Here is a 56,036-nt window from a genome sequence, read left to right on the forward strand (position 1 = left end):
CGACACGTCGGGGCTTTTTCTTGTCTGTTGATCAGAGTGGCAGCCCGGCCTTGACGCGGTATTGGTTGCGCACCGGCATCGCGTATTGAAGTATCAGGTAGGGTTGCTGCTCGCTTGGGCAGCGGCTCAGGCGCTGCTGCCATTGTTCCCTGGCGGCAGCCAGCTCGGCGGCGTCGAACAGTGTGTCGACTGCTGGTACTTCCAGTTGCGGATCGCGCTCGCTCCACATGGCATACGCCAGGTAGTGCACGGGGAACAGGCGGTAGCCGGTAAGGATCTGCGCATCGGTCAGCGCGGCCAGTTGTTTGGCGTCCTCGAACCCGCTGGTGATCGGGTCGCCGAAGTGCACGTGGACACGGCCTTTGTAGCCGGTAATGCCCAGGCCGATGCTCTTGTCATCCTCGCCCGGCTGCTTGGTGTAGCTGCCTGTGGTTGCGCGTGTATACAGCTCGCGGGCCTTGGCCTGGTCGCAAGGATCGTACTCGTAGCTGATCGACACCGGGGTCAGCTTGAGGCTGGCGATGACATCGGCGAACGGCTCGTCCTTGCGGCTCATATGAAACATCTTGAGGATCGCCGAATCGGTGCGGTCGTCACCGTCCTTGGCCCGGCCTTCGGCCTGGGCGATCCAGATCGACTCGCCATCCTGGCGGATCGAATGGCTGATGTAAGCCGAAAGCAGCTGGTAAGCGGCGAGTTTTTCGCGGCGGCCGGTGATCGAGCGATGCACGATGAAGCTTTTGTTCAGGCGCATCAGGTCGCTGACGAAGGGCTTCTGCAGCAGGTTGTCGCCAATGGCGATGCGCGGCGTCTGCAGGCCAGCATGGTACACGGCGTAGTTGACGAAGGCCGGATCCATGACGATATCGCGGTGGTTGGCCAGGAACAGGTATGGGCTGCCGGCCTTCAGTGTTTCCACGCCCGAGTAGGTCACGCCATCGGTGGCATGCTCGACGGTGCGGTCGATGTACGGCTCGATGGACTCCTGCAACGCGCGAACCGAATCGATGTGGCGGAACTGCGAGCGCAGTCGATGGGCTATAAGAGGTTTGAGCAACCAGCCGAACGGGCCGGCCATGCGCGGAAAGCGAAACTGGGTAAGGATGTCGAGAAACGCATCGTCGGCCAACAGGCGCGCCAGAACCGCTGGAATTTCCGCGTCGGCATAGGGTCGGATGCTGTCGAATTCGCCCATCATGATCTCTTGTGATTGTCGCTGCGATTGAAAGGTGGAATGCGCTGCGCCCTGTGCCGTGATCACGCGCCAATACAGCGTGAAAGCAACTCCGGGAGCAGCAATAGACCGCCCATTATACCCTGCAAGTCACACGGAGGCGCCCCATGTTGGAAACCCAGGATTATCAGTGCCCCTATTGCGGCGAGCCCGTCGAGGCGGTACTGGACTTGTCGGCCGGTGATCAGCAATACATCGAGGACTGCCCGGTATGCTGCAGGCCCATTGTCTTTCTACTCGAAACCGATGGGCAGAGCTGGCATCTGGACGTGCGCGGGGAGAATGATTGATGAAGCGCATCTACGAGCCCCAGGACCTGATGGAAGGCGAGTTGCTCAAGGCCATGCTCGCCAGCGAGGGCGTCCAGGCGCATCTGGTAGGTGCCCACCTGGCTGGCGCAGTGGGCGAGCTACCGGCATGCGGGCTGCTCGGCCTGCTGGTGGAAGACGGCGACGCCGAGCGCGCCCGCTGGTTGATCGCCGAGTACAATGGCGCACAACCGCTACCCGGTGACGAGCCGGATCCCCCTCAAGGCGTGCTGCTGTGTTGAGCAGCGGGTGCGCCCACCCATCCCGATGAGTCTTTCATGAGTGGACGCTTTGCGCTGTTTCGCTGGACGCCTGCCTTCGCGGCGCAGCCAGGTTTTCCTGCTGACCAGCTGCCGCACTGGAATCTGGCTCCCGGCTCCCAGGTGCTCGTGCTGCGCAGCGAGCATGAGCAGCCGCCGCTGACGCGGGCGCGCTGGGGCCTGACTCCTCCCTGGCTGAAGGATCTGTCGAAAACGCCGTCCCACGCCCGCGCCGAAACCCTCGCCGAACAGCCGATGTTTCGCGACGCGTTTCGCCTGCGCCGTTGCCTCATTCCTGCCAACGGCTTCTATGAGTGGCGCGGCGCGGCGCGCAAACGGCCGTACTGGGTGAGTGGCGAGGATTCGCTGCTGTACTTCGCGGCGGTCTGGGAAGCCTATCCGGTAGAGGGCCATGTTTATCTGAGCACCGCCATGATCACCCAGGCGGCCGCGGCGCTACGTCGCCCATTGATTCTCGACGCCGAGCAGCGGCAACGCTGGCTGGCCGCCGACACACCGCTCGAGGAGCTGCAGACGCTGCTCGTCGCCAAGCCGACAGCGCTGCGCGAACGAGTATTGAGCAATCTGGTCAATGACCCGAAGCTCGACGGGCCGGAGTGTCTGACGCCTGCTTGAGGCTTTGGCTTGCGCTGAAATACGGGCAGCCCTTGCAGGCCGTTGAAAAACGTAGGCGAGGCAGCTGACGCGATACCGATGGCGGCCCCGCAAAAATAGCCGAAAAAGCGGAGTGTACAGTTGTACATGAGCATTTTGACTGGGCTCGCACGCGAGGCTGTTTTTAACGACGCGGCTGCAACGTAGGTAGTTTTTCAACAGCCTGCTAGCATACCTCGCAAATTTACCAGGGAGATCCAGCATGAAACCGTCGTTGTCCATTACCACGCTGACTGCGGCTCTGCTGCTGGCAGGATGCCAAGCCGTCAACACCACCAGCGGTGGCTCGGTCGGCGTCGAGCGCAAGCAGTACATGTTCAGCGCATTGTCGACCGATGAGGTCAACCAGATGTACGCCCAGTCTTACCAGCAGACTTTGCAGGAAGCCTCGAGCCAGGGCGCGCTGGACAAGAACAGCGCTGAGGCTAAGCGTCTGCAGCGTATCGCCGACCGGCTGATCAAGCAGGCCCCGCTGTTTCGCCCGGATGCGGCCCAATGGCAGTGGGAAGTCAACCTGATCAAGAGCCCGGAGCTGAATGCCAACTGCGGCCCTGGCGGCAAGATCATCTTCTACACCGGCATCATCGAGAAGCTGAAGCTTACCGACGATGAAATCGCCGCGGTCATGGGCCACGAGATCGCCCACGCCCTGCGCGAGCATGGCCGCGAGGCGATGTCCAAGGCCTATGGCGTGAACCTGGCCAAGCAGGGCGCTGCTGCACTGCTGGGCGTGACACCGGACAAGATGGCGCTGGCCGATGCCGCGGTGAACTACGGCATGACACTGCCCAACAGCCGCAGCAACGAGAACGAAGCCGACCTGATCGGCCTCGAGCTGTCGGCCCGCGCAGGCTTCAATCCCAATGCGGCGATCAGCCTGTGGGAGAAAATGGCCAAGGCCAGTGAGGGCGCACCGCCGGAGTTCATGAGCACGCACCCGTCCTCGTCGAGCCGTATCACCTCGCTGCAGGCCGCTATCCCGAAAGTCATGCCGCTTTATCAGCAGGCCAAGAAAGGCTGATCGCGATGTGACAAGTCGCCATCAAGTAGCTCGTATCTACTCGGTGGCGACTCAGCTCCAAGACCAACGCCGTGGTCGGACATTGGGCTTGCCTCAGTCAATCAGCCGTTCAGAAATCCGCTCAACAGCATGGCCTGGTAAGCCGCATACACCGCCAACGCGGCGAAGGCGATGGCGGCGATTCGGCGAATCAGGGTGAGCGGCAGGCGGTCAGCGGCGAAGTTGCCGGCCAGCACCACCGGCACGTTGGCAATCAGCATGCCCAGCGTGGTGCCGAGCACCACCATGATGAAATGCGGGTACTGGGCGGCGAGCATCACTGTCGCCACCTGGGTCTTGTCCCCCATCTCGGCCAGGAAGAAGGCGATCAGCGTGGTCAGGAACGGCCCGTAGCGTTTGAGGCTGGAGCTTTCGTCATCGTCGAGCTTGTCCGGGATCAACGTCCATAGCGCCACGGCGACGAAGGACGCCGCCAGAATCCAGCTCAAAAGTGCCGGCGAGAGCAGGCCCGCCACCCAGTTGCCCACCGCACCCGCGGCCAAGTGGTTGGCGAGCGTGGCGACCACCATGCCCCAGATGATCGGCCAGGGCCTGCGAAAGCGAGCGGCCAGCAATAGGGCGAGCAATTGCGTCTTGTCGCCGATTTCCGCCAGGGCGACGATCAGGGTGGGAACGAAAAGAGATTCCAGCATCAGGTTTCCTAAAGGGGCGGGTAGACACGGCTATGACACGTACAGCCTTCCCGCCCCGGGTAAGGTGTTCGTGTCATAGGTCTTGTCAAACCCTGCGCGGCGTTCGAGCCGAACGGCGCAGATCCGTCTGGGCGGATCTTGGGTCGCACGCACCATGGTCTGCCGACCAAGTATGTTGATGCATGCCGGGCGAGCGGGTGCTCGCGGGAGACTACTCCCCTAGGACGCGCGCATTCTGCCCAAACCGATCTTGTTGGGCAAGGCCTGCGCCGCTGTGCCGCAGGCAGGCTCCGTTAGCGGCTGGTGGCCTGGTAAATGCGGAAGCCATCGGCATCGGCCAGGGTGTGGCAGATGCCGATATGTTGTTCGATCAGCGGTGGGTACTTGAGGAAGCGGTTGGCCACCAGGCGAATCTGCCCGCCCTTGCGCAGGTGCCGGGAAGCCTGGCGTAGCAGGTCTTCGCTGGCCTGGTAATGAGTGTGCACGCCTTGGTGAAACGGCGGGTTGCTGAGAATGGCGCTCAGCTCCGCGGGCGCAGCGGCAATGCCGTCGCCGCTGATGACGTCGGCCTGCAGGCCATTGGCGGCCAGGGTCAGGCGACTGCTGACGACGGCGAATGCATCGACGTCCAGCATGGTGACGTGGCTGTCTGGGTAGCGACGTTTGAGCACTGCCCCGAGCACGCCGGCGCCGCAGCCGAAGTCGAGCAGATGGCCGTCTGGTAGCTGATTCAGATGCTCGAGCAGCAGCGCGCTGCCGACATCCAGCCGGCCGTGGCTGAACACGCCGGGCAGGGTGACGACTTCCAGTGAGCCATCGGCGAGCGGCAAGCTGTAGCGCTGTGCCAATGAGGTGAGATCAGGTTCCGCTGGCGCCTGATCCACGCGCACCTGCCACAGCTGGCAGTGGCGTGCGCTGTCGAGTTTGCGCGGTGTGCCGTAGGCCGCCATCTGCTTGGCTGCACGCTCGACGCCAGCGCGCTTTTCGCCCACCAGATACAGCAGCTTGCCGGGCAGGCGGGCGGCGAGGGCGTCGAGCAGGTAAGCCGTCAACTCACGGGATTTGGGCAGGAACAGCACGGCCGTCTCGACCGTGGCAGCCGGCGGCGAGACGCCAAAGGTGCTGCGCCCGGCGAAGCGCGCGTCGAGCATACTCTGATCGCCAGCATGCCAGCTCCAACCCGCAGCCTGTGGCAGTTGCCCGAGCAGGTCATCGGCCGGCAGACCCGCGAGCAAGGCGGGGCCACCGAACAGCTCGGCCTGACGCAGCAGCACTTCACTTCGTGGATCCATCAGATCTACCCCGGCAAAAGCGCGAAGGGTAGGGGCGTGGGCCTCAAGCTGCAAGCTCGATGCACCAAAGGGTCAGTTGACCTGGCGTTTGGCTTGCCCGGCGAAAAAGCCCGCCGCGTTTTCCGCCAATTGCCCGACGATCCGCTGACGCGCCTCGCGGGCGCCCCAGGCGCTGTGGGGGGTGATGATCAAGCGGGGAATGTCGTCGGCCAGTAATGGATTGCCATCTCTGGGCGGCTCCTGGGTCAGCACGTCGGTGGCGGCACCGCCCAGCTTGCCCGTGCGCAGGGCGTCGGCCAGGGCCTGTTCGTCGATCAGCCCGCCGCGGGCCGTGTTGATCACGAAGGCGCCCGGCTTGAGCAGCGCGAGCTCCCGGGCGCCGATCAGGTTGCGGGTCTGTTCTGTCAGCGGGCAATGCAGGGTCAGGGCGTCGACCTGGGTGAGCAGCTCGTCCAGCGCCAGTCGATCAGCGCGGGGCGGGCGCCCCGGCAGTTGGCCGTAGAGCACGCGCATGCCGAACGCTTCGGCCAGCCTGGCCACCGCGCCGCCCAGCTCGCCGTGGCCGAGCAGGCCAAGGGTCTTGCCTTCGAGCTCGACGATGGGGTGGTCGAGCAGGCAGAACATGGGCGACTGCTGCCAGCGGCCAGCGCGAACATCGCGTTGATAGTCTTGCAGGCTGGTGGCCAGGGCGAGCAGCAGCGTGAGGGTGTGCTGGGCCACCGACGGCGTGCCGTAACCCTGGCAATTGCATACGGTCACGTCATGGGCTCGGGCCGCGGCAAGATCGACGTTGTTGGTGCCGGTAGCGGCGACCAGCACCAGCTCGAGGTCGGGACAGGCCGCCAACACGGTCGCATCGATCACGGCCTTGTTGCTGATCGCAACGCGGGCACCTTGCAGGCGCTCGATGATCTGCGACGAGGTACTCTGGCCATGCAGCACCAGCTCGGCGAAGGGTTCGCGCAATGGCGTCATGTCCAGATCGTCCAGGTCGAGTGAGCGATAATCGAGAAACACCGCGCGGCCTGTTTTACTCATCAGCTGTACCTTTCTGGCAGTCTTGTCGGGAAGTAAAGTGCAGCCTATCAGAAGCGCTCTGCCGCCTGCCCGCTCCTGTTGGGCGTGCCGGTACCCGCCCCCTGGTCAATCAGCCAACTCCTGGAGCCGCCGTGTACTGGATGGAATTTCTTACCGTTGCCCTCATTCATCTCCTGGCCGTGGCCAGTCCGGGGCCGGATTTTGCCGTCGTGGTGCGCGAGAGCGTCGCGCACGGCCGGCGTACCGGCGTGTTCTGCGCCTTGGGTGTGGGCACCGCGATCTTTCTGCATGTGGCGTATTCGCTGGCAGGCATTGGGCTGATCGTTTCGCAGTCGATCATGCTGTTCAATGCCTTGAAGTGGCTGGCCGCCGCTTACTTGCTGTACATCGGTTTCAAGGCGCTGCGTGCCAGACCGGCGGCGCCCGAGGCGGCGCGATCACAGGCGCCTGCACCAGTACGAACGCCGCGGGCAGCGTTCGTCACAGGCTTCGTGACCAATGGCCTGAACCCCAAGGCGACGCTGTTTTTCCTGTCGCTGTTCACCGTGGTGATCAACCCGCACACCCCGCTGCTGGTGCAGGGCGGCTACGGTGTCTACCTGGCCGTGGCCACGGCAGTGTGGTTCTGCCTGGTGGCGATGCTGTTCAGCCAGCAGCGCGTGCGCGACGGCTTCGCGCGCATGGGCCACTGGTTCGACCGCCTGATGGGCGCGGTGCTGGTCGGCCTGGGGATCAAGCTGGCGTTTACCGAGCTGAAGTAAGGGGCGCGATTGCGCCCCTGATCAGCCTCTAAAGCACTTCAATCGCGACTGCCGTCGCCTCGCCGCCACCGATGCACAGTGAGGCGATGCCGCGCTTGCCGCCAGTCTGGCGCAAGGCATTGATCAGCGTGACGATGATGCGCGAGCCGGTCGAGCCTACCGGATGCCCTTGGGCGCAGGCGCCGCCGTAGATATTCACCTTGGCGTGATCGAGGTCGTGTTCGCGCATGGCCAGCATGGTAACCATGGCGAAGGCCTCGTTGATCTCGAATAGATCGACCTGGTCCTTTTGCCAGCCGGCCTTGTCCAGCACCTTGCCGATGGCGCCGATGGGTGCAATGGTGAATTCGCTTGGATCCTGGCTCTGGGTAGCGTGGGCGACGATGCGCGCCAGCGGTTGCAGGCCTCGCGCACGGGCTTGCTCGGCGCTCATCAGCAGCAGCGCGCTGGCGCCATCGGAAATCGAGCTGGCGTTGGCCGCGGTAATGCTGCCGTCCTGGCTGAAGGCTGGCTTGAGGCCGGCGATGCGATCGATCCGGGCGTTGAGCGGCTGCTCGTCTTCGTTCACCTCGAGATCGCCCTTACGCGTCGCAACGCTCACGGGCACGATCTCATCGGCCAGTGCACCCGATTGCATGGCCTGCTGCGCGCGACGCAGTGATTCGATGGCGTAGGCGTCCATCTCCTCGCGGGTTATACCGTAGCGGTCCGCGGTTTCCTGGGCGAACGAGCCCATCAAGCGGCCAGTGCGAGCGTCCTCCAGCCCATCGAAGAACATGTGATCCTTGACCTCGCCGTGGCCCATTCGCAAGCCGCCACGTGCCTTGGGCAGCAGGTATGGGGCGTTGGACATGCTTTCCATCCCGCCAGCTATGACCACTTCGGCGCTGCCGGCCTTGATCAGGTCGTGGGCCAGCATCACCGCCTTCATGCCCGAGCCGCAGAGCTTGTTGATGGTGGTGCAACCCGTCGCGCTGGGCAGGCCGGCGGCGAGCGAGGCCTGGCGTGCCGGGCCCTGCTTGAGGCCAGCGGGCAAGACGCAGCCCATGATCACTTCCTGCACGTCGCTAGCGTCGATTCCTGCCCGAGCGACGGCGGCGCCAATCGCCGTCGCACCAAGATCCGTTGCGCTTACCGAGGACAGGCTACCCTGAAAACCACCCATGGGCGTGCGAGCGCCGCTGACGATAACGATATCCGACATATTTCCACCTTGATCTGCAGTAAAGGGGCGAAACCGGCCCGCTAGTCATAGCGAGCAACACAATCGTTCCTCTGACTGATTGAGTGAGCGCTGGCACAGGCTACTGTTGGGCAAGTTGCCATCTCCGCTCCGGTTTAGCTTCATCTTCGTCGCTTTCAACAATAGTCCAGAACAGGTGAGCCCATGTTGCAGACCCGCATCATCCCCCCCGTCGCGAATGCCCACCCATACCCCCTGCTGATCAAGAGCCTGCTGTTGTCAGGCAGCCGCTACGAGAAAAATCGCGAAATCGTCTACCGCGATTCCTTGCGTTACAGCTACGCGACCTTCAACGAACGGGTGGCGCGACTGGCCAACGTGCTCACTCGAGCCGGCGTGAAGGCGGGTGATACCGTGGCGGTGATGGATTGGGACAGCCACCGCTACCTGGAATGCATGTTCGCGGTGCCGATGCTGGGGGCGGTGTTGCACACCATCAACATCCGCCTGTCACCGGAGCAGATCCTCTACACCATGAACCACGCCGAAGACCGTTTCGTGCTGGTCAACAGCGATTTCGCCGCGCTGTATCAGGGCATCGCCGGGCAACTCACCACGGTGACCGGCACGCTGCTGCTGACCGACAACGCCGCGGCTGATACCGAGCTTCCCGGTTCGGTCGGCGAGTATGAAAGCCTGTTGGCGGCGGCCGAGCCGACCTATGCATTCGCCGACTTCGACGAAAACTCCGTGGCAACCACCTTCTACACCACCGGTACCACCGGCAATCCCAAGGGCGTCTACTTCACCCATCGGCAGTTGGTGTTGCACACCCTGTCCATGGCCACCACTCTCGGCAGCCTGGACAGCATCCGCCTGATGGGCAATAGCGACGTGTACATGCCGATCACCCCCATGTTCCACGTACACGCCTGGGGCGTGCCCTACGTCGCCACGATGCTGGGCGTCAAACAGGTCTATCCGGGACGCTACGAGCCGGAGATGCTCTGCAAGCTGATCAAGAGCGAACAGGTGACCTTTTCCCATTGCGTGCCGACCATCCTGCAGATGCTGCTGGCCGCGCCTGGCGCGCAAGGCCATGACTTCAAGGGCATGAAGGTCATCATCGGCGGCAGCGCACTCAATCGCGCGGTGTACGAGGCCGCCAAGGCAAAAGGCATTCAACTGACGGCGGCGTACGGGATGTCCGAGACCTGCCCGCTGATTTCCTGTGGTTATCTCAACGAAGACATGCTCGCGGCAAGCGAGGAGCAGCGCACTGCCTATCGCATCAAGGCAGGGGTTCCAGTGCCTTTGGCCGAGGCGGCGATCGTGGACGGTCATGGCAATCGCCTGCCTGCGGATGGCGAGACCCAGGGCGAGCTGGTACTGCGTGCACCCTGGCTGACCCAGGGCTACTTTCGCGAGCCGGAAAAGGGACAGGAGTTGTGGGCCCACGGCTGGCTACACACCGGCGACGTGGCGACCCTGGACGATAGCGGCTCCATCGATATTCGCGACCGCATCAAAGACGTGATCAAGACCGGAGGCGAGTGGATTTCCTCGCTTGAGCTCGAAGACCTCATCAGTCGCCAGCCAGCGGTGCGCGAAGTGGCCGTGGTCGGCGTGGCGGATCAGCAGTGGGGCGAGCGCCCGTTCGCCCTGGTGGTGGCGAAGGATGGCCAGCAACTGGACGCAGGCATTCTCAAGGAGCACCTCACGCCTTTCGTCGAGCAAGGCGTCATCAACAAGTGGGCGATTCCCTCGCAGATCGCGCTTGTTACCGAAATTCCCAAGACCAGTGTGGGCAAGCTGGACAAAAAGCGTATTCGTGTTGACCTCGCGCAGTGGCAGGAGGCCGGAGGTGAGTTTTTATCGTCCCTGTAAGGCACGAATTTCAACGCCAAAAAAGTGACTGATCAGTCAAACAAACGTTTGGCTTGCTAATTGCTGGTTTCGGGCCATCCTTGGCTTGTCACGGATGGGATTGATCTCTCAAACCGGCGAGCCAGAGTGTCTCGGGCACTGCAAGCACCCCTTGGCAAGGCTCGCTGGCTTCAGTCAATCAGCCATAACAAAAACAAATGGAGTAGCGTCGATGACCAACACAACAAGGCCGTTCTGGCGTCTGGCAAAACTGCCGCTGGCCGTCAGCCTCGCATCAACTCTTGCCAGCCCGGCATTCGCGGTGAATTTCAATATCGGGGAAATCGAAGGTCAGTTCGACTCGTCGTTGTCGGTGGGGGCCAGTTGGTCGACAGCCAAGGCCGACAAGGATCTGATTGGTGTCAACAATGGTGGCCGTGGTTTGTCCCAAACATCTGACGACGGTCGTCAGAACTTCAAACGCGGTGAAACCTTCTCGAAAATCTTCAAGGGTATTCATGACCTAGAGCTGAAGTATGGGGATACTGGCGTTTTCGTACGTGGCAAGTATTGGTACGACTTCGAGCTGAAAGATGAAGGGCGTGAGTTCAAGGAAATCAGTGATTCCGGTCGCAAGGAAGGCGCTAAGGCTTCAGGCGCTGAATTGCTCGATGCGTTCGTGTATCACAACTATTCTATTGCCGATCAGCCAGGCTCGGTTCGCCTAGGCAAGCAGGTCGTTAGCTGGGGCGAAAGCACTTTCATTCTGAATAGCATCAACTCAGTTAACCCGATTGATGTTGCTGCGTTCCGCCGCCCAGGCGCGGAAGTCAAGGAAGGCCTGATTCCGGTCAATATGTTCTATGTTTCGCAAAGTCTGACCAATAACCTTTCAGCCGAAGCTTTTTATCAGCTGGAATGGGATCAGACAGTCGTCGATAACTGCGGAACATTTTTCTCCCAGTTCGACGTAGTCGCCGACGGTTGTAACGATAACCTGCGGTTGCTGACAAATAATACTGCCCAGGTTGCGGGGCTAAATGCTGCAACTGCTCCTTTGCGGGCTGCTGCTGGCGCAGGGGCTCTGGCGCCATTTGGAGTACCTGCTGGAACTGTGATCAACCCCATTACCGGTAATGCGGAGGGGAATCTAGTTCGCCGTGGCGGTGATCGTGACGCACGTGACAGCGGTCAGTGGGGCTTGGCGTTCCGGTATCTTTTCGAACCTCTAGATACTGAGTTCGGCGCGTATTTTATGAATTACCACAGTAGGGCACCTGTGTTCAGTGGGGCGGCGCCTTCCCAAGGGGTAATTAACGCCCTTAATTCTCCTGTTGCTGCCGGTATACCTGCAGCAGGCAAGGCGCTGTTGGTTGCGGCTAACTCGAATTATTTTATTGAGTATCCCGAAGACATTCGTCTATACGGCTTGAGCTTCTCGACCACGCTTCCTACCGGCACTGCTTGGAGTGGCGAACTGAGCTATCGGCCAAATGCGCCCGTACAGTTGAATACCACCGATATCTTGTTTGCAGCCGTTCGTCCGCTGGGCGGCGCATATGCTAATGCATCTGTTTTGACGCCCACCGTTGGTGGTGATCTGCATGGTTACAATCGTAAGGAGATTACTCAGTTTCAAACCACGCTTACTCATTTCTTCGACCAAGTGATGGGCGCTAGTCGGTTTACGCTTGTTGGTGAAGTTGGCGTCGTCCATGTGGGAGGCCTGGAGTCCTCAGGTAAGGCACGCTATGGACGCGATCCCGTGTTTGGACCGGGCGCACTGCCTAATGGCACCTGCCAAGGCCTTAACGCTGCCACAATTGGTGGCGCTGTTGGCAACACTGGATCAACGCAAAACCTTTCTAAACATTGTAATAACGATGGTTTCGTAACTGCCACCTCGTGGGGGTATCGCGCACGTGCGATTTGGGAGTACCCCGACGTATTTGCTGGTGTGAACCTCAAGCCCAATGTCGCCTGGTCTCACGATGTGAGCGGTTACGGGCCCAATGGCTTGTTCACTGAAGGTGCAAAAGCTGTGAGTCTCGGTCTGGATGCGGAGTACCAAAACACTTACACCACCAGCCTCGGTTACACCAACTTCTTCGGTGGCGAATACAACACTCTGGTCGACCGTGACTTTCTGGCCCTCAGCTTCGGTATGAACTTCTAAGCGCCCGTATTCATAGGAAAACGCATTTATGAAAACAACAAAAAGGCTGTTGCAAACTGGCGCTCTGACTCTGTCGCTGCTGGCCACCGGTGTGATGGCTGCAGTGTCGGCAGACGAGGCGGCCAAACTGGGTAGTACCCTGACGCCGATCGGTGCGGAAAAGGCCGGCAATGCCGATGGCAGCATCCCGGCCTGGACCGGAGGCCTGCCGGTCAATGCCGGGGCGGTGGACGCGGGCGGCTTCCTGGCCGATCCGTTCCCCAACGAGAAGCCGCTGTTCACCATCACCGCGCAGAACGTCGAGCAGTACAAGGACAAGCTGACGCCCGGCCAGTACGCGATGTTCAAGCGTTACCCGGAAACCTATCGGATGCCGGTCTACACGACCCATCGTACGGCGACGGTGCCGGACAACATCATTGCGGCGACCAAGCAGAACGCGACCAATGCCAAGCTTATTCAGGGCGGTGAAGGGCTGGAGAACTTCCAGCTGGCCAACCCGTTCCCGATCCCGAAGGATGGTCTGGAGGCGATCTGGAACCACATCACCCGCTACCGCGGTGCCAGCGTGCGTCGTCACGTGGTGCAGGTGACGCCCCAGGCCAACGGTTCGTTCAGCCCGGTCAGCCTGGAAGAAGAGTTCGCCTTCCGCAGCATGATGAAGGACGTCGACACCAGCAAGCCGAGCAACATCCTCTTCTACTTCAAGCAGCGGGTAACGGCGCCTTCGCGTCTGGCCGGTAACGTGTTGCTGGTGCACGAGACCATCGACCAGGTGAAGGAGCCGCGCATGGCGTGGCTGTACAACGCCGGTCAGCGTCGCGTGCGCCGGGCGCCGCAGGTGTCCTATGACGGCCCGGGTACCGCAGCCGATGGCCTGCGTACCTCGGACAACCTCGACATGTACAACGGCTCGCCCGATCGCTACGACTGGCAACTGCTGGGCAAGAAGGAAATCTACATTCCTTACAACAGCTACCGCCTCGATTCGCCGAAGCTCAAGTACGCCGATATCGTCAAGCCAGGTCACCTCAACCCGGATCTGACTCGATACGAGCTGCACCGCGTCTGGCACGTGACCGCTACCCTCAAGCAGGGCGAGCGCCACATCTATGCCAAGCGTGACTTCTACATCGACGAGGATACCTGGCAGGCCGCTGCCATCGACCACTATGATGGTCGCGGTACCCTGTGGCGCGTAGCGGAAGCCCATGCCCAGTATTACTACGACAAGCAGGTGCCGTGGTACGCCGTCGAGGTGATTCATGATCTGCTCTCTGGCCGCTACCTGGCACTGGGCCTGAAGAACGAAGAGAAGCGCGCTTACGAGTTCGACTATCCCGCCAAGGAAAGCGACTACACCCCGGCAGCGCTGCGCCAGTCCGGCGTTCGTTGATCGCCGCGCAAAACCGAAGAGCCGGCCCCAGGGCCGGCTTTTTGCCGTCTGGGCGACTGGTTTTCAGGCCAGGACCATGACGCCGAGACCAGCGACCCGAGAATTCACCGCGCGACAGCTTGCGATGGTTACAATTGGTCTTCCGCCCGCCACTTGCGTTACAGGGACCTGCCATGCAACCCACTTCCCCACCCCTGATCCGCGAAACCTTCCCCGTCGGCCCGCTGCAGTGCAACTGCACCATCATTGGAGATTCCGTCAGTGGCAAGGCCATCGTGGTCGATCCGGGTGGCAACCCCGATCAGATCATGGCGCGTCTGGAGGCTCATGGCTTGAAGGTGGTGAGCATCATCCATACCCACGCGCACCTCGATCATTTCCTGGCCTCGGGGCAGATGAAGGAAAAGACCGGCGCGACCCTGCACCTGCACAAGGACGACAGGTTCCTCTGGGACAACCTGGAGATGCAGTGCCAGATGTTCGGGGTTCCCTACACGCCGGTGCCCGCGCCCGATCAATGGCTGGCAGATGACGAGGCACTCGCCTGTGGCTGCGGTGTGGCCCTGCACACGCCGGGACATACCCCGGGCTCGATGAGTTTCTGGTTTCCCGAAGCCAAGCTGCTGATCGCGGGTGATACCTTGTTTCGCCGCGGTATCGGGCGTACCGACCTGTGGGGTGGCGACTACTCGACCATCGAGCGTTCCATCAAGCAGCGGCTGTATCGCCTGGACGAGGACGCCACCGTGGTGACCGGCCACGGGCCGGATACCCGATTGGGTGACGAGATGCGCGAAAACCCATTCGTGCGAGCTTGAAAAACAAGCGCTTACAGATTTTCTGCGTGGTGATTGTTAGCCTTGGTCGGGAACTTGGCGGCGCTCGTTGGCTCGAAGCCGCGAATGAAACTGCCTCCCTCTGCAACACGACTAAGGATTACCCATGATCAAGTGCCGCTCCCTGATTGCCGCAACGGCCGTTCTCGCTGTTCTGTCCGGCTGTACGGTCAACCCTTATACCGGTGAGAGCCAGGCGGGCAAAGCCGGTATCTACGGTGGCGTAGGGGCGCTGGCTGGCGCTGCGGTGGGTGCTGCCACCTCGAGCAAGAAAGACCGCAAGAAGGGCGCGCTGATCGGCGCCGCCGTCGGTGGCGCGGCAGGCGGCGGTTACGGCTATTACGTCGACACCCAGGAAGCCAAGTTGCGCCAGCAGTTGCAGGGCACGGGCGTGCAAGTGCAGCGCAATGGCAATGACCTGACGCTGATCATGCCCGGCAACATCACCTTCGCCAGCAATTCGGCAGACATTTCCAGCAGCTTCTACCCGACGCTGAATTCGCTGGTGCTGACCTTCAAGGAATTCAACAAGAACGGCGTGAACATCGTCGGTCATACCGACAGCACCGGTTCGGCCGAACTGAACCAGAGCCTGTCCACCCGCCGCGCCCAGAGCGTGGCGTCGTACCTGGCCGCCAATGGCGTGGCCTCGTCGCGTATCTCGGCCTATGGCGCCGGCCCTAACCAGCCCATCGCCAGCAACGCCAACGAGGCAGGGCGCGCGCAGAACCGCCGCGTGGAAATCAACCTGCGACCGTTGTAAGCCGAACCGCGCATCAGAAAACCCCGCCGCGGCGGGGTTTTTCATGCCTGCGGCATTCCGGTACCTGTGGCTGCCTGGCGTGCGCTGGCTAGACTGTGATGATCAGCAGTCGAGCCATAACGCAATGTGGGCAGGGAGGTCGATGTGGTGCCAGAGCCGCTGGAAATTCTCGTCGTCGATGATCGGCAGGACAATCTGGACGACATGCAGGAATTGCTCGAAGCCATCGAGCAACCGGTTCACTGCGTGGACTCGGGCGCCAAGGCCCTCGACTACCTGGCTCAGGGTGAGGTCGCCCTGGTGCTGCTCGATGTGCAGATGCCTCGCATGGATGGCTTCGAGGTGGCGCGGCGCATGCGCAGCGACCCGCACACCCGGCTGATACCGATCATCTTCATCTCCGGCATGGCGCAGACCGACGAGATCCTCAATCAGGGATACGGCGCCGGCGCGATGGATTTCATCGCCAAGCCGGTGCAGCCGGCGATGCTGCTGCACAAGGTGCGCGCGCTGCTCGAACATGAGCGTTATCGCCGCGAACTGCTTCGTATGGCTCAGCAGCTAGAGCGCGAGCGGGCCTTCAATGCCTCGATTCTCGACAACACCGCTGAAGGCATTCTGGTGGTCGGTGAGGAGGGGCGTATCCGCTTCGCCAACCCCGCGATCATGCGGATGCTCGGCTGCCAGGCGAACGAGTTGACCGGCAGCGATCTGCTGGACTGGGTCGATGTCGCCGGGGCTGTGCAGTGGCAGGCATCGAGCTTCTACCAGCACTGGCAACGCCGCGAACCTCTGCGCCTGCACGACGCCAATCTGCGTACCTGCGAAGGCCGCCTCGTGCCGGTAGCGCTTTCCAGCTCGCCGTTGCCGGATGAAGGACGCGGCATGGTCCTGCTGGCGCTGGACATGTCGGTGGTGCGCGACCTACACCAGCAGCTCGAGTCACTGGTCATCACCGATGCCCTGACCGGCTTGCTCAACCGCCGTGGCTTCCTGCAGGAGCTGCAGGCGGCGATTTCGCGTCACCAGCGCACGGGCCAGGAGGCCGCGTTGCTGTACCTGGATCTGGATGGGTTCAAGCGCATCAACGACAACCTGGGCCACGAGCGCGGTGACCAGGTACTGCGCCAGGTCAGCGGCCAGCTGAAAAGCTGCCTGCGGCCCTATGACCGCCTGGCGCGTATCGGCGGTGATGAATTCACGGTGATTCTCGACAGCCTGGGCAGTCCTGGCGAGGCGGCCTCGGTGGCGCAGAAACTGGTGCAGCAGGTCGCCGATCAGGCGGGCGAGGGGGATCTGTCAGGCCTGGGCGTCAGCATCGGTATCGCCTGCCTGCCCGCCGACGGCAGCACGGTCGAGGACCTGCTGCGGGCGGCCGACACGGCCATGTACGCGGCCAAGCACGGTGGGCGCGGCCAGTACCGTTTCTACGATGCGGCAAGAACCTAAGAACCTGTCCAAAGTCTTCAAGCCGAGGTTCGTCGATTTTGGCAGTTAAGTGGCGGGGGTGGAAATCGGCACAGTGGATCGGCGAACGGCTGCTATGGCCTTGTAGCAGCCTTTTCATGTCGCCTAAAAAGCTTTTAAGGGTGTTGCTGATGCAGGCGCTCCAGTAAGTCGTCCTTGGCATCCCACAGCGCGTTGATCCACTGCTGAAAGTCCTTGCGATAGGCTTCGTCCTGGTCGTAGGCGCGGCCGATGAAGCGAGTGGGGATGTCCAGCTGTTCGACGACCACTACCACCTCGTGGAGCTGACCACTGAGCAATGCCCAGAAACCCGGGCTGCCTTGGGGGTAGTGCAGGGTGACGTTGATCATGCCGTGCAGTTGCTCGCCCATGGCATCGAGCACGAAGGCCAGGCCACCGGCCTTGGGCTTGAGCAGGTAGCGGTGGGGCGATTGCTGCTCCTGGTGCTTGGCCGGGGTAAAACGGGTGCCTTCGACGAAGTTGAAGATGCCCACCGGGTTATGGCGAAACTTGGCACAGGTGCGGCGGGTGGTTTGCAGGTCTTCGCCTTTTTTTTCAGGGTGCTTGGCCAGATACTCCTTCGAGTAGCGCTTCATGAACGGAAAGCCCAGCGCCCACCAGCACAGGCCGATCACCGGCACCCAGATCAGCTCCTGTTTGAGGAAGAATTTCAGCGGACGGATACGCCGGTTGAGCAGGTACTGCAGCACCAGGATGTCCACCCAGCTCTGGTGGTTGCTGGTCACCAGATAGGAATGCTCGTAATCGAAGTTCTGATTGCCCTCGATATGCCAGCGGGTTTTACCCAGTAGATTCATCCATGTCTTGTTACAACTTATCCAGCCTTCCTGGATGAAAATCATCAGCTGATCGCAGACGCGCCGTACCAGCGGCAAGGGCAGCACGATGCGTAGCAACGTGACCGCGAACAGCGGCCAGCACCAGAAAAGCGTATTGAGTGCCAGCGAAACGCTGCCCAGCAGGCCGAGCAATGGGGCAGGCAGAAAGTGCAGCATGGACGTACGAACCTCGGGCGGGTTGGCGCCCGGCAAGCGTGCCGGGCGTGAATGGCGCACAGGGTAACGATTGGTGGGGGAACTGCAAGCCGATCCGAATACGGGTTATATCTCCCGTCATCGGATCGGCGTGTTATCACTGACGCATGTTGGCGGCCTGAATGGCGGTCAGCGCGATGGTGAAGACGATATCGTCCACCAACGCGCCCCGCGACAGGTCGTTAACCGGCTTGCGCAGGCCCTGCAGCATTGGGCCGACGCTGATGCAATCGGCGCTGCGCTGCACCGCTTTGTAAGTGGTGTTACCGGTGTTCAGGTCGGGGAAGATGAACACCGTGGCGCGACCGGCCACCGGGCTATTGGGGGCCTTTTGCCGACCGACGCTCTCGATGGCCGCGGCGTCGTACTGCAGCGGGCCGTCGACCAGCAACTGCGGGTTGGCCTGACGCGCCAGGCGCGTCGCTTCGCGGACCTTTTCCACTTCCTCGCCACTGCCCGAGTCGCCAGTGGAATAGCTGAGCATGGCCACGCGTGGCGGGATGCCGAACGCCTGGGCGGAGCTGGCGCTCTGCAGGGCGATTTCCGCCAGTTGCTCGGCATTGGGGTCCGGATTGACCGCGCAATCGCCATACACCAGCACCTGGTCCGGCAGCAGCATGAAGAACACCGACGATACCAGGTTGTAGCCGGGCGCGGTCTTGATCAGCTGCAGCGCCGGGCGAATGGTGTTGGCGGTGGTGTGCACGGCGCCGGATACCAGGCCGTCGACTTCGTCCAGGGCCAGCATCATGGTGCCCAGCACCACCGTGTCTTCGAGCTGAGCGCTGGCCATCGGCGCGTTGAGGCCCTTGCCCTTGCGTAGTTCCACCATCGGCTCGACGTAGCGCTCGCGAATCAGGTCCGGGTCGAGAATCTCCAGCCCCGGCGGCAGCTCGATGCCCTGAGCCTGCGCGACGCTGTGCACTTCCTCGGGCTTGGCCAGCAGCACGCAGCGGGCGATGCCGCGGGCCTGGCAGATTGCGGCAGCCTGCACGGTACGCGGCTCGGCGCCTTCGGGCAGAACGATGCGCTTGTTGGCGGCCTTGGCCTGCTGCACCAACTGATAGCGGAACGCCGGCGGTGACAGGCGCAGCTCTCGCGGGCTGCCGCAGCGGGCGGCGAGCCAGTCGTGGTCGAGGTGGCTGGCAACGAAGTCGGCGACCTTCTCGGCGCGCTCCTTGTCATCGACCGGGATTTCCTTGTTCAGGCGATTGAGGTTGGTGGCCGTGTCGTAGGAACCGGTGCTCACCGTCATCACCGGCAGGCCGCTCTGCAGGGCGCCGCGGCACAATTCCATGATGCGCGGGTCGGGGGCGAAGTCGCTGCATAGCAGCAGGCCGGCCAGCGGCATGCCGTTCATGGCGGCCAGGCTGGCAGCCAGGATGATGTCGTCGCGGTCACCTGGCGTTACCACCAGGGTGCCGGGCTTGAGCAACTGCACGGTGTTGGCCACGGCGCGGGCGCACAGCACGATCTTCAGCATGCGGCGTTGCTCGTAGTCACCGGCGTTGAGGATGCGCGCGCCGAGCAGTTCGGCGATGTCGCGGGTACGCGGTGCATTCAGCTCGTCGAGCCAGGGGATGCAGCCCAGCAAGCGGAATTCCGGGTGGCGCAGCAGCGAGGACTGTTCGCGCAGGCGTGCGGTGAAGGCGTCCAGGCCGTCGTCGCTGCGGATCTTGTTGAGGATCACGCCGAGTACCTTGGGATCTTTCGGGCCGCCGAACTGCTGGGCCTGGATTTCCACGCGGTCGCATAGCTCGCCGAGGGTCTCCTGCTCCTGGGCCGAAACCAGGATCACGTCGGCATCCAGGCTCTTGGCCAGGTGGAAGTTGACCCGCGCGGCGTAGCTGGCCTGGCGTGTCGGCACCATGCCTTCGACGATCACCACGTCCTTGTCCTTGGCGGCCTCCTGGTAGAGGCTGATGATTTCTTCCAGCAGTTCGTCCAGGTCGCCGTCGCCGAGGCGTCTTTCGACATGGGCCAGGGCCAGCGGTTTGGGCGAGTGCAGGCCGTGGGTGCGCGCGACCAGTTCGCTGGAGCGCTCGGGGCCGGCGTCACCCTGGTGTGGTTGGGCGATGGGCTTGAAGAAACCGACCTTGAGGCCGGCGCGTTCGAGCGCCCCGACCAGGCCCAGGCTGATGGAAGTGAGGCCGACGCCGAAACCGGTCGGCGAGATGAAAAAGGTGTGCATGGGGGGTCTCCGATTCAGTCGAGCAGCGCGAGGGTGTCGAGGGCAATCTGGCGCTCTTCGTTGGTGGGCACCACCAGCACCCGCGTATGGTCCGCCGCGTGGATCGGCCCGCTGACGCCGCGCAGGCAGCGGGCATTGGCCGCTTCGTCGAGCTTGAGGCCGAGCAGGCTCAGGTGCGCCACCGTCTTGCTGCGGATCAGCGGTGAGTTCTCGCCGATGCCGCCGGTGAAAATCAGGCCGTCCAGGCGCGGCAGGGCGCAGCTCATGGCCGCCAGGGATTTGGCCAGGCGATAGCAGAATACTTCGATGGCCAGGGTGGCACCGGCATGACCTTCCTCACGGGCCTGCTCGAGGCTGCGCATGTCGTTGGACAGCCCCGACAAGCCCAGCAGGCCGCTGTCGTGGTTGAGCATGCGATCGATCTGCTCCAGGCTCCAGCCCAGGGTGCGCGAGAGGTGGCTGTGCAGGTTGGGGTCGACGTCGCCACTGCGCGTGCCCATCACCAGGCCCTCGAGCGGCGTCAGGCCCATGCTGGTGTCGCGGCTTTGACCGTTGACCACCGCGCAGGTCGAGCAGCCATTACCCAGGTGGGCGACCAGCCAGGCGCTGTCGCCCGCCGGCAGGCCGGTGAGTTCGGCCGCGCTGGCACTGACGAAGCGGTGGCTGGTGCCATGGAAGCCATAACGGCGCACGCCGTGGTCGCGATACAGCTGCTCCGGCACCGCGTAGCGGAAGGCGTGCTCGGGCAGGCTCTGGTGGAAGGCCGTGTCGAACACCGCCACCTGGGGCAGCTCAGGGTACAGCGCCAGAGCCGCCTCGATACCCAGCAGGCCAGCCGGGTTGTGCAGCGGCGCCAGGGGCGCGACGGCGCGAATCGCGGCGATTACCGCGTCGTTAAGACGTTGGGCGCTGGTGAAGTGTTCGCCGCCGTGTACCACCCGATGGCCGATGCCGTGCAGTTGGCCGCCAGTGGCCTCCTGCACCCGCTGCAGCAGATGGGCCAGCGCGGCGCGATGGTCATCGCCGGGAATGGCCTGGCTATGCTTGATGCCGCTCAACTGCCAGTGCAGCACGGCGTCGGCGCTGCCAAGCCGCTCCGCCAGCCCGCTGATGGCGAACGCCTGCTGATCGGGGTCGACCAAGGCGAACTTGATGGAGGAGCTACCGCAGTTGATCACCAGAATATTGCGTGCGGGCATTCAGAAGTCCTTAGCGTCCAGAAGCGTTGGAGCTGATGTTGCGACACACCAGCCACAGGTGAATTTCGTGCCGATTCGCGCCTGACGCTGCGCGGCGTCGAGCACCCAGGGGCGATTTTGCCAGGGCGGTTGATGGCGTAAGTGCTGAGTATGGCCACAAGATAAGACAGCCACCCAATAGCCGTCATGATCTTGCTCAAAACCGACCACGACGACCGCGGATACGGCCCGCCCGTCTGGGCTTGGGTCGCTTTCGCCACCGCCGTTGGTTACACTTACACGTTCATTTTCCTCGAGCAAAAGGTTCGCCCCATGCAGATCGCCGCCAACAAGGCCGTTTCCATCGACTATACCCTGACCAACGATGCCGGTGAGGTGATCGATAGTTCCGCTGGCGGCGCGCCGCTGGTTTACCTGCACGGTGCCGGCAACATCATCGTCGGTCTCGAGAAGGCGCTGGTCGGCAAGCAGGCCGGTGACGAAGTCAAGGTTGCCGTCGAGCCCGAAGAAGCCTACGGCGAATACAGCGCCGAGTTGGTCGCCACCCTGAACCGCTCGATGTTCGAAGGCGTCGACGAGCTGGAAGTCGGCATGCAGTTCCACGCCTCCGGCCCGGACGGCGGCATGCAGATCGTCACCATCCGCGAGCTGGAAGGCGATGACGTGATCGTCGACGGCAACCACCCGCTGGCTGGCCAGCGCCTGAACTTCGCGGTCAAGGTCGTCAACGTGCGTGACGCCAGCCAGGAAGAAATCGCCCATGGTCATATCCATGGCGAAGGTGGTCATCACCACTGATCCGTATGTCGGCAGCCGATTCGTCGCTGCTGGCAGATGGTCATGCGTGGCTGCTAAGCTGCAGTCATGAAAAGGCGCCTTTTCAGGCGCCTTTTTCGTTTCTTCTTCGCTGCCTTTCGCGTTACCCGGAGCACCATCATGAGCGCCTTTCACGACCTGACATTGCACGCACTGGACGGCCAGGAGCTGCCGCTGGCTCCGCTCAAGGGCAAGGTGGTGCTGGTGGTCAACGTCGCCTCCAAGTGTGGGCTGACGCCGCAGTATGCAGGCCTCGAACGCCTGCAGCAGGCTTACGGTGATCAGGGTTTCAGCGTGCTGGGCGTGCCCTGTAACCAGTTCGCCGGGCAGGAGCCGGACGCCGAGGCGGCGATCGCTCAGTTCTGCAGCCTGAACTATGGCGTGACCTTTCCGCTGAGCAGCAAGCTCGAAGTCAACGGCAGCAGCCGTCACCCGCTATACCGCCTGCTGGCCGGTGAGGGCGCGGAGTTTCCCGGGGACATCACCTGGAATTTCGAGAAGTTTCTGGTGGGCCAGGATGGCCGTGTGCTCGCGCGTTTCTCGCCGCGTACCGCGCCGGATGATCCGGCACTGATCCAGGCCATCGAGAAGGCCCTGGCCTGATCGCAGGGTCGCTGCCTGCGGCCCGTCATCTCTCTATCGCTTCAATTCGCGCGTTTGGTTTCGATCACCAGAGCGGGCTTGCGGCCACCGCTCGGCACGGCGCTGTCCAGCCGCGCCGCGTGCAGATGCTGTTCGAACTCTTCGACGATGCTCGACCAGCTCTGCCTGGCGGCGTGCTGGCGGGCATTGAGGCGAACCCGACGCAGGTTCTCGCTGTTCTCCATCAGCCATGTCGCCGCCTCGACGAACGTGCGCTGATCGTCGGCGCTGGCCAGCATGCCATTGTGGCCGTCCTCGACATGCTGAGCCGCGGCGGCCTGGTCGAAGGCGACCACCCCGAGCCCCGATGCCATGGCTTCGAGCAGCACGTTGCCGAAGGTTTCCGAGAGGCTCGGAAAAAGGAAGATATCGCCGCTGGCGTAGTGCTGAGCGAGGGTTTCGCCGCGCTGGATCCCGCAGAATAATGCGTCCGGCATTTGCTTGTGCAGGCTCTCGCGCAGTGGGCCGTCGCCGACCACCACCAGCCTCAGGTTAAGCCCAGTGGATTGGCGCTGCAGCGCCTGGTAGGTACTGACCAGAAGATCCAGATTCTTCTCGGCGGCCAGCCGGCCGACGTGCAGCACGGCGATATCCCGCTCGGCCAGGCCCCAGCTGCGGCGCAGCTCGTCGCTACGCCGCGCCGGGTTGAACAACTGGGCATCCACCCCACGGGCGAGCAGCTCCAGACGCTCGAAACCGCGGCGTTGCAGCTCGCAGCGTTGGCTTAGGCTGGGCACCAGAGTCATGCGCGAGGCGTTGTGAAACCAGCGCAGGTAGTTGGTCAGCAGGCGGGTCAGCAGGGTGATGCCGTAATGGCCGGTGTACTGTTGGAAGTTGGTGTGAAAGCCGCTGACCACCGGTATTCGCAGGCGCCGCGCCGCGCGCAGGGCAGACAGGCCCAGCGGGCCTTCGGTGGCGATGTACAGCACATCCGGGCGCTGGCGCCGCCACAGGCGCAGCAGCTTGTGGCGAGCCGACTGGCCCCACTGCAGGCCGCGGTAGCCGGGCAGCGGCCAGCCGCGGGTCAGCAGCAGGTCGTCGTCATTGGCGGCGGGCGTATCGTGGTGCTGCCGCGGGCGGATCAGCTGCAAGCGATGGCCGCGCGCGCGCAGCCCGTTGACCAGGTGGCCAAGGGTATTGGCCACCCCGTTGATTTCCGGGCTGTAGGTCTCGCTGACCAAGGCGATGAATAGCGGGGGAGTGCTCATGACAGCAGTCTGGGCTGCCGTCATGTAGTGTTTGTGACATCAACGTGGCGTTTGTGTGACAGCCCCTGCGCTCACACCACCTTCGCGTACCCAGAACAGCGTTGCGCCCGCCACGGCGGCCGGCATCATCACGATATTGACGAAGGGCACCAGCAGCGCCGCGTAGGTGATGCCGCCGAAACCCAGGGACTGCCAGCGTTTCTCGCGCAGCCAGGCAAGCATGTCCTGCCAGCTGACCTTGTTGTTGTCGGCGGGGTAGTCGATGTACTGGATGGCCATCATCCACACGCCGAACAGCAGCCACAGCGGCGCTGCGATCAGGTTGACCACCGGAATGAACGACAGGATCAGCAATCCCGCGGCCCGTGGCAGGAAGTACGCCAGTTTGCGGCCTTCGCGACCCAGGGTGCGCGGCACCATGGCGATCAGCTCGCCCCAGCTGAACGGTGGAAAGTTGTCCTGGCCGCGCACCACCACTTCGACCTTCTCGGCGAGAAAACCATTGAAGGGGGCGGCGACGATATTGGCCAGCATGGTGAAGGTGAAGAACACCATCAGAATCACCAGCACCACGAACAGCGGCCAGAGAATGTATTGCAGAAAGCTCAGCCAACTGGGCAGCGACGGCATGAAGGTGTCCACCCAGCCACTGAACTGCTGCACGGCGAAGCCGATCATCAGGCTGAACAGGATCAGGTTGATCGCCAGCGGTAGCAGCACGAACAGGCGCAAGCCGGGGCTCATGACCAGTTTCAGGCCTTCGCCGAGGTACTGCGGGCCGGACAGCACGGGAGCGCGCATCGAGGTCTCTCCAACAAGTGAACGTGGCGCGACCTTACCCATTTTGCTGCCCGCGTGAAAGCAGGGCAGGGCGATAGCGCACCGCTATGCGAGGGATTGGCAAAGCGCATTTCCATGGGCCGGGCCGCGCGGTCTAGTCTGCTCGCGTCCCTTGTTCAGCCGCCGATGTTCGACCGCTTGCGGCCGATGGCGGCTTTTTTGCAGCGATGCGCTGTGAGGAGTCTCTGATGTCGAGTAACCGACACGCCCGCGTGATCATTCTCGGTTCCGGCCCTGCGGGCTACAGTGCGGCGGTTTACGCCGCCCGTGCCAATCTGAAACCCCTGCTGATCACCGGCCTGCAGGCCGGCGGGCAACTGACCACCACCACCGAAGTGGACAACTGGCCTGGCGATGCCCATGGCCTGACCGGCCCCGAGCTCATGCAGCGCATGCAGGCTCACGCCGAGCGCTTCGAGACGGAGATCGTCTTCGACCATATCCAGGCCGTGGATCTCGCGGCGCGGCCCTTCACTCTGGTGGGTGACAGCATTTCCTACACCTGCGATGCGCTGATCATCGCCACGGGCGCCAGCGCGCGCTATCTCGGCTTGCCCAGCGAAACGGCGTTGATGGGCAAGGGCGTCTCGGCGTGCGCCACCTGTGACGGCTTCTTCTACCGCAACCGTGAAGTCGCGGTGGTGGGCGGCGGCAACACCGCCGTAGAGGAAGCGTTGTACCTGGCAAACATCGCCAGCCGGGTCACGCTGATCCACCGCCGCGGCGCCTTTCGCGCCGAGAAGATCCTGCAGAACAAGCTACAGGCCCGGGTAGCCGAAGGGCGCATCGTGCTGGCCCTGAATGCCGAGGTGGACGAAGTGCTGGGCGACGCCTCGTGCGTAACCGGCGTGCGGATCCGCGAGCATGACGGCGCAACCCGCGACCTGGCCGTGGACGGCCTGTTCGTGGCCATCGGGCACACGCCCAATACGGCGTTGTTCGAAGGGCAGCTGGCGCTCAGAGACGGCTACCTGCAGACCAATGGCGGGCGCGACGGCAATGCCACGGCGACTAGCGTGGCGGGTGTATTCGCCGCAGGTGACGTGGCTGACAGCGTCTATCGCCAGGCGATCACCTCGGCTGGTGCCGGCTGCATGGCGGCGCTGGATGTGGAGCGCTTCCTCGACGGGCTGTGAGCGTCGAATGCCAGGCCTGAAACGCAAAATGCCCGTATCCATGGATACGGGCATTTTCATTGGGCTTGGCCGATGCGCCGGCTACAGGTCGAAATCGTATTCGGCCAATTGCTTGTGCAGGCGTCGCTCCTCGAGGAAGTTGTCGATGATGCGCCGCTTGGTGAGATTGGTCTTCGCCACTTCCACGGGTGCTTCGCTGCTGTCTGTTTCTTCGCTGACGAAATCGTCGTCCAGTTCCAGGTCTTCTTTGCCGTTGCTCATGCGCTTCACTCCCGGCTACAGGGGCCATTTGCCGACCTTATAAGGGCAAACGTGAAGCGAGTAAAAAAGATTTTTTCAATCAGCTGATATCAGAAACCTATCAAGCATCAATCGTCCGAGGTCTTTTGCTTGTATTCGCACAGGTCTTCGATTCGGCAACTGCCGCAGCGCGGCTTGCGGGCCTGGCATACGTAGCGTCCATGCAGGATCAGCCAATGGTGCGCGTCCAGCAGAAAATCCTTGGGTACGAACTTGAGCAGCTTCTTCTCGACTTCCACCACGTTCTTGCCTGGCGCGATGCCGGTGCGGTTGCTGACCCGGAAGATATGCGTATCCACGGCCATGGCCAACTGGCGAAAGGCGGTGTTGAGCACCACGTTGGCAGTCTTGCGACCCACGCCTGGCAGCGCCTCGAGCGCCTCGCGGGTTTCCGGCACCTGGCTGCCGTGTTGCTCGACGAGAATGCGGCAGGTTTCGATGACGTTTTTGGCCTTGCTGTTGTACAGGCCGATGGTCTTGATGTATTCGCTCAGGCCGTCGACCCCCAGGGCGAAGATCGCTTCGGGCGTGTTGGCCACTGGATAGAGCTTGGCGGTGGCCTTGTTGACACCTACGTCGGTGGCCTGGGCGGAGAGAATCACCGCGATCAGCAGTTCGAAGGGCGTGCTGTAGGCCAGCTCGGTCTTGGGCTCGGGGTTGTCTTCGTGCAGGCGGCGGAAGATTTCAAGGCGTTTGGCGGCGTTCATGGTCGGGCATCAGGTCTGTCGTGGCGCTCTAGCTGGCGCTGGTGTACGCCTGCAGACGGCTTTCGGCCGCTGCAAGGCGCTCTTGGGCATCGCGTATCTTGGCAGCGTCATCGGGGGCGCTGCGTTGCAACTTGCCGAGCTCGGCGCGAGCGTAGGCCAGGTCGGTCTTCAACTGGCGCATGTGCGCGCTGAGCCCGGCCTTGTCGACCAGCGTGCGAGTGGGCGCTGGCTTGCCGCAGTGCGCTTCTGCCAGGTGCAGAGCCTCTTGGGCAGCGACATAGGCGCTGCGCAGCGGCGCCAGGGCCTGCTCGTCCAAGCCTCGGCGTTCACCCGCCTTGAGGGCCATGCGGTGGCTGGCCAGGTCGATCTTGGCCTGTTTGAGCGCCTGCTCACCTGGGCTGGGCGCGTTTTGTGCGGGCGTCGCCTGCAGCTCGGCAAGGCGCTGTTGATCGCGCTCGGCCGCCTGTTGCAGGGCCGTGAGTTGCTGGCGCTGCTCATCATTGGGCGAGTCGCCATAAGCCTTCAGAGTTTTCTGCCATTGAGCGCGGCTCATGGCGGCATCGATCTTCGCCTGCTTCAGAGAGGAGGCGGCAGCAGGCTGCTGGGGCGCGGCGGCGGGCATTTCCGCCTGTGCAGGGCGTACCGGACGAGCTGCGCGGCGCCGGGCATCGTTGCGTGCCAGGCGGGCCTGGCGATGCTGGTGGCGGGTGCGGAATTGCTCGGCACGGGCGCGTTGCACCTCGGCTTCGGCTGGCATCAGGGTGATCAGGTCGATGCAGTCCACCGGACAGGGGGCGATGCACAGCTCGCAGCCCGTGCATTCGTCGCCGATCACCGTGTGCATAAGCTTGGCGGCGCCGACGATCGCATCTACCGGGCAGGCCTGGATGCATTTGGTGCAGCCGATGCACTCGGCCTCGCGGATAACCGCCACCTGGGCGGGCGTGGCAGGCAGTGCCAGCGGCAGTTCGGGTACCTGAAGCAGCTCTGCCAGGGCATGGATGGTCGCAGTGCCACCGGGTGGGCATTTGTTGATCGCTTCACCGGCGGCGATGCCTTCGGCGTAGGGCAGGCAACCCGGATGGCCGCACTTGCCGCATTGCGTCTGCGGCAGCAGGGCGTCGATGGCCGCGATACGCAGCGCATTGCTCATGGGTGCACCAAGGCGCGCTGGCAGGGGCACGGCCCATGACGGAGCAGACAGGTGAGGTGGCGAGAGTCGATCATCGGTGTTGCTGGTCTGGCTAAAGCGTGAGCCGGGCATTATCCGGCATGCGCAGCGCCCGGTACAGGGTAATGCCGCCCAGGCGTGGGTTCAGGCGCCGTGGCGCACCCGGCTGGCCTTGCGCCATAGCCAGCGGACCAGCAGGGCGAGCGGGAACAGGATGATGACGAAGGGAATACCGTAGCCGAGCAGCCTGATGGCTTCGGTGGCACCCTCGGTGGCGTTGTCGAGCATGCCGCTGGCGGCGGCCCCGATGCGCGCCAGGCGCCCTATCGGTTCACCGTCGGTGTTGAAGCTCAGGGTCAGCAAGTTGGTGGTCAGGCGGCGTTGTTGCTGCGCCGACTGCTGGGCGTTGCCGGCCAATTGCACTTCCACCTCGGCCAGCTCGCGGGCCAGGGCGAGCATGTCGCTAACGCTCAGGTCGGTGCGGGCCTGGTACTGCAGCAGCGTCTTGCGTTGACGCTCCAGGCGTTGGCGTTGCTGCTCGGTATCGCTGACCGCCTGGGCGAGGTCTTCGGCGCGCGTATGCCGACTTTGCAACTCGCCGCCGTCGCCGGCAAAGCCGACCATGGGCTCGACACCGGCTGGCGCGATGCGCACGGTGATGCTGGCGGCCTGGTAGGCGCCCTGGTTCTGCTCGATGGCGAGCAGATCACACTGACCGAAACGCTGGCTGCTGCACGCCTCGCGCACGGCGGCCAGGCGCGGCTCGACCTGCTGGACTGGCAGGCGAATGCCGACGCTGTGTTCGTAAGCGAGAAAGGCGCCCTGCTGAGCTGTTTCGCCGAGCAGCGCAGCACCGGCCGGTGGCCGACCGTCACCGGAAGGTGAGCAGCCGGTCAGGGCCAGAGCAGTGGCGAGAATCCAGGGCTTGAGGGTCAGCATCCTTGCTCCGAGTAGGTTACTTGACCCGCTGGCCCGGCTTCGCGCCGCTGTCCGGGCTGAGCAGGTAGATTTCCTCGCCGCCGGGGCCGGCAGCCAGCACCATGCCTTCGGAGACGCCGAACTTCATCTTGCGCGCGGCCAGGTTGGCCACGTACAGGGTCAGGCGGCCCTCGAGCTTGCTCGGGTCCGGGTAGGCGCTCTTGATGCCGCTGAACACGTTGCGTTTCTCGTCGCCGATATCCAGGGTCAGGCGCAGCAGCTTGTCAGCGCCTTCGACGAACTCGCATTTCTCGATAAGCGCGATACGCAGGTCGACGGCGGCAAAGGCGTCGAAGGTGATTTCAGCGGCCAGCGGGTCCTTCTTCAGTTCGCCGTTGCCAGAGGGCGCCTCGGCGGCTGCCAGGTCTTCCTTGGACGCTTCGACCATGGCCTCGACCTTGGCCGGCTCGATGCGTGCGAGCAGTGGGGTGAAGGGGTTGAGCTGGTGATTGGCCAGTGGCGTGGCCAGGTCAGCCCAGGTCAGCGGTGCGACATTGAGGAACGCTTCGGCATCGCGCGCCAGGTTGGGCAGCACCGGCTTGAGGAAGATCACCAGCTGGCGGAACAGGTTGACGCCCAGGGCGCAGATCGCCTGCACTTCATCGGCCTTGCCTTCCTGCTTGGCCAGCGACCAGGGCGCCTTGTCGGCGATCCAGGCGTTGGCGCGGTCGGCCAGGGCCATGATCTCGCGCATGGCGCGGGCGAAGTCACGGCTCTCGTAGGCTTCGGCGATGCCTGGCGCGGCGCTCTGGAAAGCGTTCCACAGCTCCGGCTCAGGGTTGGCAGCGACCAGCAGGCCAGCGTTGCCCTTGTGGATGAAGCCGGCACAACGGCTGGCGATATTGACCACCTTGCCGACCAGATCGGAGTTAACCTTCTGGATGAAGTCCTCGAGGTTCAGGTCCAGGTCATCGACGCCGCGGCCCAGCTTGGCGGCGTAGTAGTAACGCAGGTATTCGGGGTTCAGATGATCCAGGTAGGTGCGCGCCTTGATGAAGGTGCCGCGCGACTTGGACATCTTCTGGCCGTTGACCGTCAGGTAGCCGTGCACGTTGATGGCGGTCGGCTTACGGTAGCCGGCACCTTCGAGCATGGCCGGCCAGAACAGGGCGTGGAAGTTGACGATGTCCTTGCCGATGAAGTGATAAACCTCGGCGCTCGAGTCCTTGTTCCAGAACGCGTCGAAGTCCAGTTCCGGGCGGCGCGCACAGAGGTTCTTGAAGCTGGCCATGTAGCCGATCGGCGCATCCAGCCAGACGTAGAAATACTTGCCCGGCTCGTCGGGAATCTCGAAGCCGAAGTAGGGTGCATCACGGCTGATGTCCCACTCGTGCAGGCCGCCGTCCAGCCATTCGGCGAGCTTGTTGGCCACCGACTCCTGCAGGGTGCCGCTACGCGTCCACTGCTGAAGCATTTCCTGGAACTGCGGCAGCTTGAAGAAGAAGTGCTTGGAGTCCTTCAGTACCGGTACCGCGCCGGAGATCGCCGAACGCGGATCTTTCAGTTCGGTGGGCTCGTAGGTGGCGCCGCATTTCTCGCAGTTGTCGCCGTACTGGTCCGGCGTCGCGCATTTCGGGCAGGTGCCCTTGATGAAACGGTCGGCCAGGAACATGCCCTTTTCCGGATCGAAATATTGGGTCACCGAACGCGTGGCGATGTGGCCATTGTCGCGCAGCGCCTTGTAGATCGACTCCGACAGCTCGCGGTTTTCCGGCGAGTGGGTGGAATGGAAATTGTCGAAGTCCACCAGGAAATCGGCGAAATCGCTGCTGTGCTCGGCCTTGACGCCGTCGATCAGCTGCTCAGGGGTGATGCCTTCCTTTTCCGCACGCAGCATGATCGCCGAGCCATGGGCGTCGTCGGCGCACACGTAGATGGCCTGATTGCCGCGCAGCTTCTGAAACCGCACCCACATGTCGGTCTGGATGTACTCGAGCATATGGCCAAGGTGGATCGAACCGTTGGCATAGGGAAGGGCGCTGGTAACGAGAATCTGGCGAGCTTGGGACATTGTCAGGCGGTCATCGGTTGGCGGGTGGTCGGTCACTATAAAGTAAGCGGGCGCGTTCCGGCCAGCGGGCAAATTTGCTGGATATCGGCTTGAATTTAGCGGGGCGAGCGGGTTCCAACTATTACCTTCCGCTCCCAGCAAGGAGATGAACCATGCCTGCAGTTTTACGTCCGCTCGCCTGTGCCACCGCGTTGGCCCTTCTGGTGGGCTGTGCTTCGAACAACCCTTACGACAACGTTGGTGGCGGTGCTGCCAGCGGTGGCGGCCACCGCACCGCGACCTATGGCGGCCTGGCAGCCCTGGCCGGTGCGGCGGTTGGTGCGGCGATCAATCATGATGATCGCGGCAAGGGCGCCGCCATCGGTGCCGTGCTGGCCGGTGCGGCAGGTGCCGGCTACGGTTACTACGCCGATCGCCAGGAAGCCGAGCTGCGCCGCAGCATGGAAGGCACCGGCGTGGAAGTGCAGCGCCAGGGCGACGACATCAAGCTGATCATGCCGGGCAACATCACCTTCGCCACCGACTCGGCCGACATCGCCCCGAGTTTCTACGCGCCGCTGAACAACCTGGCCACATCGTTCAAGCAGTTCCAGAACAACAGCATCGAGATCGTCGGCTACACCGATAGCACCGGTTCGCGTCAACACAACATGGCGCTTTCCCAGCGCCGTGCGCAGAGCGTGACCAGTTACCTCACCGCCCAGGGCATCGACGGCTCGCGCCTGTCCAGCCGCGGCGCCGGCCCGGATCAACCGATCGCCGACAACGCCAGCGCCGAAGGGCGTGCGCAGAACCGCCGCGTCGAAGTGAACCTCAAGCCGCTGCCGGGTCAGCCCGTGCAGTGACCCTCGCAGGCTGGTGGCCTGCCGGTCGCCAGCCTGCATCGACCGTGCGGCTCGGGTAGGATAGGCGTCTTTTCTGCCATCTCCGGAGCCAAGCATGAGCGCTGATATCCGCGCTGCGGTCGAAGCCGTATTGCGTCAGTATACCGACCCCCATCTCGACCAGGATCCGCTCAGCGCCGGCTGCGTGCGTGGGATCGACGTGCAGGACGGGCAGGTCAGCGTGCAGCTCGAACTGGGTTACGCCGCAGCGCAGTTCAAGCAGGGCTGGGCGCAGATGCTGCAGTTGGCCATCGAGAACATCGAAGGCGTGCGCAGTGCTCGCGTCGAGGTTGACTGCGTGATCGCCGCCCACAAGGCGCAGGCCCAGGTGCCGGCGCTGGCCAACGTCAAGAACGTGATCGCCGTGGCATCCGGCAAGGGTGGCGTGGGCAAGTCCACCACCGCGGCCAACCTGGCGTTGGCACTGGCCCGTGAGGGCGCGCGGGTGGGCATTCTCGATGCCGATATCTACGGGCCCAGCCAGGGCATCATGTTCGGTATCGCCGAAGGCACGCGCCCCCAGGTGCGCGAGCAGAAATGGTTCGTGCCGCTGGAAGCCCATGGCGTACAGGTGATGTCGATGGCCTTCCTGACTGACGACAATACCCCGGTGGTGTGGCGCGGCCCGATGGTTTCCGGGGCGCTGATCCAGTTGGTCACCCAGACGGCCTGGAATGATCTCGATTACCTGATCATCGACATGCCGCCGGGTACCGGTGACATTCACCTGACCCTGGCCCAGAAGGTGCCGGTGGCGGGCGCAGTGATCGTCACCACGCCGCAGGACTTGGCGCTGCTCGATGCCAGAAAGGGCGTGGAGATGTTCCGCAAGGTGAACATTCCCGTGCTCGGTGTGGTGGAGAACATGGCCGTGCACATCTGCTCGAACTGCGGCCATGCCGAGCACCTGTTCGGCGAGGGCGGTGGCGAGAAGCTGGCGGCGCAATTCGGTGTCGATCTGCTGGCCTCGATGCCCTTGTCGATGGCCATCCGCCTACAGGCCGATGGTGGAAGGCCGACCGCCATTGCCGACCCTGAAAGTCAGATCGCCATGCTCTACCAGCAGATCGCTCGCATGGTCGGTGCGCGCATCGCCACCAGCGCCAACAGCGCGCAAGGCATGCCGAACATCGTCATTGCCGACGACTGAGGGTCATCGCAGGCGCGCCACGGTGCGCCTGCTGCATCAAATGCAGGCATAAAAAATTTCCGGGATAAATTTTTAACGGCGCTTGCGACGGCCCGAAGGGTATCTACCAGGGATGGCAGATATAAAAAACCCCGCCTAGGCGGGGTTCTTTTGCAGAAAGCGCAGGTTAGATAACCTGAACTTCCTCAGCTTGCATGCCTTTCTGACCACGGGTGGCCACGAAGGAAACTTGCTGGCCTTCTTTCAGGCTCTTGAAGCCATCGCTCTGGATAGCTTTGAAGTGTACGAACAGGTCGTCACCGGATTGCGGGGTGATGAAGCCGTAGCCTTTTTCATCGTTGAACCACTTAACGGTGCCAGTCTGACGATTGGACATGTGATGTCTCCTAAGAACTAAATAATTAACAGCCCTGGATAGAACCAGGCCGGGACTGAGTGCAACGAGTACTAGGAGTCGGACGATGTTTGGATCGAAATCTAGGCATCATGTAGCGATTCGCGGTGACACATGCAGCACAGTGGATCACCATACCCGCTTTTTTCGCGAAGTGCGAATGGTCTGTCAGTCTTTCTGCGATTTACTTGCATCGGCGCCTGCGCAAGGGCGTCTCTGCGGGCCGTCGAGAGGCTTTGAACCCAGCTCTTCAGCCCGGTAAGATGCGTGCACTTTTCACCGTAAAGACCTTCAGGACGGCCCCGCCATGAGCATCAAATCGGACAAGTGGATTCGCCGCATGGCCCAGGAACACGGCATGATCGAGCCTTACGTCGAGCGCCAGGTGCGCGGCGCGGACGACAGCCGGGTAATCTCCTACGGGGTTTCCAGCTACGGCTACGACGTGCGCTGCGCGGACGAATTCAAGGTGTTCACCAACATCCATTCGGCCATCGTCGATCCGAAGAATTTCGACGCCAAGAGTTTCGTCGACATCAAGAGCGACGTGTGCATCATTCCGCCGAACTCCTTCGCCCTGGCGCGCACTGTGGAGTTCTTCCGCATTCCCCGCGACGTGCTGACCATCTGCCTGGGCAAGAGCACCTACGCGCGCTGCGGCATCATCGTCAACGTCACGCCACTGGAGCCGGAATGGGAAGGCCACGTGACTCTGGAATTCTCCAACACCACCAACCTGCCGGCGAAAATCTACGCCAACGAAGGCGTGGCGCAGATGCTGTTCCTGCAGTCGGACGAAGCGTGCGAAGTGTCCTACAAGGATCGCGGCGGCAAGTACCAGGGCCAGACTGGCGTCACTCTGCCAAAGGCCTGATGGTCGCAGCAGCGTGAAAGGAACCGGGCCCGGCCCGGTTTTTTTATGTCTGTTTTTTGCCCGCAAAACGCGCCGATGCTGGGCGCTGCGGCAAATCGCAGGCAAAAAAATGGGCGCCTCATGCGCCCGGAGAAATCAATCGATGCGTAATTTCTGAGTGGTCATGGCAGGTGAAGTTCCCCGATATTTATAGGGCGAACTGTTTACCGACGACAGGTCTACATCTCTATCAGGGCACGCATTGCGTGCCGTCACCTGCTGGAGACTCGCCATGAGCCGATGGATCATCACCTATAGCCGAGACGAAGCTGCCGAAGTCCTCAAGGTGAAAGCCAAGGAAAAACCCAGCCTGGAGCAGGCGGTGACCTGGCTGCTCGAATGGGCTCAAGAGAATCTCGAACCGCTCGAGCCGAAGGAGCAGCCCCACGAGGAGCAGACCCCCGCGGTGCGGCTCGAAGAACGCTTCGGCATCACCATCACCGGCATCGCCAAGGACTGACCGCCCTTCGCTTCACGCCCGTGCGCGCTGCTGGTCGACCGACTCTTGCGTCGCAGCGGAACGCCGTTGCAGGGGTTCGACCTTGCGCTGCTTTTCATGCAGAAAACTCAGTACCGCGTGGCGATAGGCGTTGTAGCGTGGGTCATCGGCCAGGGCGATGCGATCGCGCGGGCGCGGTAGATCGATGCTGAGGATCTCGCCAATGGTCGCCGATGGGCCGTTGGTCATCATCACGATGCGGTCGGAGAGCAGCACGGCTTCGTCGACGTCGTGGGTGATCATCATCACCGTGTTGTGCAGCTCGCTCTGGATGCGCATCACTTCATCCTGCAGGTGTGCGCGGGTCAGGGCGTCCAGCGCGCCGAATGGCTCGTCGAGCAGCAGCACCTTGGGTTCCATGGCCAGCGCGCGGGCGATGCCGACACGTTGCTTCATGCCCCCGGAAATCTCGTTGGGCCGCTTGTGCAGCGCGTGGCCCATGCTCACCAGCTCCAGATGATGCAGCGTCCAGTCACGGCGTTCGGCCTTGCTCTTGGTGCGCTTGAACACCTTGTCGACGGCCAGGGCGACGTTTTCCTGCACGGTCAGCCAGGGCAGCAGCGAGTGGTTCTGGAACACCAGGCTGCGATCCGGGCCAGGGCCACGTACCTCACGACCATCGAGAATCACCGCACCGCTGCTGGAATCGGTCAGGCCGGCGACGATATTGAGCACCGTCGACTTGCCGCAGCCCGAGTGGCCGATGATGGAGATGTATTCGCCGCGCGCGACGTTGAGGTTGATCTGGTTCAGTACGTGGGAGGTGACGCCGTCACGCTCGAAGTACTTTTCCACATGCTCGATGCTCAGGTAGTGCTTGCTCATGTCTGTCTCCTCAGGCCGATGTGCCGCGGGTGATGCGATTGCCGACGAACAGCACCAGGCGGTCGAGCACGAAGCCGACCACGCCGACGTAGATCAGGGCGAGAATGATGTCGCTGATGCGCGAGGCGTTCCACGCATCCCAGATGAAGAAGCCGATACCCACACCGCCGATCAACATCTCGGCGGCGATGATCGCCAGCCACGACAGGCCCACACCGATGCGCAGCCCGGAAAAGATGTACGGCGCGGCAGCCGGCAGCATGATCTTTTGGAAGTACTCCACGCCGTTGAGGCGCAGCACCTTGGCGACGTTGCGGTAGTCCTCGGGAATGTTGCGGATGCCCACCGAGGTATTGATGATGATCGGCCAGATGGCGGTGATGAAGATCACGAACAGCGCCGAAGGGTGGCTGTCCTTGAAGCCGGCCAGCGACAATGGCAGCCAGGCCAGCGGTGGCACGGTACGCAGGATCTGGAACAGCGGGTCGAGGCCGCGCATCGCCCAGGTCGACTGGCCGACCAGCACGCCGAGGGCTACGCCGACCACTACCGCCAGGGCATAGCCGTAAGCCACGCGCTCCAGGCTGGCGAGCAGTTGCCAGGCCATGCCGACATCGGTGCCGCCGTTGTCGTAGAACGGATTGACGATCAGCTCCCAGGTGTCTTCGATGACCTGGCTGGGCGGCGGCAGGGCGGCATTGGCGCCGCTGCACAAGAGTTGCCAGACGAGCATCAGCGCAGCGGTGATCACCAGCGGCGGCAGCACCGACTGCATCAGGTTTTTCGACAGGCGTTTGAGCCAACTGGGGGCGACGACGCCGGCCGGCAGGGCCAGGGATTTGACGGGCGCATTCATGGCGTTTCTCCGGTTAGGCCTTGAGGGCCAGGCTGTCGAGATAGGCTTGCGGGTTTTGTGGGTCGAAGGTCTTGCCGTCGAAGAAGGTCTCGACGCCGCGGGATTTGCTCTGGGGAATCTGCTCGGCGGGCACGCCCAGCTCGGCCGCTGCCTGGCGCCAGATGTCCTCGCGGTTGACCTGGTCGATCAGCGCCTGGCTGTCGAAATCCTTCGGCAGGTAGCCCCAGCGCTTGTTTTCGGTGAGGAACCACAGGTCGTGGCTCTGGAACGGATAGGAGGCGAACTCGCTCCAGAAGCGCATCAGGTGCGGGCTGTTTTCAACCACGCGGCCGTTGCCGTAATCGAAGTTGCCCTGCAGGCGCGCCAGCAGGTCCTTGGCAGGCGCGCCGATCCAGCGGCGCTTGGCGCAGATTTCCGCGACCTGCTCCTTGTTGGCTGCGGCTTCGCAGAACATCTGCGCCTCCATTACCGCCTTGAGCAGGGCACGGGTCGCGTTGGGATTGGCGTTCACGTAGTCGGCGCGCAGCGAAAGGGCCTTTTCCGGATGGTTGGCCCACAGCTCGCCGGTGGTCACCGCGCTGTAGCCGATGTTCTGGTTGATCAACTGAGCGTTCCACGGCTCGCCGACGCAGAAGGCATCCATGCTGCCGACCTTCATGTTGGCGACCATCTGTGGTGGCGGGATGACCACGGTCGGCAAATCCTTGTTCGGCTCGATGCCGCCAGCTGCCATCCAGTAGCGCAGCCAGAGGTCGTGGGTGCCGCCGGGGAAGGTCATCGCCGCAGCGATCTTCTGGCCCTTGGCCTGCTTGGCGGCGACCGCCTGTTTGAAGGCGCTGGCATCGGTACCGAGCTTGAGATCCTGGTATTCCTTGCTGATCGAGATGCCCTGGCCATTGAGGTTCAGGCGCGCCAGCAGGACCATCGGCAGCGGCGTGTTGTTGGTGGTGATCGTGCCGGCGGCCATCAGGTAAGGCATCGGCGTGAGGATATGAGCGCCATCGATACCGCCACTGCCAGCACCGAGCACCAGGTTGTCGCGGGTGGTGCCCCAGGAGGATTGCTTGAGCACTTCGACGTCGGTCATGCCGTGCTTGGCGAACAGCCCGAGCTCCTCGGCGACGAACAATGGTGCGGCATCGGTCAGCGCGATGAAGCCGAGCTTGGCCTTGGTGGTTTCCAGGCCGTCGGTTCCTGCCGCCCATACCGCGCTGCTCAGGCCCGCCGGCAGCATGCTCATCAAGGCGCCGCCGCCGAGCAGCCCCATGGACTGCTTGAGGAAGGTGCGGCGTGGCAGGCCGGCTTTTTCGTCGGCGGCGCGTGGCGTGTCGTCCATCTCGTTCTCCCCAAAAAGCACGCATAAAAAAACGGCGTCACGCTCATGGCAGCGCTGGGCTGCATCGAGTGTGGACGCCGTTGTCCAGGAATTCGGATTGTGGAGGGGCAGAGACTGCCTCCTCGCCAAGGGACATAGCAGGTTGCATGCCAGCAGCACGGCGCCATGCCTTGCCGGCTTGCAATCGGCCCGTAGAGGTGGCGTTCGCGGAGTTAACTGGTTGAGTGGGAAGGCTTTTCAGTCGGTGTTGAGGCGCTTTGGCGAGCTGGCGTTCGAGGGGGCTGACTTGCGGTGCCGCACAGCTGCGGGGCGTCGGTCACCTGCGGTGCGCGGCACAGGTGCATGGGAGGGTGACCCGTAGCCTGCGGTTGAGCGAAGCGATACCTAGGATGGATTCCGAATTGGCGCTGGCTTTGTGGCGCAAACCGCTTCCCGGGCATCGCTACGCTCAGCGCCGGGCTACCAGGGCGCAGCGTATGCCCCACGGGCTACGATTAAACGGGGTGTTACGCAGAGCCTGTTCAGATGCGCTTGCCCTTGTCGCCACGCGGCTTTTCCTGGGCCTTGCGCGCCGCAAAACTGAGCAAGCTCTGGGCGACGTCGACCAGGCGCATGTTGCGCTCCATGGCCGATTGACGCAGGCGGGCGTAGGCTGCGTCTTCGCTCAAGCCGTAGTCGGTCATCAATAGCTTCTTGGCGCGTTCGATCAGCTTGCGCTCGTTTAGGGTTTCGCGGGTTTCCTGCAGTTCGTCGCTGACCTGCTGCAGGCGCTGATTCTGCTCGTGCAGGAGGTCCAGTACCGAGCGGGCCAGGTGATTGCCCACGGCGTTCTGAGGCGGGGCGTCGAGGGTGCTGCTGTGCACACTGAACAGCAGCGCCTGATCGCTGCCGGCATCCATCTGCGCCACGCGGCCGAGTAGGGCGCGATGGTTGTCCAGGTCGGCGTGGGCTTCGGCGATGCTGCGTCGGCAGCGTTCGAGCAGGCATTGGGTCAGGTGGCTTTCCACCTGTTTCATGGCGTCGATGCGCCTGGTGTTGAGTTCGAACCACAGCTCGCACAAACCCGGATCCACCTGGGCGATGGCCGAGGTGCGCTTGGCGATTCCACGCAGGCTGCTCACCTGGGCAACCGTGTCGGTGCCGAGAATCTGCTGCCACAGGGCATTGGCTTCGTCGCCCGCAAACTCGCCGAAGATGTCGAAGCAGCGCTCCTGGCCTTCCTGCAGGTGCAGCAGGCGAGCCTGCAATTCATCGTCGAAATGCCCGCGGGAGAAGCCTTCGACGCCGACCGCGCGTTCCTGGCCAGCGAGTTCCTTGCCCTGCATGAAGTTGAACAGCGCCACCAGAACGCGGGTTATGCCGGGCTCGGCAGCGGTGTCGGCCGCCTCGAAAACCACCGCCAGCAGCCCGCCGATCAGGCGGGTGAAGGCCTGGGTCGCCTGCCTTGGGGACAATTGCCGTTCGCGGATGCGCCGACGCAGCCCGGGCAATTCCTCCAGGCCATGCAGCACGTAGGCGATGCGGTTGAACAGGCGGGCGCGGTCGGCGGCATTGGCCTGGGCGGTGTCGATGGATAGAAAGCAGTCGTGCACCTCGCGCTCTACGGCGGCAGAACCCGCACTGTGCGCATCAAGTTGGTGCAGGTAGTGATCCGTCTGGTTGCCCAGATAGACGTTCGAGTAGCCGCGCTCCTTCTGCAACTGGTGCACCAGTTGGCTGATCCGGGTGACCAGCTCGCAGGTGACGGACAGGCTCTCCAGGCCCTGCAGCTCGCAACGGCGGGCGGCTAGCATGAAGCGCAGGGTGGGGGGCATCTTGTGATCAGGCATGGGAACGTCTTGTTGGTCGCAGTGTTGAACCACAACGGTGCAAATAGCAGTCCAGTTCTGGCGCGGTGTAGCCAATCGTGCAGGCAAGGGCGCGTTGCGATGGCCCTTTGGGATCAACCTCGAGGGTACGGCGTGCCCGTCCTTATGCTGATTTCAGGCGCTTTGCACCTGCAGCTGTTCAGCGGCCAGGATGGCGGCGCCGACCACGTCGCCGATCACCAGGATGGCCGGGCTTTTCAGCTCGAAGGCCTTAGCGTCGTCGGCCATTGCCTGCAGGGTGCTACGGCATTCGCGCTGATCGGGTAGGGAGGCGTTCTCGATCATCGCCACGGCGGTGTGCGCGGCCATGCCGGCATCCAACAGGTGCTGGCGGGTGTCGACCAGGGTGGCGATGCCCATGTACACCACCAATGTCGTACCACTGTGGGCCAGCGCCTGCCAATTGGGCGAGCTGCCGTCCTGGGTGTGGGCGGTGACCAGCGTCACCCCGCGGGCCACGCCGCGCAGGGTCAAGGAGATACCGCAACGCGTCGCGGCGGCGAGACCGGCGGTAATGCCATTGACGATCTCGCACTGCACGCCGCGCGCGGCCAGCCAATCGGCTTCTTCACCGCCCCGGCCGAAGATGCACGGGTCGCCGCCCTTGAGGCGTGCCACGACCTTGCCCTGGCGGGCATAGCGCAGCATCAGGCGGTGGATGAAGGCCTGGGGCGTCGAGCGGCAGCCGCCGCGCTTGCCGACGCGAATCACCCGGGCGCCGGGGCAGTGCTCCAGCACCCGCGGATTGACCAGGTCGTCGATCAGCACAACGTCGGCCAGGCCGAGGGCGCGCACCGCCTTGAGGGTGAGCAGTTCCGGGTCGCCGGGGCCGGCGCCGATCAGCCATACGCTTGGGTTCATCACGGTAATCCTCATGTTTCGGGTCGACCTGATCTGCGTCAGGCTTCGAGGGTCTTTAGCGCCAGTAGGCGTTTGATTTCCGGGACGCAGGAGCCGCACTGCGTGCCGCAGCCAAGATTCTGTTTCAGTGCGGTGAGGTCGCAGCCGTGTTCGATGCCTTCGCGGATGGCTGCCTCGCTGACGTTCATGCAGGTGCACAGTGTTTTGCCGGCACGGGTCGTGGTCTGCCCGGGCGGCGACTCCAGCGGTGCCAGCAGCCAGCGCCGCAGGGCACGGCCGGTGTCATCGTCCAGCGAGGTCTGGTTTTGCCAGAGCTCACGCAGCCAGTTGCGCGCGCGGGTTTCGCCGCTCAGGCAGTAGCCGGTCAGGCGGCCTTTTTCGATGCGCACCCGTTTGTGAATGGGCATGCAGCCCTGTTCATCGCGCGGGTCGTCGTAGCGCGTCACCGGGCCATCGCTCAGGCCCAGGCGCTCGTGCAATTGATCGAGCAGATCCGCTGCAGGGGCGTGATGATGGGCGGCGCGCAGTACCAGGGCCGGCGTCTCGCGGCCGACCAGGCCGAAGCTGGCGTAGGCGAAGCTGTCGCACAGCGGGCGCAGGGCCTCCAGGCGCTGCTGCACGTCACCTTCGATCAGCGCCTGGAGGGTCCAGGGCAGGTCGATGGCCTGTACTTCGATGCCGGCATGCTTGAGCTCGGGTTGTTTGGACAGCGCATCGAACGCCGGCAGGGTCAGGGCGTTGATGCCCAGACCCTTGAGAAAACGGTCGCCCCAGTGCATGGGCAGGAATGCCTGGCCTGGTTGCAGGCTGGCATCGGCCTGTACGCGCACCACCAGTGCGCCGCGGCGGCTACGTACTTCGACCAGTGCGCCGTCCTGCAACTGCCGCTGCGCCATATCCTGGGGATGCAGGCCCAATAGCGGTTCCTCGACATGGGCGAATAGTCGTGATGCAGTGCCGGTGCGGCTCATGCCGTGCCATTGATCGCGCAGGCGCCCGGTGTTGAGCGTCAGTGGATAGCGCGCATCGCGTCGCTCCCTGGGCGGTTGATAGGCCTCGGCGATAAAGCGTGCCCGGCCGCTGGCGCTCGGGAAACGGCCATCGCCGTAGAGGCGCGGCGTACCGGATTCGGCGCCCTGGGGAAACGGCCATTGCTGTGGGCCGCGGGCTTCCAGTAGACCGTAGCCGAGCCCGCTCAGATCCAGATCGCGTCGGCGGGTGAGCACCTTGTATTCCTCGAACAGCTGCTCGGCAGTGTGGAAGGCGAAGTGCCCGGACGGTACGCCAGGCAGCCTGGCTTCCAGACGCCTTGCGAAGTCGCAGGTGATCGACCAGTCCGCCCGCGCTTCGCCAGGTGCCGGCACCGCACGGCGCACACGGCTGACGCGGCGCTCGGAGTTGGTCACCGTGCCTTCTTTCTCGCCCCAGCTGGCAGCGGGCAGCAGCAGGTCGGCGAAGCGGCAGGTTTCGGTGGTAGAGAAAGCCTCCTGCACCACCACGAACGGGCAATCACGCAGGGCCTGATGAATCTTGTGCTGGTCGGGCATCGACTGGGCCGGGTTGGTGCAGGCGATCCACAGCGCCTTGATCCTGCCGCTGCCGACAGCTTCGAACAGCTCGATGGAGCTGAGCCCCGGCGCCCCCGGTAACTGGTCGACGCCCCAGTAGGCGGCGACCTCGGCGCGATGCTCGGGGTTGGCGACCTCGCGGTGGCCGGGCAGCAGGTTGGACAGGCTGCCGGTCTCCCGTCCGCCCATGGCATTGGGTTGGCCGGTCAGCGAGAAGGGGCCGCTGCCAGCCTTGCCGATCTGCCCGGTGGCCAGGTGCAGGTTGATGATCGCGGCGTTTTTCGCGGTGCCGGCGGTGGATTGGTTGACGCCCATGCACCACAACGACAGGAAGCGCGGCGAGCGGCCGATCCAGTCGGCGCAGCGCCGCAGGTCTATCTCGCTGATCGCACACAGCTCGGCCGCGCGTGCGGGTTCGTATTCGGCAACCAGGCTTTGCAGCGCGTCGAAGCCTTCGGTATGCGCTTCGATGAAGGCGTGGTCGATGCGCCCCTGTTCCAGCAGCAGGTGCAACACGCCGTGCAGCAGCGCCACATCGCTGCCGGGGGCGATGGCCAGATGCAGGTCGGCCAGCTCGCAGGTGTCGGTGCGCCGCGGGTCGACGACGATGACCTTCATCTGCGGCTTGCCGGCCTTGGCGGCTTCCAGGCGACGAAACAGGACCGGGTGAGCATAGGCCATGTTGCTGCCGATGATCAGCAGGGTGTCGGCTTCTTCGATGTCTTGGTAGGAGCAGGGCGGCGCGTCGGCACCCAGGCTGCGCTTGTAGCCGACCACCGCCGAGGACATGCACAGGCGCGAATTGCTGTCGATGTTGTTGGTGCCGACCAGGGCGCGGGCCAGCTTGTTGAACGCGTAGTAGTCCTCGGTCAGCAACTGCCCGGAGATGTAGAAGGCGACGCTGTCCGGGCCGTGCTCACGGATGGTTGCGGCGAACACATCGGCGGCGTGATTCAGAGCGCTGTCCCAGTCCGTGCGAGTGCGGCCCAGGTTCTTGCCCAGGCGCAGTTCAGGATACAGGGCGCGGGCGGCGAGGTCGCCGGTCAGGTGCAGCGAAGCGCCCTTGCTGCACAGTTTGCCGAAGTTGGCCGGGTGCGTCGGGTCGCCGCTGACGCCGAGGATGCGTTCGCCATCGTGCTCGATCAGCACGCCGCAGCCGACGCCGCAGTAACAGCAGGTCGAGGCGGTGGTCTTTGTGGCGCGGTCGTTCATCAGGCTGCTCCCTGCAGAGGCAGCGGTTCGGCAGGCACGGTCGGTGCCTGGCTGGCCGCGGCTGCTTCGCCGAACATCAGCAGGTCGCGGATGGCGGCCACATTGCGGCCTTCGCGGATCAGTTGCAGATACCAGGCGCCATCAGCGGTATCGCCGTACAGGCAGGCACCGACCAGTACGTCGTTCTTCAGCACCAGCTTGCGGTAGCTGCCGGTGGTCGGGTCGTCCAGGGTGATGCGCTGGGTGCCCGGGCCACCGGCGAAATCCCCGGCGGAAAACAGCTCGATGCCGGTGACCTTGAGCTTGGTGGAGGTCAGCGAGCCGAGGTAGCGACGATAGCCCTGCATGGCCAGGTGGCTGGCGCACACGCGGGCCTGCTCGAACAGCGGCGCCACCAGGCCGTAGGCGACGCCCCGGTGGCTGACGCATTCGCCCACCGCGTACACACGTGGGTCGAAGCTCTGCAGTGTGTCGTCGACCAGGATGCCGCGAGCGCACGGCAGGCCGGCGCGCTGGGCCAGTTCGATATTGGGGCGAATGCCGGCGGCCATCACCACCAGGTCGGCCGCCAGGCTCTCGCCATCGCTGAAGCGCACGGCGCTGACCCGGCCGGCAGCATTGCCGATGAGTTCGCTGGTCTGTTTGCCAAGCGCGAAGTGCAGGCCGCGGTTTTCCAGCGCCGCCTGTAGGAGGCGCCCGGCGCGCTCGTCGAGCTGGCGCTCCAGCAGGGTCGCGCCGTTATGCACCACGCTGACGTCCATGCCACGTAGCTTGAGACCGTGGGCCGCTTCCAGGCCCAGCAGGCCACCGCCAATCACCACCGCGCGGCGGTGTCGGTTGGCGCTGTCGAGCATGAGGCGGGTGTCGGCGATGTCGCGGTAGCCGATTACGCCGTCCAGCGTATTGCCGGGGATTGGCAGCATGAACGGCCGCGAGCCGGTGGCGATCAGCAGGCGGTCGTACGCGGCGCGGCTGCCGTCATCGGCGATCACCTGGCGGCGGACGCGGTCGATCTCCAGTACCTTGCGGCCCAGGCGCAGTTCGATGCCGTGGTCGGCGTACCAGGCGAGGTCGTTGAGCACGATGTCGTCGAAGGTCTGCTCACCGGCCAGTACCGGCGAGAGCAGGATACGGTTGTAGTTGGGGTGCGGCTCGGCGCCGAACACGGTGATGTCGTAAAGGTCGGGGGTAATCTTCAGCAGCTCTTCGAGCGTGCGCACGCCGGCCATGCCGTTGCCGATCATCACCAGTTTCAAGCGTTTCATCCGCGACCTCCGTTTAGCTGACCCGGGCCAACGTGGGGCCGAAAAAAAGGCGTCCTGCACCGTGAGTGCAAGGACGCCTTTGTCCGGTCCCGATTCGTTTCGGGGAGCCTGCCGTATGCCGACAGGCTCGATGTCTGCGGGTACACGAGCAGGGAGTGTGCCAATCAGCATCAAAGATGCGCGTTCGGCTGGCGGCGCTCACGCCCGGCAAGGGCTGCCGGGCGCCGGTACTGGCGCAGGCCGCCGCCGGTTTGTAGCCGGCGTTGCCTCTGTGCAGCTGCGTTGCCCCGGGCTGGTGCGCAAGGCACCAGCCTGGTGCCTCAAGGCGTCAGCAGTAGGCGTTTGCGCCCGTAGGTCTTCTCCAGGTTCTGTTGCAGCACCGGGAAGCTGACGTACTGCGCGCGCCGCCAGGCGTCGATGCCATCGGCATAGTGCGGGCTGGCCGGGTTGCCCGACTGCCCGGAGCTGTTGAGGCCGATCATCGGTTCCTCGCGGCCGAAGTCGACGATCATGCGCATGCTCGGAATCAGCCAGGTATCGAAATCCTGGCCCCAGTTGTAGGCCGAGACATTCAGGGTGCTGTGGTCGCCACCGGCAGGGTAGGGGCCGCGATCCAGATAGCCCTTCAGCGAGGCGATGCTGGCGCGCTGGCCGGCGCTCAGGTAGGGCGCCATCTGCGTGCTGGCGCTGCGCCATTCGTAGGTGTGCAGCTTGCCCCACTGCCAGGCATTGCGATCGGCGCCCAGGCGCTGCTCGAGCAGCTCGATGCTGGCTGCCAGGCTGCGCGCCAGGATCGCCGGTTTGTCTTCCTTCTGAGCGGTGCGCACGTCGTCCCAGAACGGGCTGTCGTCACGGCCGAGCAGATGATCGGCCTGGGCCGAGTAGGACAGGTTGGCGGTATCGACCAGGGCCTTCCAGGCCGGCGAGGTATCAGGGCCCAGTTCGTCGAGGAATATTTCCCTGGCGCTCTGGTGCAGGAAGGCACCGTACACGGCGGCATCCGCGGAAGTGGCCGAGAGCTTGCCATCGAAGGCCATCAGCCGGCTCAGGGCCTCACGGGCTTTGCCGCGTTGCGCTTCAGGCAGGCGGTCGATGGCCTGGCGCAGCGGTGCGGCCATGTTCTGCGCTTCGAACATGCCCTGCAGTTTGGCCACGAAGGGCGAGGTCTGGTCGTACTGCATGGCGATCATGCTTTGCGTGTCGTGGCGGCCGCTGCCGGCCAGCTGCGCGATGCGTTCGTAGCGTTCCGGCGCATACCAGGAGTTGGACAACTGCATGCCATAGCCGCGCGGTGCGCTGCGTTGGTTGGCACTGCCCAGCCAGCCTTGCTGCGGATCCTGGTCGTAAGGGTGGAGCATGGGGTCGGCGAAACCGTCCCACTCGTAGCGACTGTCCCAGCCGGGCGAGGGTACCAGGCCCTGGCCTTCACGGCGGTTGGGGAAGCGCCCGGTGACCTGCCAGCCGATATGCTCGGCATCGGCGAACACCAGGTTCAGTGGCATGGCACGGATTTCCCGGGTCGCCTCGAAGGCCTGCTCGACCGACTGGGCACGGGACAGGTCGAAGAAGGCGTCCAGGCTGGCGTCGCTTTCGAACTGCGCGGTCTGTAGCGCCAGACCGTAGCCGCTCTGGATCTGCAATGGCTGCATGGGGTGCTTGCGCTCGCCCAGCACGCTGTTGAGCAGCGGGCCGTGGCGGGTTTCGTAGACGGTTTCGCGGATCGGCTTCTGGCCCTTGATGAAGAAGGTTTCCTGGCGCTGCACGGCCGGCTGCCACTTGCCGTCGGCGAGGTACAGCAGGCGATTGCCCTCGCGTTTGACCTGCTCGAGGAACAGGTCCTGGTTGTCGCCCATGACCATGGTCATGCCCCAGGCGAGCTTGCCGTTGAAGCCGGCGACCACCGCGGGAATGCCCGCGACCGTGACCCCGGAGGCCTGGAATTTCGGTGCGCGGATCTGCACGAAACTCCACACCGAGGGCAGCTCGATCGGCAGGTGCATGTCGTTGGCCAAGAGGCTCTTGCCGCTGCGGCTGCGCGACGAGCCGATGGCCCAGTTGTTCGAGGCGGCCACGCCGAGCATGTGCTGTTCGGACACCTGGGCGGCGGCGCTCTTCACTGCCTGCAGGCCGGGAATGCTGCCGCCCAGGTTGAGGCCCCTGAGCTTGTCGGCCTCCTCGAACGGCAGCGGCTCGTCCGGGTAGGTGGGCAGCAGCCAGGCGAGTTTGTCGGCGCCGACCTTCTGGGTCATGCTCAGGGCGGCGATTTCTTCCTGCAGGTTCACCGACAGGCCGAAGTTGAGCAGGCAGAACACCAGCACCGAGTCTTCCGGTTTCCAGTACGGTGGGCGATAACCGGCTTCGGCCAGATCCATCGGCAGCTTGTCGCGATAGCGGAACAGGTAGGCGTTGACGCCGCGGGCGTAGACCTCGAAGAACGCCTTCATGCGTGGCGAGGCATTCTTGTAGAGCACCTCGGCGCTCTTCTTCAGGTTCACCGCGCGCATGAAGCGGTCCATCTCCAGCACGCCGGGGCCGGCCATCTCCGCCAGACGCCCTTCGGCCATCAGGCGCAGGCTGACCATTTGGCTGAGGCGATCGCTGGCATGCACGTAACCCAGGGTGAACAGGGCGTCGTGGAAGGTGTGGGTCTCGATCAGCGGCATACCGAGCGGGTTACGGCGCACCGAAGCGGTCTGTGCCAGGCCCTGAACGCGAAAGGAGCCCTGATCCGGCGCCACGCTGCTGCGATAACGGCTGTCGAGCAGGGATTGGCAACCGCTCAGCGCGACCATGCCGGTAACGAGGCCGGCGAGGCTCAGGGTGGCGAGAGGGCGGAAAGCGCGCGGCAGCATGCGGCGGACTCCTGAAGAAAAAGGGTAGTAGGCGGCGCCTTGGGCGCGAACGGCGCTAAAGGTAGAGAGGCCCATCACGCCTGGCAAGTGGCGCGAGAGGCGATGCGACGTGGGGTTATGGCCGGGTGGCCAGCCCCTCGTCGAGCAACCAGCGCGCCGCCTGGTGAGCCTGCTGCTGATGGGCCTCGTTCAGCTCGGCGAAACGTGCTTCGTGCAGGCGGCGTTCGGCGCGGCTCAGGGCCTGCCAATCGGCGTGGGTCGGTACATGGGCGGTGGCGTCGTAGAGACGCTGGAACACCTGGGCCTGGGGCGTGAGGCTCAGCTCGCTGTCGTAATTGTCGAGCAGCACCTTGATGCGGATGGCACCTTCGATCAGCGGCAGCTGGCCGTCGAGCAGGGAGCTTGCCAACACCCGTAGATCGTCATGCAGGCGCTGGCGTTGCGCGAGGCGCATTTGCGCCTGCTGATGCTGTCTGGCCCAGACCTGGCGCCAGAGATGAGCCGCGTAGAAGGCGAGTGCGCCGACGATCAGTACCGCAAGCAGGATCAGGAGCTGATCAAGCCCCATGGCACTTCTTGAATTTCTTGTCGCTGCCGCACGGGCAAGGGTCGTTACGGCCAATGTCCTTCAGGGCATTGCGTACCGGCTCCTGAGAACCGTGGTTGCAGTGCGGGCCGTGCACATGACCGTGATCGTGGTGATGATCATGGTCGTGATCGTGGTTGCAGTCAGGGCCATGGACGTGGGGTTGCTGGGTCATGCGGGTCACTCCGGAAGATAATCGCCGGGAATTATCTCGCCATTGCGCGCCATGTGCACGCGGCGGCCGAAGAATAATCCGGTTTTCACTTCACCCTGCAGGCGGTAGCGAATCGGCTCATCGGGGTTCTCCAGCAGCTTGACCACCTGGCGCACGTGGCGCCACAGGTTGGTGCGCACGGGAACATCGAACTCCAGGTGCCCCTTGGCCGGCACGGTGAACCAGACTTCCGACTCGCCATCGGCGAGCAGCACGTCGTTCAGGTGCACCACGTATTCGAGGCCGCGTATCGGCAAGCTGACGTCGTTGGGGTTATCGATGCGAAAGCGCAGGACGAAGCGCTGTTCGAGCAGTTTGGCCTTGACCACGTTGACGTCCACGAGGCGTACGTCAGGGTCTTCGAAACTGTCCGAGAACCAAGTCGAGCAGCCGCTGAGCGCCGCGCCCATACCCAGGAATACCATTAGGCTAAGAATTCTTATCATTTGCGCCTGATAAAACATTTCATACTCCGTTCGAGCCCCCAGTGTAACAAGAGACGGCTTGGCTACCCTAGGCCTGTTGTCATTTCATTGCGCAGTGCAGCTCGCAAGGGAAAATGCCGACTGATGCTCGTGCGTGCGCAAAAAGCTGCGTCATACTGGCCTGCATGCATTTAGGTTTTATTGCCGTGGCCGAAATGGCGCGGCGAGCCGACGAGAAGGAAGGGATGATGGCGCGATACGAGATCGCATTTTCCGGTGAGCTGGTGCCCGGTGCTCAGCTGGAGGTGGTTCAGGCCAATCTGGCCAAACTGTTCCAGGCCGATGCACAGCGAATCGCCCAGCTGTTTTCCGGGCGCCGCGTGGTGATCAAGAACAATCTGGACGAGGCCGGTGCCGAGAAGTACCGCAGCACGCTGGAGCGCGCCGGGGCTCGGGTCGAGGTGGTCGATACCGACGCCCAGGTCATCGAGGAAATCGAGCTGGCGCCACCGCCACCGGCCGCACTGGTCAGCCAGGCCTCGGCACAGTCCACCGGGCGATTGGTGGTTGCGCCGCGGGACGAGTACATGGCCGCGTTCGTCGATGTGGATGCGCCGGATTTCGGGGTCGCCGCATTGGGGGCGGATCTGCAGGACGGCAAGGCGCCGGTGGCGGCGCCCGATCTGGATCTGTCTTCGTTCAGCCTGGCGCCGGTGGGCAGCGACATGGGCCAGGCCAAGCCTGCACCGGCAGCGCCAGCGCCGGATACCTCGCATCTCAAGCTGCTTTGAGGTTCACCCCTAGAGGTAGGTCGCGCAGCATTTCTTGAATTTCTGGCCGCTGGCGCATGGGCACGGGTCGTTGCGGCCGGCTTGCAAACCCACGGTCGGGTCGATGAAGTACCAGCGGCCACCGTTCTGCACGAAGGCCGAGCGCTCGCGGTGGCTGTGTTCACCATCGGCGTCGTGCCAGCGGGCCACGAAGGTTACGCGGGCATGTTCGGGCTGGCCGCCGAGCAATTCCGAGTGCTCGACCTCCAGGCCCAGCCAGGTGCTCTGCAGGCTCCAGGCGCGAATGCCGTCCATGTCCAGCTTCGCCTGCTGCGCCGGCAGCGAGGTCGCCACCAGATAATCCACATTGCCCAGCACGTAGGCACTGTAGCGCGAGCGCATCAGGCTCTGGGCGCAAGGCGCCGCCGCGCCATCGTGATAGCGCCCGCAGCAGTCGGCGAGCGAGTCGCCGCTGCCGCATGGGCAGCCGCTTGGAATCGCGTCAGGTTTCATGCTTACCACCAGTACTTTCCAAAATTCTCCGGGTTGGCCCAGAACTTGGCGTTCAGCCAGTCGGGCGCCTGTTTGTATTCCAGCAAATCGTAGGTGAACAGGCTGAGCACCTGCTCGTCGCGCGCGAAGCGTTCACTGACCTGCAGCGCGAGGGCGAAGAAATCGGTGTCTTTCCAGCCACAGGCGGGCAGGTCGACCAGCACCGCCATGCGGCTGGCGTTGAGATTGCGAATGCCACCGAGCAACTGCAGGCCGTCCTTGCGTTGCAAGTGCTCCAGGCAATCGACCACCACGGCGAGGTCGAAACGCTGCGCCGCCAGGTCGCCGGCGAGGCTTCCGGGGGCGGCGTGAGCGATCTGGCTGTGCGGATGTGCCTGTTGATAGGCATTCACTGCTGGCTGTTCGCTGGCGCTCACCAGAAGCAGTCGGGACGGCGCATAACGTTGCAGTAGAGCGGCCAGCGATTGTTGGGGCGTGCGGGGGGATGTGATCTGCGTCATCAGAAACCTCGAAGCGATCACGAAAGACTACCGCGCATGTTCACATTCAACTAGAACTGTTCGGCCTACAGTAATGTCGTAGTGATGTCTGGCAGATTTAAAAGCGGGCGTCTTTAATCCAGAGTGTCGGTTTTTGCGCCGATTCCCATTAGGAGACTTGCATATGAGTATTACAAGGAAAGCGGTACCCCTGATCATTGCGTCCACCTTTCTGACGGGCTGCGCTGGCGTCCAGAAATCCGACTGGCCGACCTGCGCTGCCGTTGGTGGTGTCAGCGGTGCTGCTCTGGGTGCCATCGAAAGTTCGGCCTGGGCAGGTGGTGGTGCGGTAATTGGTGCCGGTTTCGCCGCTGCCTATTGCTGGGTTCACGGCGCTGACGATCAGCAAGTGGCGGTTGTGGAAGAAACCGTCATTGTCGAAGAAACCGTCGCTCCTGAGCCGGTTGCCGAAGCCGTACGTGTAGAGCTGGACGTCAAGTTCGATTTCGACAAGGCGCAAGTCAAGTCGGAAAGCATGGGCGACATCCAGAGCCTGGCTGATTTCATGAAGCAATACCCGCAGACCACTACCGTGGTTGAAGGCCATACCGACTCCGTTGGTACCGACGCCTACAACCAGAAACTGTCCGAGCGCCGTGCAAACGCCGTTCGTGAGGTGCTGGTCAATCAGTACGGCGTGGGCGGTACCCGCGTCAACGCAGTCGGCTATGGTGAAAGCCGTCCGGTTGCTGACAACGCCACCGAAGAAGGCCGTGCGATCAACCGTCGTGTGGAAGCGGAAGTCGAAGCCCGGCCATAAGCCTGACTCGGCCTTCGTGAGCATCCTGACCGGCCCCGTGCCGGTCAGGAACACGGTGTCACGCAATGGACATCGTTTTCTGTCTGACCCTCTGTTTCCCAACCCGTAAACGCAGTAATGTGCCGCACATTCACACTGTGGGATGGGGCGGGCTATGAACGTTATTGCAGGACTGGGCAAGCTGTTGACGACGCTGTTCTGGTGCGTCGTGTTGACCAATCTTATCTCCCCGTATGCCCAACCGTTCGCGCAGCTGCTGACGCTCGCCGGCCTTGCCGTGCTGGGCCTGCACCTGACGGAGCTGGTGCTTTTCAATTCGGCGATTCGGGCACAGCCCCGCGTGGCAATCGAGCGTGCCAAGGTGGTGGCCTTCGGCATGTTTCATCTGTGGTCGCTTTCCGCAGCCGAGCGCGTGGCGGTAGCTGCTCCGCTGAATACCGAGGAGACCGCCCTATGCGCAAGCTGATTGTGCTGGCAGCTCTGTGCTGCCCTCTGGTGACCATGGCGGCGGCCGTTATCGAAGTCGACTCCCACAACTTCACGCGCCTGTCGGCCCACGGCAGCGTGTTGCAGCTCGATCGCGTGGCGGTCGCCGACAGCGGCACGCTGCTGATTCCTGCCGGTATCAGCGAACTGCATATCGGTGAGCTGCAACTGGGCCACGACGCGCAGATCGCCATCGCGCCGTCGAATGAGCGCTTGCTGCTGGATATCGGCACCGGGCGGATCGCCTCGGGCGCCCAGATCAGTGCGCCTGGGGCGCCAGGCACTGCGCGGCAGGCGGCAATTCCCGGACGTACGCTGGTGATTCGCATGCAGTCGGTGACCACCGAGCCATGGCTGCTCGATGCGCGTGGCGGCCGCGGTGCGGCGGGTTACACCGGCCTGGATGGCGCCAACGGCAAGGCCGGCGGTTGTGCCTGGGGCAAGGCCAGCGCCGGCCATGACGGCCAGGACGGTACCGATGGTCACCCCGGCGCAGCGGGCGGGCAGATCCGCCTGGAAGTGCCCAGCGACTTCCCCGTCGAGCATCTGCAAGCACGCCTCGATGGTGGCGCGGGCGGTGCAGCGGGTACGGCTGGCAATGCCGGCAGCGGTGGGGCGAGCAAGGGCTGCTGGATCTACAGCACCAGCGCCGGCCTGGATGGTCGCCCGGGCAGCGCAGGGCAACCCGGCGCCGCGGGCCATGCCGGTCGGCTGGATGTGGTGCGCTTTTGAGCGAAAAGGGCCTTCAGCAGGCCGTGTGAAAACTACTGCGCTCGGTCATGCGGCGTTAAAAACCGGCTGGAATGCCAGCCCAGTCAAAAAGCTCATTTACAGCTCGTAAACTGCGCTTTTTCGCCGGTTTTTGCCTTGCCTGACCTTCGCTCGCTACGTTTTCACACGGCCTGTCACAGGCCCTTTTTCATTAGAGGCTCGGACGCGCCGCGGCAAGCGCCACCACCGCCACGCCAAGCAGAAGGTTGAAGGCGACCAGGCGGCGGATACGTCCCAGTACGGCACCTGCCGTGGGCCAGTCCTGCGCTTCGACGGCGCGGCGCATGCCTGGCAACTGCAAGGCCTGGATGCGCAGGAATAGCGCCAGCATCGCCAAGTAAAGGCCCATCATCACCTGCACGTAGCGCGGTGCCCCATCGAAACCGCTGAAGCCCATGTGCAGCAGGCCGATGCCGCTGACCGGCAGGAGCACGACGGCGATCCACACCCACACGAAGAAGCGGCGAAACACCTCCAGCCACAGCGTCAGGCGCTCCGGGGCTTGCAGCGTGCCGGTCGCCGGGCGCAGCACCATCCACGCGAAGAACATGCCGCCGACCCAGATCAGTGCCGCGAGCAGATGCAAGGTGTAGACGAGAGAGTAGGGGGGCATTCACGCACTCCGGTAGCCAGCGGATCACCTCGACGACGCTGTGCAGCCTTCTATTTGGCTGGTCCTGTAGCATCGGCCGGTCGCTCTCGACCTGCGGTGATCGGTTTCAGAAAGTCGCGCCCGGGCCGCTTGACAGCCGTGCTCTTCATCGGGAGTCGGCAAGCGAGTCAGCACACGGACGATAGGCGCGTTATGATAGCGACCGTTTTCGAATACTGAAAATATATCCAGCCTTTTCGCAGCCAAGATCCTTAATGCTCAGCACCGAACTCAAGACCCAGATTCAGGGCGCCTACACCCGTTTTCTCGAATCCAAGGGCCTCAAACCTCGCTATGGGCAGCGCCTGATGATCGCCGAGGTGGCCAAGGTGCTGGGCACCATCAAGGCCGACGATGAAGGTCGCCGGCTTGGCGACCCCGCCGTGGTGGCCGTCGAGGCCGGCACCGGTACCGGCAAGACCGTGGCCTACTGCATGGCCGCCATTCCTACCGCCAAGGCGGCCGGCAAGCGCCTGGTATTGGCGACTGCCACCGTGGCGCTGCAGGAGCAGATCGTGCACAAGGATCTGCCCGACCTGATGCGCAACAGCGGCCTCAGCTTCAGCTTCGCCCTGGCCAAGGGCCGCGGCCGTTACCTGTGCCTGTCCAAGCTCGATGTGTTGCTGCAGGAAGGCCAGGCGCAGAGTTCCACGGCGCAGCTGTTCGAGGAAGAAGGCTTTCGCATCGACGTGGATGAGGAAGGCCAGAAGCTGTTCACCAGCATGATCGAGAAGCTTGCCGGCAACAAATGGGACGGCGACCGTGACAGCTGGCCGCAGGAGCTGGAAGACAGCCGCTGGGCGCAATTGACCACCGATCACAGCCAGTGCACCGGCCGCCACTGCCCGAATTTCGGGCAATGCACCTTCTACAAGGCCCGCGAGGGCATGGGCAAGGTCGATGTCATCGTCACCAACCACGATATGGTGCTGGCCGATCTCGCTCTGGGTGGCGGTGCGGTGCTGCCCGACCCGCGTGACACCCTGTACGTGTTCGATGAAGGCCACCACCTGCCGGACAAGGCCATCGGCCACTTCGCTCACTTCACCCGGCTGCGCTCCACGGCGGACTGGCTGGAGCAGATCGCCAAGAACCTCACCAAGCTCCTGGCCCAGCACCCGCTGCCGGGTGATCTCGGTCGGCTGATCGAGCAGGTGCCGGAGTTGGCCCGCGAACTGAAGACCCATCAGCAGTTCATGTTCAGCGCCTGCGAACAGGTGGCCGACTTCAAACCCGGCGAAGACATGGAAGGCCGCGAACGGCCACGTCACCGGTTCATCGGTGGCGTGGTGCCCGAGCACCTGATCGAGTTGGGCCTGGAGCTGAAGAAAGGCTTTTCCAAGCTCAACGATCTGTTCACCGGCGTGACCGAAAAACTCAAGGAGGCCATGGACGGCGAGACCAGCATCGGCATTGCTAGCCACCAGGCCGAAGAGTGGTACCCGCTGTTCGGCAGCCTGTTGGCGCGGGCCCAGGGTACCTGGGAACTTTGGCTGGCGTTCACCAGTGAAGACCCCGAGAACAGTCCGCCCATGGCGCGCTGGCTGACCCTGGCCGAAAGCGGCGCGTTGTTCGATATCGAGGTCAACGCCAGCCCGATCCTGGCGGCCGAAACCCTTCGGCGTAACCTGTGGAGTGTCGCCTACGGGGCGCTGGTCACGTCGGCGACGCTCACCGCGCTGGGTACCTTCGACCGCTACCGCATGCGTGCCGGTTTGCCGAAGGTGGCCGCCACCGCGGTGGTGCCGAGCCCGTTCCACCATGCCGACGCCGGTGTGCTGCGCGTGCCGGATCTCAAGGCGGACCCGCGCAATGCCGCCGAGCACACCGCGGCGATCATCCGCGAACTGCCGACGCTGGTGCAGGGCTCGCGCGGCACGCTGGTGCTGTTTTCCTCGCGCCGGCAGATGCAGGACGTGTTCGACGGCCTGGAGCGCGACTGGCGCAAGCGCGTGTTCATCCAGGGCAACCTGTCCAAGCAGGAAACCCTCAACAAGCACAAGGCGCGGGTCGACAGCGGCGAGGAAAGCGTGCTGTTCGGCCTGGCCAGCTTTGCCGAGGGCGTCGACCTGCCGGGTGCCTATTGCGAACACGTGGTGATCGCCAAGATTCCCTTCGCCGTGCCGGACGATCCGGTCGAAGCAGCCCTGGCCGAATGGATCGAAGCGCGTGGCGGTAATCCGTTCATGGAAATCGCCGTGCCCGATGCTTCGCTGCGCCTGGTGCAGGCCTGTGGGCGCCTGCTGCGTACCGAGGAGGATCGCGGCACCATCACCCTGCTGGATCGGCGTGTGGTCACCCAGCGTTACGGCAAGGCGATCCTCAATGCGCTACCGCCGTTTCGACGGGAAATCAGCTGAACGCCTGCTGCCCTGGTAAAAAAACTGCTGCTGGCCCGTCATCGGACATGCGGGCTTTGCGGTAAAGCCCCCATCTGTCGCACTATTGCGCCTGCGCGCGTGATGCGCGGCAAAAGGCTCGTGACGGGATTGTCGCGGGCACTCATATTCGTCGTCGAGTTGCGGGGAGAAGGGGTCTTGAAGGTCAACACCTGGCTGCTGTCGGCCGATCGTTCGGGGCAGTGCGAAGCGCACGCACCCGCCGGTCTGGTCACC

General features: G+C 63.5%; 52 protein-coding genes, 2 pseudogenes and 1 riboswitch. Of the genes and pseudogenes, 23 read left to right on the plus strand and 31 right to left on the minus strand.

The annotated features are described in order from the left end of the window. Window positions 1-31: 31 nt before the first annotated feature. On the minus strand, window positions 32-1,195 hold the full coding sequence (locus BVH06_RS21495; RefSeq protein ID WP_075929670.1) for a 1-acyl-sn-glycerol-3-phosphate acyltransferase: 1,164 nt from the start codon (window positions 1,193-1,195) through the stop codon (window positions 32-34). Between the two features lie 146 nt (window positions 1,196-1,341). Between BVH06_RS21495 and BVH06_RS21500 the strand changes: the two genes are divergently transcribed. The 4 genes from BVH06_RS21500 to BVH06_RS21515 all read left to right on the plus strand — a co-directional run bounded on the left by BVH06_RS21500 (window position 1,342) and on the right by BVH06_RS21515 (window position 3,498). Next, window positions 1,342-1,524 carry a CPXCG motif-containing cysteine-rich protein gene (locus BVH06_RS21500; RefSeq protein WP_075929669.1) on the plus strand — a complete coding sequence of 61 codons (183 nt, stop codon included), beginning with the start codon at window positions 1,342-1,344 and terminating at the stop codon, window positions 1,522-1,524. Next, window positions 1,524-1,784: a DUF2007 domain-containing protein gene (locus BVH06_RS21505; RefSeq protein WP_075935424.1), complete on the plus strand. Its 261-nt coding sequence runs from the start codon at window positions 1,524-1,526 to the stop codon at window positions 1,782-1,784. The genes BVH06_RS21500 and BVH06_RS21505 overlap by 1 nt, the downstream gene beginning before the upstream one ends. Window positions 1,785-1,820: 36 nt before the next feature. Then, window positions 1,821-2,438 (plus strand): SOS response-associated peptidase, encoded by a 618-nt coding sequence (locus BVH06_RS21510; RefSeq protein WP_075929667.1) that lies wholly within the window; start codon window positions 1,821-1,823, stop codon window positions 2,436-2,438. Window positions 2,439-2,679: 241 nt separating this feature from the next. Further along, window positions 2,680-3,498, plus strand: coding sequence for a M48 family metallopeptidase (locus BVH06_RS21515; RefSeq protein ID WP_075929666.1), 819 nt, complete (start codon window positions 2,680-2,682; stop codon window positions 3,496-3,498). A gap of 101 nt (window positions 3,499-3,599) precedes the next feature. On the opposite strand, the gene BVH06_RS21520 is transcribed toward BVH06_RS21515, so the two are convergent. The 3 genes from BVH06_RS21520 to BVH06_RS21530 all read right to left on the minus strand — a co-directional run bounded on the left by BVH06_RS21520 (window position 3,600) and on the right by BVH06_RS21530 (window position 6,520). Then, window positions 3,600-4,187, minus strand: a complete 588-nt coding sequence (locus BVH06_RS21520; protein ID WP_168172943.1) for a TMEM165/GDT1 family protein — start codon at window positions 4,185-4,187, stop codon at window positions 3,600-3,602. A 91-nt stretch (window positions 4,188-4,278) separates the two neighbouring features. Continuing rightward, window positions 4,279-4,425: riboswitch (yybP-ykoY riboswitch) on the minus strand. A gap of 58 nt (window positions 4,426-4,483) precedes the next feature. After that, on the minus strand, window positions 4,484-5,482 hold the full coding sequence (locus BVH06_RS21525) for a class I SAM-dependent methyltransferase (protein WP_075929664.1): 999 nt from the start codon (window positions 5,480-5,482) through the stop codon (window positions 4,484-4,486). Between the two features lie 72 nt (window positions 5,483-5,554). Next, on the minus strand, window positions 5,555-6,520 hold the full coding sequence (locus BVH06_RS21530; RefSeq protein ID WP_075935426.1) for a 2-hydroxyacid dehydrogenase: 966 nt from the start codon (window positions 6,518-6,520) through the stop codon (window positions 5,555-5,557). 131 nt (window positions 6,521-6,651) lie between these two features. Here BVH06_RS21530 and BVH06_RS21535 point away from each other — a divergent pair, with 131 nt between their 5' ends. After that, a complete protein-coding gene (locus BVH06_RS21535) occupies window positions 6,652-7,281 on the plus strand; it encodes a LysE family transporter (RefSeq protein ID WP_075929662.1) in 630 nt (209 codons plus the stop codon). A 28-nt stretch (window positions 7,282-7,309) separates the two neighbouring features. Here the strand turns inward: BVH06_RS21535 and BVH06_RS21540 are convergent, their stop codons facing one another. Further along, entirely contained in the window at window positions 7,310-8,485 is a 1,176-nt protein-coding gene (locus BVH06_RS21540; RefSeq protein ID WP_075935427.1) for an acetyl-CoA C-acyltransferase, read from the minus strand. Between the two features lie 183 nt (window positions 8,486-8,668). On the opposite strand from BVH06_RS21540, the gene BVH06_RS21545 reads away from it, so the two are divergent. The 6 genes from BVH06_RS21545 to BVH06_RS21570 all read left to right on the plus strand — a co-directional run bounded on the left by BVH06_RS21545 (window position 8,669) and on the right by BVH06_RS21570 (window position 16,950). After that, window positions 8,669-10,351: a fatty acid--CoA ligase gene (locus BVH06_RS21545; protein WP_075935428.1), complete on the plus strand. Its 1,683-nt coding sequence runs from the start codon at window positions 8,669-8,671 to the stop codon at window positions 10,349-10,351. Window positions 10,352-10,562: 211 nt separating this feature from the next. Beyond that, window positions 10,563-12,506, plus strand: a complete 1,944-nt coding sequence (locus tag BVH06_RS21550; RefSeq protein WP_075935429.1) for a DUF1302 domain-containing protein — start codon at window positions 10,563-10,565, stop codon at window positions 12,504-12,506. A 28-nt stretch (window positions 12,507-12,534) separates the two neighbouring features. After that, complete coding sequence (locus BVH06_RS21555) at window positions 12,535-13,902, plus strand: DUF1329 domain-containing protein (protein ID WP_075929658.1); 1,368 nt, start codon at window positions 12,535-12,537, stop codon at window positions 13,900-13,902. Between the two features lie 173 nt (window positions 13,903-14,075). Next, a complete protein-coding gene (locus BVH06_RS21560; protein ID WP_075929657.1) occupies window positions 14,076-14,720 on the plus strand; it encodes an MBL fold metallo-hydrolase in 645 nt (214 codons plus the stop codon). Between the two features lie 124 nt (window positions 14,721-14,844). Then, window positions 14,845-15,501: an OmpA family protein gene (locus BVH06_RS21565; protein WP_083652152.1), complete on the plus strand. Its 657-nt coding sequence runs from the start codon at window positions 14,845-14,847 to the stop codon at window positions 15,499-15,501. 144 nt (window positions 15,502-15,645) lie between these two features. Next, window positions 15,646-16,950: a diguanylate cyclase domain-containing protein gene (locus BVH06_RS21570; RefSeq protein WP_075935430.1), complete on the plus strand. Its 1,305-nt coding sequence runs from the start codon at window positions 15,646-15,648 to the stop codon at window positions 16,948-16,950. Window positions 16,951-17,084: 134 nt separating this feature from the next. Here the strand turns inward: BVH06_RS21570 and BVH06_RS21575 are convergent, their stop codons facing one another. The 4 genes from BVH06_RS21575 to BVH06_RS21590 all read right to left on the minus strand — a co-directional run bounded on the left by BVH06_RS21575 (window position 17,085) and on the right by BVH06_RS21590 (window position 21,833). Beyond that, entirely contained in the window at window positions 17,085-17,984 is a 900-nt protein-coding gene (locus BVH06_RS21575) for an acyltransferase (RefSeq protein WP_075929655.1), read from the minus strand. 136 nt (window positions 17,985-18,120) lie between these two features. Further along, the gene (pta, locus tag BVH06_RS21580; RefSeq protein ID WP_075929654.1) at window positions 18,121-20,214 is read right to left on the minus strand and encodes a phosphate acetyltransferase; all 2,094 of its coding nucleotides are present in this window, start codon (window positions 20,212-20,214) and stop codon (window positions 18,121-18,123) included. Window positions 20,215-20,228: 14 nt separating this feature from the next. Beyond that, complete coding sequence (locus tag BVH06_RS21585) at window positions 20,229-21,413, minus strand: acetate kinase (protein WP_075929653.1); 1,185 nt, start codon at window positions 21,411-21,413, stop codon at window positions 20,229-20,231. Further along, window positions 21,414-21,833: a DUF3565 domain-containing protein gene (locus tag BVH06_RS21590; protein ID WP_371915312.1), complete on the minus strand. Its 420-nt coding sequence runs from the start codon at window positions 21,831-21,833 to the stop codon at window positions 21,414-21,416. Here BVH06_RS21590 and BVH06_RS21595 point away from each other — a divergent pair. Together BVH06_RS21595 and BVH06_RS21600 are read left to right on the plus strand one after the other, a co-directional pair. Then, the gene (locus BVH06_RS21595; protein WP_070887949.1) at window positions 21,726-22,211 is read left to right on the plus strand and encodes a peptidylprolyl isomerase; all 486 of its coding nucleotides are present in this window, start codon (window positions 21,726-21,728) and stop codon (window positions 22,209-22,211) included. The genes BVH06_RS21590 and BVH06_RS21595 overlap by 108 nt on opposite strands. A 138-nt stretch (window positions 22,212-22,349) precedes the next feature. Continuing rightward, complete coding sequence (locus tag BVH06_RS21600; protein WP_075929651.1) at window positions 22,350-22,832, plus strand: glutathione peroxidase; 483 nt, start codon at window positions 22,350-22,352, stop codon at window positions 22,830-22,832. A gap of 41 nt (window positions 22,833-22,873) precedes the next feature. Here BVH06_RS21600 and BVH06_RS21605 read toward each other — a convergent pair whose 3' ends face one another. Continuing rightward, entirely contained in the window at window positions 22,874-24,079 is a 1,206-nt protein-coding gene (locus tag BVH06_RS21605; RefSeq protein WP_075929650.1) for a glycosyltransferase family 1 protein, read from the minus strand. 39 nt (window positions 24,080-24,118) lie between these two features. Continuing rightward, window positions 24,119-24,880 (minus strand): sulfate transporter CysZ, encoded by a 762-nt coding sequence (gene cysZ / locus BVH06_RS21610; RefSeq protein WP_075935431.1) that lies wholly within the window; start codon window positions 24,878-24,880, stop codon window positions 24,119-24,121. Between the two features lie 227 nt (window positions 24,881-25,107). On the opposite strand from cysZ, the gene trxB reads away from it, so the two are divergent. After that, window positions 25,108-26,055, plus strand: coding sequence for a thioredoxin-disulfide reductase (gene trxB / locus BVH06_RS21615; RefSeq protein ID WP_075935432.1), 948 nt, complete (start codon window positions 25,108-25,110; stop codon window positions 26,053-26,055). An 81-nt stretch (window positions 26,056-26,136) separates the two neighbouring features. Here trxB and BVH06_RS21620 read toward each other — a convergent pair whose 3' ends face one another. The 5 genes and pseudogenes from BVH06_RS21620 to metG all read right to left on the minus strand — a co-directional run bounded on the left by BVH06_RS21620 (window position 26,137) and on the right by metG (window position 31,222). Next, window positions 26,137-26,316, minus strand: coding sequence for a PA3496 family putative envelope integrity protein (locus tag BVH06_RS21620; protein WP_075929647.1), 180 nt, complete (start codon window positions 26,314-26,316; stop codon window positions 26,137-26,139). Between the two features lie 107 nt (window positions 26,317-26,423). Next, window positions 26,424-27,062, minus strand: coding sequence for an endonuclease III (gene nth / locus BVH06_RS21625; protein WP_075929646.1), 639 nt, complete (start codon window positions 27,060-27,062; stop codon window positions 26,424-26,426). A 28-nt stretch (window positions 27,063-27,090) separates the two neighbouring features. Further along, window positions 27,091-28,188 (minus strand): annotated as a pseudogene (locus BVH06_RS21630) (RnfABCDGE type electron transport complex subunit B); the annotation flags it as partial. 189 nt (window positions 28,189-28,377) lie between these two features. Beyond that, window positions 28,378-29,172 (minus strand): DUF4349 domain-containing protein, encoded by a 795-nt coding sequence (locus BVH06_RS21635; protein WP_075935434.1) that lies wholly within the window; start codon window positions 29,170-29,172, stop codon window positions 28,378-28,380. A 16-nt stretch (window positions 29,173-29,188) separates the two neighbouring features. Further along, window positions 29,189-31,222, minus strand: a complete 2,034-nt coding sequence (metG, locus tag BVH06_RS21640) for a methionine--tRNA ligase (RefSeq protein ID WP_075935435.1) — start codon at window positions 31,220-31,222, stop codon at window positions 29,189-29,191. A gap of 152 nt (window positions 31,223-31,374) precedes the next feature. On the opposite strand from metG, the gene BVH06_RS21645 reads away from it, so the two are divergent. Beyond that, a complete protein-coding gene (locus BVH06_RS21645) occupies window positions 31,375-32,067 on the plus strand; it encodes an OmpA family protein (RefSeq protein WP_075935436.1) in 693 nt (230 codons plus the stop codon). 94 nt (window positions 32,068-32,161) lie between these two features. Beyond that, window positions 32,162-33,256 (plus strand): iron-sulfur cluster carrier protein ApbC, encoded by a 1,095-nt coding sequence (apbC, locus tag BVH06_RS21650; protein WP_075935437.1) that lies wholly within the window; start codon window positions 32,162-32,164, stop codon window positions 33,254-33,256. A 166-nt stretch (window positions 33,257-33,422) separates the two neighbouring features. Here apbC and BVH06_RS21655 read toward each other — a convergent pair whose 3' ends face one another. Beyond that, the gene (locus tag BVH06_RS21655) at window positions 33,423-33,632 is read right to left on the minus strand and encodes a cold-shock protein (protein WP_003245585.1); all 210 of its coding nucleotides are present in this window, start codon (window positions 33,630-33,632) and stop codon (window positions 33,423-33,425) included. A gap of 325 nt (window positions 33,633-33,957) precedes the next feature. On the opposite strand from BVH06_RS21655, the gene dcd reads away from it, so the two are divergent. Continuing rightward, entirely contained in the window at window positions 33,958-34,524 is a 567-nt protein-coding gene (gene dcd / locus BVH06_RS21660; protein ID WP_013792448.1) for a dCTP deaminase, read from the plus strand. 271 nt (window positions 34,525-34,795) lie between these two features. After that, on the plus strand, window positions 34,796-35,023 hold the full coding sequence (locus BVH06_RS21665; RefSeq protein ID WP_075931370.1) for a hypothetical protein: 228 nt from the start codon (window positions 34,796-34,798) through the stop codon (window positions 35,021-35,023). A 12-nt stretch (window positions 35,024-35,035) separates the two neighbouring features. Here the strand turns inward: BVH06_RS21665 and BVH06_RS21670 are convergent, their stop codons facing one another. The 11 genes from BVH06_RS21670 to BVH06_RS21720 all read right to left on the minus strand — a co-directional run bounded on the left by BVH06_RS21670 (window position 35,036) and on the right by BVH06_RS21720 (window position 48,969). Continuing rightward, window positions 35,036-35,887: an ABC transporter ATP-binding protein gene (locus BVH06_RS21670; protein WP_075935438.1), complete on the minus strand. Its 852-nt coding sequence runs from the start codon at window positions 35,885-35,887 to the stop codon at window positions 35,036-35,038. Window positions 35,888-35,897: 10 nt separating this feature from the next. Beyond that, window positions 35,898-36,743, minus strand: a complete 846-nt coding sequence (ntrB, locus tag BVH06_RS21675) for a nitrate ABC transporter permease (RefSeq protein WP_075935439.1) — start codon at window positions 36,741-36,743, stop codon at window positions 35,898-35,900. Window positions 36,744-36,756: 13 nt separating this feature from the next. Further along, window positions 36,757-38,079, minus strand: coding sequence for a CmpA/NrtA family ABC transporter substrate-binding protein (locus BVH06_RS21680; RefSeq protein WP_075935440.1), 1,323 nt, complete (start codon window positions 38,077-38,079; stop codon window positions 36,757-36,759). A gap of 521 nt (window positions 38,080-38,600) precedes the next feature. Further along, window positions 38,601-39,908, minus strand: coding sequence for a nitrate regulatory protein (locus BVH06_RS21685; protein ID WP_075935441.1), 1,308 nt, complete (start codon window positions 39,906-39,908; stop codon window positions 38,601-38,603). Between the two features lie 153 nt (window positions 39,909-40,061). After that, window positions 40,062-40,808: a uroporphyrinogen-III C-methyltransferase gene (gene cobA, locus BVH06_RS21690; RefSeq protein ID WP_075935442.1), complete on the minus strand. Its 747-nt coding sequence runs from the start codon at window positions 40,806-40,808 to the stop codon at window positions 40,062-40,064. A 38-nt stretch (window positions 40,809-40,846) separates the two neighbouring features. Further along, a complete protein-coding gene (locus tag BVH06_RS21695) occupies window positions 40,847-43,588 on the minus strand; it encodes a nitrate reductase (protein ID WP_075935443.1) in 2,742 nt (913 codons plus the stop codon). Beyond that, window positions 43,588-44,853: an NAD(P)/FAD-dependent oxidoreductase gene (locus BVH06_RS21700; RefSeq protein WP_075935444.1), complete on the minus strand. Its 1,266-nt coding sequence runs from the start codon at window positions 44,851-44,853 to the stop codon at window positions 43,588-43,590. Before BVH06_RS21700 ends, BVH06_RS21695 begins: the two co-directional genes overlap by 1 nt. 320 nt (window positions 44,854-45,173) lie before the next feature. Further along, window positions 45,174-47,645 (minus strand): penicillin acylase family protein, encoded by a 2,472-nt coding sequence (locus BVH06_RS21705; protein WP_256562788.1) that lies wholly within the window; start codon window positions 47,643-47,645, stop codon window positions 45,174-45,176. Between the two features lie 175 nt (window positions 47,646-47,820). Next, window positions 47,821-48,273 carry a DUF2489 domain-containing protein gene (locus BVH06_RS21710; protein ID WP_075935445.1) on the minus strand — a complete coding sequence of 151 codons (453 nt, stop codon included), beginning with the start codon at window positions 48,271-48,273 and terminating at the stop codon, window positions 47,821-47,823. After that, window positions 48,263-48,466 (minus strand): SEC-C metal-binding domain-containing protein, encoded by a 204-nt coding sequence (locus BVH06_RS21715; protein ID WP_075935446.1) that lies wholly within the window; start codon window positions 48,464-48,466, stop codon window positions 48,263-48,265. Before BVH06_RS21715 ends, BVH06_RS21710 begins: the two co-directional genes overlap by 11 nt. Window positions 48,467-48,471: 5 nt before the next feature. Further along, the gene (locus BVH06_RS21720) at window positions 48,472-48,969 is read right to left on the minus strand and encodes an LEA type 2 family protein (protein WP_075935447.1); all 498 of its coding nucleotides are present in this window, start codon (window positions 48,967-48,969) and stop codon (window positions 48,472-48,474) included. Between the two features lie 209 nt (window positions 48,970-49,178). Between BVH06_RS21720 and BVH06_RS21725 the strand changes: the two genes are divergently transcribed. Beyond that, entirely contained in the window at window positions 49,179-49,721 is a 543-nt protein-coding gene (locus BVH06_RS21725) for a hypothetical protein (protein WP_075931358.1), read from the plus strand. A 9-nt stretch (window positions 49,722-49,730) separates the two neighbouring features. On the opposite strand, the gene BVH06_RS21730 is transcribed toward BVH06_RS21725, so the two are convergent. Both BVH06_RS21730 and BVH06_RS21735 read right to left on the minus strand, forming a co-directional pair. After that, window positions 49,731-50,213 (minus strand): YchJ family protein, encoded by a 483-nt coding sequence (locus BVH06_RS21730; RefSeq protein WP_075935448.1) that lies wholly within the window; start codon window positions 50,211-50,213, stop codon window positions 49,731-49,733. A gap of 2 nt (window positions 50,214-50,215) precedes the next feature. Further along, entirely contained in the window at window positions 50,216-50,713 is a 498-nt protein-coding gene (locus BVH06_RS21735) for a DUF6231 family protein (protein WP_075931356.1), read from the minus strand. Between the two features lie 442 nt (window positions 50,714-51,155). On the opposite strand from BVH06_RS21735, the pseudogene BVH06_RS26095 reads away from it, so the two are divergent. The 3 genes and pseudogenes from BVH06_RS26095 to BVH06_RS21750 all read left to right on the plus strand — a co-directional run. Continuing rightward, window positions 51,156-51,512, plus strand: a pseudogene (locus BVH06_RS26095) (OmpA family protein); the annotation flags it as partial. 154 nt (window positions 51,513-51,666) lie between these two features. Next, window positions 51,667-51,978 (plus strand): DUF1145 domain-containing protein, encoded by a 312-nt coding sequence (locus tag BVH06_RS21745; RefSeq protein WP_075931354.1) that lies wholly within the window; start codon window positions 51,667-51,669, stop codon window positions 51,976-51,978. After that, on the plus strand, window positions 51,966-52,730 hold the full coding sequence (locus BVH06_RS21750) for a collagen-like triple helix repeat-containing protein (protein WP_075931353.1): 765 nt from the start codon (window positions 51,966-51,968) through the stop codon (window positions 52,728-52,730). Before BVH06_RS21745 ends, BVH06_RS21750 begins: the two co-directional genes overlap by 13 nt. Before the next feature lie 190 nt (window positions 52,731-52,920). Here BVH06_RS21750 and BVH06_RS21755 read toward each other — a convergent pair whose 3' ends face one another. Next, window positions 52,921-53,382, minus strand: coding sequence for a CopD family protein (locus tag BVH06_RS21755; protein WP_075931352.1), 462 nt, complete (start codon window positions 53,380-53,382; stop codon window positions 52,921-52,923). A gap of 254 nt (window positions 53,383-53,636) precedes the next feature. Between BVH06_RS21755 and dinG the strand changes: the two genes are divergently transcribed. Beyond that, entirely contained in the window at window positions 53,637-55,781 is a 2,145-nt protein-coding gene (dinG, locus tag BVH06_RS21760) for an ATP-dependent DNA helicase DinG (protein ID WP_075931351.1), read from the plus strand. The last annotated feature ends 255 nt before the right edge of the window (window positions 55,782-56,036 follow it).

It is taken from the genome of Pseudomonas sp. PA27(2017) (genome assembly GCF_001945445.1).
Taxonomy (GTDB): Bacteria; Pseudomonadota; Gammaproteobacteria; order Pseudomonadales; family Pseudomonadaceae; genus Aquipseudomonas.

Coding starts and splice junctions, on each gene's coding strand:
- ntrB (WP_075935439.1), bottom strand. CDS start 36,743: ATGAATGCGCCCGTCAAATCCCTGGCCCTGCCGGCCGGCGTCGTCGCC.
- BVH06_RS21750 (WP_075931353.1), top strand. CDS start 51,966: ATGCGCAAGCTGATTGTGCTGGCAGCTCTGTGCTGCCCTCTGGTGACC.
- BVH06_RS21685 (WP_075935441.1), bottom strand. CDS start 39,908: ATGCCTGATCACAAGATGCCCCCCACCCTGCGCTTCATGCTAGCCGCC.
- BVH06_RS21545 (WP_075935428.1), top strand. CDS start 8,669: ATGTTGCAGACCCGCATCATCCCCCCCGTCGCGAATGCCCACCCATAC.
- BVH06_RS21680 (WP_075935440.1), bottom strand. CDS start 38,079: ATGGACGACACGCCACGCGCCGCCGACGAAAAAGCCGGCCTGCCACGC.
- BVH06_RS21695 (WP_075935443.1), bottom strand. CDS start 43,588: ATGAACGACCGCGCCACAAAGACCACCGCCTCGACCTGCTGTTACTGC.
- BVH06_RS21575 (WP_075929655.1), bottom strand. CDS start 17,984: ATGCTGCACTTTCTGCCTGCCCCATTGCTCGGCCTGCTGGGCAGCGTT.
- BVH06_RS21595 (WP_070887949.1), top strand. CDS start 21,726: ATGCAGATCGCCGCCAACAAGGCCGTTTCCATCGACTATACCCTGACC.
- BVH06_RS21495 (WP_075929670.1), bottom strand. CDS start 1,195: ATGGGCGAATTCGACAGCATCCGACCCTATGCCGACGCGGAAATTCCA.
- nth (WP_075929646.1), bottom strand. CDS start 27,062: ATGAACGCCGCCAAACGCCTTGAAATCTTCCGCCGCCTGCACGAAGAC.
- BVH06_RS21705 (WP_256562788.1), bottom strand. CDS start 47,645: ATGGTCGCGCTGAGCGGTTGCCAATCCCTGCTCGACAGCCGTTATCGC.
- BVH06_RS21655 (WP_003245585.1), bottom strand. CDS start 33,632: ATGTCCAATCGTCAGACTGGCACCGTTAAGTGGTTCAACGATGAAAAA.
- BVH06_RS21550 (WP_075935429.1), top strand. CDS start 10,563: ATGACCAACACAACAAGGCCGTTCTGGCGTCTGGCAAAACTGCCGCTG.
- cobA (WP_075935442.1), bottom strand. CDS start 40,808: ATGAACCCAAGCGTATGGCTGATCGGCGCCGGCCCCGGCGACCCGGAA.
- BVH06_RS21735 (WP_075931356.1), bottom strand. CDS start 50,713: ATGACGCAGATCACATCCCCCCGCACGCCCCAACAATCGCTGGCCGCT.
- BVH06_RS21530 (WP_075935426.1), bottom strand. CDS start 6,520: ATGAGTAAAACAGGCCGCGCGGTGTTTCTCGATTATCGCTCACTCGAC.
- BVH06_RS21665 (WP_075931370.1), top strand. CDS start 34,796: ATGAGCCGATGGATCATCACCTATAGCCGAGACGAAGCTGCCGAAGTC.
- BVH06_RS21560 (WP_075929657.1), top strand. CDS start 14,076: ATGCAACCCACTTCCCCACCCCTGATCCGCGAAACCTTCCCCGTCGGC.
- BVH06_RS21525 (WP_075929664.1), bottom strand. CDS start 5,482: ATGGATCCACGAAGTGAAGTGCTGCTGCGTCAGGCCGAGCTGTTCGGT.
- BVH06_RS21505 (WP_075935424.1), top strand. CDS start 1,524: ATGAAGCGCATCTACGAGCCCCAGGACCTGATGGAAGGCGAGTTGCTC.
- BVH06_RS21700 (WP_075935444.1), bottom strand. CDS start 44,853: ATGAAACGCTTGAAACTGGTGATGATCGGCAACGGCATGGCCGGCGTG.
- BVH06_RS21600 (WP_075929651.1), top strand. CDS start 22,350: ATGAGCGCCTTTCACGACCTGACATTGCACGCACTGGACGGCCAGGAG.
- apbC (WP_075935437.1), top strand. CDS start 32,162: ATGAGCGCTGATATCCGCGCTGCGGTCGAAGCCGTATTGCGTCAGTAT.
- BVH06_RS21515 (WP_075929666.1), top strand. CDS start 2,680: ATGAAACCGTCGTTGTCCATTACCACGCTGACTGCGGCTCTGCTGCTG.
- dcd (WP_013792448.1), top strand. CDS start 33,958: ATGAGCATCAAATCGGACAAGTGGATTCGCCGCATGGCCCAGGAACAC.
- BVH06_RS21565 (WP_083652152.1), top strand. CDS start 14,845: ATGATCAAGTGCCGCTCCCTGATTGCCGCAACGGCCGTTCTCGCTGTT.
- cysZ (WP_075935431.1), bottom strand. CDS start 24,880: ATGCGCGCTCCCGTGCTGTCCGGCCCGCAGTACCTCGGCGAAGGCCTG.
- BVH06_RS21755 (WP_075931352.1), bottom strand. CDS start 53,382: ATGCCCCCCTACTCTCTCGTCTACACCTTGCATCTGCTCGCGGCACTG.
- BVH06_RS21500 (WP_075929669.1), top strand. CDS start 1,342: ATGTTGGAAACCCAGGATTATCAGTGCCCCTATTGCGGCGAGCCCGTC.
- BVH06_RS21730 (WP_075935448.1), bottom strand. CDS start 50,213: ATGAAACCTGACGCGATTCCAAGCGGCTGCCCATGCGGCAGCGGCGAC.
- BVH06_RS21635 (WP_075935434.1), bottom strand. CDS start 29,172: ATGCTGACCCTCAAGCCCTGGATTCTCGCCACTGCTCTGGCCCTGACC.
- BVH06_RS21670 (WP_075935438.1), bottom strand. CDS start 35,887: ATGAGCAAGCACTACCTGAGCATCGAGCATGTGGAAAAGTACTTCGAG.
- BVH06_RS21725 (WP_075931358.1), top strand. CDS start 49,179: ATGGCGCGATACGAGATCGCATTTTCCGGTGAGCTGGTGCCCGGTGCT.
- pta (WP_075929654.1), bottom strand. CDS start 20,214: ATGCACACCTTTTTCATCTCGCCGACCGGTTTCGGCGTCGGCCTCACT.
- BVH06_RS21510 (WP_075929667.1), top strand. CDS start 1,821: ATGAGTGGACGCTTTGCGCTGTTTCGCTGGACGCCTGCCTTCGCGGCG.
- BVH06_RS21585 (WP_075929653.1), bottom strand. CDS start 21,413: ATGCCCGCACGCAATATTCTGGTGATCAACTGCGGTAGCTCCTCCATC.
- trxB (WP_075935432.1), top strand. CDS start 25,108: ATGTCGAGTAACCGACACGCCCGCGTGATCATTCTCGGTTCCGGCCCT.
- BVH06_RS21720 (WP_075935447.1), bottom strand. CDS start 48,969: ATGTTTTATCAGGCGCAAATGATAAGAATTCTTAGCCTAATGGTATTC.
- BVH06_RS21710 (WP_075935445.1), bottom strand. CDS start 48,273: ATGGGGCTTGATCAGCTCCTGATCCTGCTTGCGGTACTGATCGTCGGC.
- BVH06_RS21605 (WP_075929650.1), bottom strand. CDS start 24,079: ATGAGCACTCCCCCGCTATTCATCGCCTTGGTCAGCGAGACCTACAGC.
- dinG (WP_075931351.1), top strand. CDS start 53,637: ATGCTCAGCACCGAACTCAAGACCCAGATTCAGGGCGCCTACACCCGT.
- BVH06_RS21645 (WP_075935436.1), top strand. CDS start 31,375: ATGCCTGCAGTTTTACGTCCGCTCGCCTGTGCCACCGCGTTGGCCCTT.
- BVH06_RS21715 (WP_075935446.1), bottom strand. CDS start 48,466: ATGACCCAGCAACCCCACGTCCATGGCCCTGACTGCAACCACGATCAC.
- BVH06_RS21555 (WP_075929658.1), top strand. CDS start 12,535: ATGAAAACAACAAAAAGGCTGTTGCAAACTGGCGCTCTGACTCTGTCG.
- BVH06_RS21540 (WP_075935427.1), bottom strand. CDS start 8,485: ATGTCGGATATCGTTATCGTCAGCGGCGCTCGCACGCCCATGGGTGGT.
- metG (WP_075935435.1), bottom strand. CDS start 31,222: ATGTCCCAAGCTCGCCAGATTCTCGTTACCAGCGCCCTTCCCTATGCC.
- BVH06_RS21745 (WP_075931354.1), top strand. CDS start 51,667: ATGAACGTTATTGCAGGACTGGGCAAGCTGTTGACGACGCTGTTCTGG.
- BVH06_RS21620 (WP_075929647.1), bottom strand. CDS start 26,316: ATGAGCAACGGCAAAGAAGACCTGGAACTGGACGACGATTTCGTCAGC.